Source organism: Roseovarius sp. SK2, from assembly GCF_028807495.1.
GTDB lineage: Bacteria > Pseudomonadota > Alphaproteobacteria > Rhodobacterales > Rhodobacteraceae > Roseovarius > Roseovarius confluentis.
Genome location: NZ_JARAMK010000002.1, coordinates 340,861 through 394,713 on the forward strand (window position 1 = coordinate 340,861; position 53,853 = coordinate 394,713).

Below are 53,853 nucleotides of genomic sequence, written 5' to 3' on the forward strand. Positions count from 1 at the left end.
CAGGACATACATGAACTCTTCGCCGTCATGGCGCACCCAGCCGTCGAACTCCTCGACCGACCGTGCCCGGATGCGCGCACGGTAGGGCAGCATCCGCTTCTTCAACAGCGCATCGCCCAAGAGTTCATGCTCGTAGGTCGTGGTCGCCTGCGCCGTGCCCTGCCCTTGCCTGGTCACCGCCATCCGGCCGCTGACCTGTTCGCGCTGAGGCGGAGTGAACAGCTGCGGGATGGAGATCTCCAGCCCCACCGCCAGCTTTTTCAAGGCATCGTAGGTGGGCGACATCACCCCGTTCTCGATCTTCGACAGGGTGGACCGCGCCAGCCCCGCCTGCTTGGCGGCCTGTTCCAGCGTCCAGCCCCGCGACTTGCGCAAATCGCGCACCCGTTCGGCCAGGTTCAGCGGCTGTGCCGCGTCCTCTTCCCCGCTTTCGCGGGCCAGCCTGATCAGGCTCACGGGCGATCTGTCTTCCATGTCCTACGCTATACGCAGCACCGCCATGGCTTGCAACTTGGCGGTGGCAGCCATAATCCTCCCGCCATGCGCTCCGAGACCGACACCACCGCCTTTCCGCCCTGCCCCGCGCCCTTCAACCTGGCCGCTCATGTATTGCGCCATGCCGACGACTTGCCCGACAAGGTCGCGCTGGCCATCCTCGGGCTCTCGGGCTCCGAACGCTACAGCTTCGCGCGTCTGAAATCCGCCGTCCTCGGCACCGGCGCGGGCCTCTTGGGGCACGGCCTTCAGCCCGCCGACCGTGTCCTCATGCGCCTCGGCAACACCGTCGACTTCCCCATCGCCTATCTCGGCGCCATCGCCGTGGGCCTCGTGCCGATCCCCACCTCCTCGCAACTGACCGAGCGCGAAGTCGCCAGCATCCTCAAGACCACGGAACCGAAAGCCATCCTGCGCGGCACGGACATCCCTTGCCCCGACACGGATATTCCCGTCATCGACACCGACGCCCTGCGCGCCATGCACGACAATGCCCCGGCGGACTTCGACATGGGCGACCCCGACCGGCTGGCCTATATCATCTACACCTCCGGCACCTCCGGCACGCCCCGCGCGGTGATGCACGCCCACCGCGCCATCTGGGCGCGGCAGATGATGGTCGACGGCTGGTACGGCCTGCGCCAGGACGACCGCCTGGTGCATGCCGGTGCCTTCAACTGGACCTACACGCTCGGCACCGGCCTGATGGACCCGTGGACAGCAGGCGCCACCGCCCTCATCCCGGCCACCTCCGTCACGCCCGACCAGCTGCCCCTGCTGATGAAACGCCACGATGCCACCATCTTCGCCGCCGCCCCCGGCGTCTTCCGCAAGTTCGTCGCTCCCGGCAAAACGCTCGACCTGCCGAAACTCCGCCACGGCCTGACCGCGGGCGAAAAGCTCTCGGCCACAATCGACGCCCATTGGCGCGAGGCGACCGGCACGCCGCTTTTCGAGGCTTACGGCATGTCCGAATGCTCCACCTTCATCTCGGGCTGCCCCGATCACCCCGCTGCCCCCGGCACGCTGGGCCGCCCTCAGCCGGGTCGCAACGTGGCGCTGATCGGCCCAGACGGCCCGGTGCCCGTGGGTGAGGAAGGCACCATCGCCATCCACCGCTCCGACCCCGGCCTCATGCTGGGCTACTTGGGCGAACCAGACGAGACCGCAGACCGCTTCCAGGGCGACTGGTTCCTCACCGGCGACCAGGGCATCATGTCGCCCAAGGGCGATATCACCTACCTCGGCCGCTCCGACGACATGATGAACGCCGGCGGCTTCCGCGTGTCGCCCATGGAGGTCGAGGCGGTCCTGAACGCTCACCCCGACATCACCCAATCCGCCGTGACCGAGATCGAGGTCAAACAGGACGCCCGCCTTATCATGGCCTTCTACACCGCGCCCGCCCCGGTTGCCGAGGACGTGCTCAAGGCCTATGTCAACGACAACCTCGCCGCCTACAAGCGCCCCCGTGGCTTCTTCCACCTCGACGCGCTGCCCACGGGCGCCAACGGAAAACTCCTGCGCCGCGCGCTGCGGCCGATCTACAAGGACCTGCATGGTCAAGCTTGATATCGTCTCCGACCCGATCTGCCCGTGGTGCTATATCGGCAAGGCCTGCCTCGACAAGGCGCTGGCCGAACGCCCCGGCCACCCGTTCGAGATCGAATGGCACCCGTTCCAGCTCAACCCCGACATGCCGCCCGAGGGCATGGACCGGCGTGAGTACCTCGAAGCAAAGTTCGGCGGCAAGGACGGCGCGGTTCAGGCCTATGCCCCCATCGCCGAACGGGCCGAGGCCGAGGGGCTGACGATCAATTTCGACAAGATCACGCGCACGCCCAACACAATGGACGCTCACCGCCTGATCCACTGGGCGGGCATCGAAGGCCGCCAGATGGCCGTCGCCATGTCGCTCTTCCGCGCCTATTTCGAGGACGGACGCGATATCAGCGATCCCGAGGTTCTGGGCGATATCGCCGACAGTGCCGAGATGGACGCCGCGGTGGTTCAGAAACTGCTGGCCTCCGACGCCGATATCGAGGGCATCGCGGGCCGCGACAAGGCCTTCCGCGAGATGGGCGTGACCGGCGTGCCCTGCTTCATCGTCGCGGGCAAGCATGCCGTGCCGGGCTGTCAATCTCCCGACCTCTGGATCAAGGTCATCGACGAGATCGTCGAGAACCTCGAAAGCGATGAAGACCCCGCCATCTGAGCGCAATCAGCCCGAGGCATGACGCTCGACACCGTCCTGCCCCCTTGCCATCCGCGCCGCGGCCCTGTTCCTTTGGGCAGGGCCACACCGAATGGAGGTCTGACATGCGCGGATTGCGACTTCTTTTGCTACTCTCGACCCTGCCCGCCATCATCCTCGGCGGCACCGTCTTCTTTCACTACGTCGAAGGCTGGAGCTGGCTCGACAGCTATTTCTTCACCGTCATCACCCTGTCCACCGTCGGTTACGGCAGCCTTGTTCCGGCCACTGCGGCGGGCAAGATCGGCACAACGGTCTTCATCTTCGTGGGCCTTGGCGTCTTCGCCATCGCCGTGCAGCAGATCGGCGCCTTCGCCATGCGCAAGCGCGAGGAACACACAGAATGGCTGGTGGGCAAGCTGCATCACGGCCCGCCGCGCCCCTCGGACGAGGAAGGCACACAAGCCAATATCGACCGCCGCCCCGACGACTGACGCGCCTGTGCGAAAACGGCCCCCTGTCTGTGCACGCCTCGCTCTGGCGCACATCCCGGCACCGTGATAGCGCCCGGTCATGACCGCTCCCACCGACCACCCCGCCACCCCCGCCGCGCCCGTCATGGGCCGGGCCGAGTTCGTGGCGCTGATGGCGATGCTGGTGGCCACGGTCGCCTATAGTATCGACGCCATGCTGCCCGCCCTGCCCGCCATCGGGGCCAAGCTGTCGCCCGACGCGCCCAACCAGGCGCAGCTGGTGATCGGCAGTTTCGTGCTGGGCCTCGGCGTCGGCACGTTCTTCGTCGGCGCGCTGTCCGATGCTTATGGCCGCAAGCGCGTCATCATCTGGGGAGCCGCCCTCTACTGCGCCGCCGCGATCCTGGCGCTTGCGGCCCCCACGCTGGAAACCGTGCTCGCGGCCCGCGTGTTACAGGGGCTGGGCGCGGCAGCGGCACGGGTCATTGCCATCGCCATCATCCGCGACATCTACAAGGGGCGCGAAATGGCCCAGCTGATGAGTTTCGTCATGCTGGTCTTCACCCTCGTTCCGGCAATTGCACCAATGGCCGGCGCCGGGATCATCGCGGTCTTCGCGTGGCGCGGCATCTTCGTGTCCTTTCTCGTCTTCGCCGCGCTCAGCACTTTCTGGATGTGGCTGCGCCTTAATGAGCCCCTTCCGCGCGACCGACGCGTGCCCTTCCGGACGCGCAAGCTGCTGCATTCGGCAGGCGAAGTCATCCGCCACCCGATGGCGCGCCTGTCAATCCTCGTGCAGACGCTGTGCCTTTCGATGCTCTTCGCCTCGATCAGCTCGATTCAGCAGATCATGGATATCACCTATGGCCGCGCCGAGGAATTTCCCTATTGGTTCGCCGGTGTCGCGACAGTCGCCGCCTTGGGCAGCGTCATCAACGCCGCCCTCGTCATGCGCCTCGGGATGCGCCGCCTGATCCAGATGGCCCTGGTGATCGAAACCGTCGTCACACTTGCCGTTCTGGCGACCTTCCTCGGCGGTTACGGCGGCAACGGCCCCTTCGCACTCTACTTCGTTTGGCAGGTCATCGTCTTTTTGCAACTGGGCCTCACGATGGGCAACCTGAACGCCCTGGCGCTCGAACCGCTGGGTCATATCGCGGGCATGGCGGCCTCGATTATCGCCGGACTGTCCACGGTCGGATCCATTCTGCTGGCCATGCCCGTGGGTCTTGCGTTCAACGGGACGCCCATGCCCCTGCTGATCGGAGTCGCGATCTTCGCCAGCCTCGCGCTCCTGCTGACGCAGTTCATGCGCAAGCTAGACCGCGACCCAAACCCCCGGCTCTGACCGCTGACAATTTATTCGGTATACTGTCGCATACCGTCTGGTCAAAACCGCTTTCATGGTCTATGACGCGCTCAAGACCCACGCTTTGTCATGTCCTGATCGAAAGGTATTTCCGATGGCCGACACCTCCAATCCCGATATCGTCTACACCAAGGTCGACGAGGCCCCCGAACTGGCCAGCGCGTCCCTCCTGCCCATCATGAAGAGTTTCGCCACCGCCGCCGATATCTCGGTCGGCACCCGCGACATCTCGCTGGCGGGCCGTATACTCGCCACCTTTCCCGATCACCTGAGCGAAGACCAGCGCGTCAGCGACGACCTCGCCGCCTTGGGCGAACTGGTCAAGCAACCCGGCGCCAACGTCATCAAGCTGCCCAACATCTCGGCCTCCGTGCCGCAGCTCGTGGCGGCCGTGCGCGAACTGCAAGGCCAGGGCTATGCAATCCCCGACTACCCGGAAACGCCCGAAACCGAAGCGGAAAAAGAGGTCCGCGCGCGCTACGACACCATCAAGGGTTCGGCCGTGAACCCCGTCCTGCGCGAGGGCAACTCCGACCGCCGTGCCGCCGCGCCGGTCAAGAAATACGCCCAGAACAACCCGCACCGCATGGGTGATTGGTCCTCCGACAGCAAGACACGCGTCGCCTCGATGGACGCCCATGACTTCTTCTCTAACGAGAAATCCGCCACGCTGGACGGCGCCGCCACCGCCAGGATCGTGCTTGAAGGCGCGAATGGCGAAACCGTCCTCAAGGACGGCGTCAGCTACCCCGCCGGCACCGTCGTCGACGCCACCTACATGAGCGCGTCCGCCCTCGACGATTTCCTCGCCGACGAGATCAAGAAGACCAAGGACGAGGGCGTGCTCTTCTCCATCCACCTGAAGGCCACCATGATGAAGGTCTCCGACCCGATCATCTTCGGCCACGCGGTCCGGGAATGGCTGAAGCCGGTGTTCGACAAATACGGCGACCGGATGAAGGAACTGGGCGTGAACCCCGCCTCCGGCATGGGCGACCTGCTGGAGCGCGTGAAGGACGAGCCCGAGATCATGGCCGCCATCGAGGACTGCCGCGCAGCGCGCCCGCCGATGTACATGGTCGACAGCGACCGCGGCATCACCAACCTGCATGTGCCCTCCGACGTCATCATCGACGCCTCCATTCCCGCGCTCATCCGCTCGGGCGGCAAGGGCTGGGGCCCGGACAACAAGGAACACGATGCCGTCTGCGTCATCCCCGACAGCTCTTATGCGCCGGTCTATGACGAGACCATCAAGTACTTCAAGGAAAACGGAAAACTGGACCCGGCCACCGCCGGCACGGTGCAAAACCTGGGCCTTATGGCGCAAAAGGCCGAAGAATACGGCAGCCACCCCACCACGTTCGAAATCCCCGAGGACGGCACCGTCAAGATGATCCTCGACGACGGCACCGTGCTGCATTCGCACGAGGTCAAGAAAGGCGACATCTGGCGCTCTGCCTCGACCCGCAAGGCACCCGTCGAAGACTGGGTGAACCTCGCCATCGAACGGCAGAAGGCCACCGGCTATCGCGCCATTTTCTGGCTGGACGAGAACCGCGCCCACGATGCCGAGCTCATCGCCTTCGTGAAGCCGATCCTGGAAGCAAAGGGCGTCGCCGACAAGTTCGAGATCATGGCCCCGCGCGAGGCCACCCGCGCCAGCCTTGAGACCATCACCAAGGGCGAAAACACCATCGCCATCACCGGCAACGTCCTGCGCGACTACCTGACCGACCTCTTCCCGATCCTTGAACTGGCCACCTCGGCCAAGATGCTGTCGATCGTGAAGCTGATGAATGGCGGCGGCCTGTTCGAGACCGGCGCGGGCGGCTCTGCCCCCAAGCACGTCCAGCAGTTGCAGTCGGAAAACCACCTGCGCTGGGACTCCTTGGGTGAATTCTGCGCCTTGGGCGAAAGCTTCAAGTTCCTGGGCGAGACCAAGGACAACGCCCGCGCCCGGATCCTCGGCGAGACCATCGAGGAAGCCACCCAGGGCATCCTCGACAACAACCGTTCGCCCTCGCGCAAGGTCGGCGAGCCGGACAACCGCGACAGCCACTACTGGTTCGCCCGCTACTGGGCCGAGGCACTGGCCGCGCAAACCGACGACCCCAAGCTGGCCGAGGAATTCGCGCCGATGGCCCAGGCGCTGGCCGAGAACGAACAACAGATCGTCTCGGAACTCGCCGCGGCCCAAGGCAGCCCGGCGGACATCGGCGGCTACTACCACCCCGACGAAGGCCGGCTTGCCACCGTGATGCGCCCCAGCCCCACGCTGAACGGCATCATCGGCACATAACCGGCAGCCTATCGTAAAATCAAAGCCGCCCCGGTCCGACATCGGGGCGGCTTTTTTCAAGACCCGTCCAACCTTTGAACGATACGCCACTTTATCCGGCATCGGCCCGACGGGCGCGGGCATCGCGGCACATCTGCGTGGAAATGACAGCCTGCCTGCCCTATCTCACCCGGATGGACACCACAGACCCGCCCACCGTACCCCATTCCCCGATCGAAGACACCCAAGGCATCGCCCTAGGGGTGCTGCTTTGCGGCGTCGGCATCCACATCCTGACGACCGTGGGCCTCATCACCGGCCAGACCGCTGGCGTGGCCGTGATCCTCAGCTATCTTTCGGGCTGGTCGTTCGGCGTGGTCTTTCTCCTCATCAACCTGCCCTTCTACGCGCTGGCCTATGGCAAGCTCGGGCTGGAATTCACCGTGAAGTCACTCGTCTCGGTTGCGCTGCTCTCGGTCGTCACCGACCTCCTGCCACTCGGCTTCACCATCGACCACCTGCACCCCGCCCTCGGCGCTGTCATCTTCGGCGCGACAGTGGGCATGGGGCTGCTGGCCATGTTCCGCCACAAAAGCTCGCTTGGCGGTTTGGGCGTCGTGGCCTTCTGGGTGCAGGAAAAAACCGGCTTTCGCGCCGGCTACGTGCAGTTGATGACGGACGCGGTGATCTTCACCGTCGCCGCCCTGCTCTTTCCGCTCAGCGTGGTGGGCTGGTCGCTCCTGGGCGCGCTGGTACTGAATCTCGTGATCACCTTCAACCACAACCGCGAACGCTATATTGCCAATTAAACCCGTAGGGTGGGTGAAACCCACGCACCCCTGCGCAGCTATTGCCCCCGCCCATGCGTCCTGGCATACATCTCCGCGATCATCCGGCTGGCTGTCTTCTCGAACGCGAACGGCAGAACCGCATGGACCAGGGCACAGAACCCGGCGGCAAACAGTTTAACGCTGAACGATCCCGCGAACCGGGCATGTTCCAGATAGGTCTCATCGACCTTCTGCGGGTGGGAAAGGAAAAGACGGGCCAACATGGGAAACTCCTGTTAATCGGTTTTTCTAAATCTATCAGCATCACCCCGAGACATTTTTTCAATCTTCAGCCAAATTCGCTTTTATTCGTGAAACTTTCCCATTAAAACTCAATCATGTGGAAAATCGACGGCTTTGACCGGAAAATACTGCGCGAACTGCAACGCGACGCCAGCCTCGGGCTCGAGGACATCGGCGCCCGTGTCGGCCTGTCGCGCAACGCCTGCTGGCGCCGCATCAAGACGATGGAGGAGGCCGGCATCATCCGCGCCCGCGTCACGCTTCTGGATGCCGCCAAGCTGAACCTCGGCCTGACCGTCTTCATCCAGGTCCGCGCTGCCCAGCACGACGCGCACTGGCTCGAAACCTTCGCCCGCGCCACCCGCGCCATGCCCGAGATTCAGGGCGTCTACCGCATGACCGGCGATCTCGATTATCTGATCCGCGCCCGCGTGGCCGATATGGCCGATTACGACCGCCTCTACCAGGCGCTCGTCGCCCGCGTGCCGATGCGCGACGTCTCCGCCAGCTTCGTGATGGAGGAAATCAAGGACACCACGGCCTTGCCGATTTAATTGCGCGCCCCCGACATGGTGCCGAAAAAATCGATGTCCTCCACCGTGATCACCCCGCCAAGGATGACATAGGCCGCAATCGCCCAAAGCACGAACGCCACCGCCGTCACGATGATGAATTTCTTGCGCAGGTGGTGCTTTTCGGGGGACCCCTTGTGCGTCCCTTCCACCGTGGTGCCCGCCTCACCTTGCGTCTGGATGCGGATCGGCAAGGCGATCAGAAAGGTCATGAACCAGATCACCAGAAACAGAACGATTCCCGACGCAATCCCCATCAGACCTGCTCCAGTTCGACAAGACAGCCGTTGAAATCCTTGGGATGCAAAAACAGCACCGGCTTGCCATGCGCGCCGATCTTGGGCTCGCCGCTGCCCAGCACCCGCGCGCCGTTTTCCTTAAGGTGGTCGCGCGCCGCGATGATGTCCTCCACCTCGTAACAGACATGGTGAATGCCGCCCGCCGGGTTCTTTTCCAGGAACCCGTTGATCGGGCTGTTCTCACCCAACGGATACAACAACTCGATCTTGGTGTTGGGCAGCTCGATGAAAATCACCGTCACGCCGTGATCCGGCTCGTCCTGCGGCGCGCCCACATTGGCACCCAGCGCGGTGCGGTACTGATCCGCCGCCGCCTCGAGGTCGGGCACGGCAATGGCCACGTGGTTCAGGCGTCCGATCATGGCGATCTCCTTGGTCTGACAATTCTTGCCCACGTTATGGGCCGCACATGCGCCGGGGGCAAGCGACACGCCGACGCAACCCGTAAGATCGCGCGATCCGGAAGATTTTCACCGACCGCTTAACCCTTCGTTAGCCAACCCTGCCTAGCTTCGACTCACCTGGTGCCGGAATGGAGCAGCACAATGGATGACAATGACAGCCTGACACTTGCCAACACGCCGACCGCGCGACGCCCGCTTCTCGGCCTGACCATACTCGTGGTCGAGGACAGCCGATACGCCTGCGAGGCGATCCGCCTGATGTGCCTGCGCAGCGGGGCGCGCATCCGGCGGGCCGACTGCCTGCGTTCGGCGCGCCGGCATCTTTCGGTTTATCGCCCGTCCGTGGTCATCGTCGATCTGGGCCTGCCCGACGGCTCCGGCCTCGACCTGATCGCGGAACTGGCCTCGGCCATTCCGCGCGTGACCGGCCTTCTGGGGCTCAGCGGCAATACCGACATGGCGGCCGAGGCGATCAATGCCGGCGCCGACGGCTTTCTCGACAAACCGCTCGACAGCCTCGCGGCCTTTCAGCAGGGCGTGCTGGCGGCCCTGCCCGAAACCTTTCGCCCCGCCGGCCCCCGGGCGGTGTCGCAGGTTCGGATCACGCCGGACCCGATGGCCTATCGCGATGACATGCACCATGCCGCCAACCTTCTGGAAGATCACCGCGATGGTCCGATGCTGGATTACGTGGCGCAGTTTCTCGATGGCGTTGCCCGCGCGGCCGACGATACCGCGCTGTTGGAGGCCACGAACGACCTGGCCGAACTTCGCGCGCGCGGGCGCACGCCCACTGCCACGGTCAAGGCGCTGACGGCCCTGGTGCAGGACCGGATCAGCCGGCGGGTCGCCATCTGATCTCCTGAAAACCGGGCCGCGTTAGCCCCCTTGCGCCGGGTCGCTGCCCCGCCGCACCAGCCGCGTCAGGTCGGCCAGCCGTTCGATCTGGCGACCGTCCTGGTCAAAATTCTCCGGCGCCAGCCAGAACTGGTAGGCCTCCGTCAACGCCGGCCAGTCCTTGTCGATCACGGCGAACCACGCGGTGTCGCGGTTCCGGCCCTTGACCACCGTGGCCTGCACGAACACCCCCTCGAAGGAGAACCCGAAGCGTTGCGCCGCCCGCCGCGACGGCATGTTCAGCGCATCGCATTTCCACTCGTAGCGCCGGTAGCCGGCCTCGAACGCCCATTGCATCATCAGGAACATCGCCTCGGTCGCCGCCCGCGTCCGCTGAAGCTGCGGCGCCATGGCGATGAACCCCACCTCGATCGACCCCGACTCGGGCTTGATCCGCAGGTAGGACGCGAACCCGCCATAGGCGCCCCGGTCCTTGTCGTAGATCGCGTAGAACAGGATCGCGTCCTTGGCCGTCTCGTCCCGCATCCAGCGGTGAAACTGCGCGGCCGAGGCGAAAGGCCCCACCGGCATGTAATCCCACACATGGTCATGCCCGTCGAACGCCTTGAACAGGATCGCGGCGTGGCGGTCCGCCTCCAGCGCCTCCAGCCGCACGTAGCGCCCCTCCAGCGGCGCCATGTCCGGCACCGGCGGCGCGGTCCAATCGGGGATCTTTGGCCCCACGGGGCGGTCATCTGTCATCTGCGCCTCATCTTTCCCACCGGACAATAGCCAGACAAGGCGCTGAGAGGAAAGCGAAACATCAGAGGATCAGTTTCGGGTCGGCGCCCATGTCTAGCCCGGGAAAGATCGTGCCCTCGACCTGCGCCCGGTCAAGCGAGAACAGCCCGCGCATCGCCCAGCCCGCGATGGCGCGCACGTCCCGCGTCGGCATCAAATCGCGGCGTTGGTACAGGTCCGCCTCTGCCAGCCCCGGCCAGTCGCCCAGAACGTGACCGCCGCGAATCGCCCCGCCCGCCAGCAGCATCGCCCCCGCCGTGCCGTGATCGGTGCCCCGACTGCCGTTCAGCCGCGCCGTGCGCCCGAATTCCGTCATTGCCAGCACCGCCGTCTTGCCCCAGACATCGCCCAGCTCGTCGCGCAGGGTCAGAACCGCCTCCTGCAACGGCGCCAGTGCCCGCGGCAGGGTCCGCTCCTGTTGGGCATGGGTGTCGAACCCGTTCAGCGAAAAGGCCGCTATCCGGCTGTCGCCCCGCAAACGCTCGGCGGCGAAGCGTGCGACACTGCCCACCCGATCGCGGTCGCGCGTGGGACGCATATTCTCCTGCATCGCGTTCATCATGTCAGCGGTATCAAGCGTGCCGTCCCCCGCCAACTCCGCCATCTCGGTCTGCGACAGGGCAATCGCCTCGTCCATCGTCGCCCGAAACAGCGGGTCGTCATGCATCACCCTCTCCAGCAGCCGCTGCGCCTGCGGGCTCAGCGCCAGCGCCGCCTCGGGCGACCAGTTTGCCACCGGCGCGTCGCCCGACAGGATCAGCATGTCCTCGCGCCCCACCGCATAGGCCGTCTCGGCGGTGATCCCCGGCATCGCCTGCAACATCCGGTTTAGCCATCCGTCTCGGTCACGACCCAACGCGTCCTGTCCCGTGCCGGCCTCCAGGATGTCCTGTCCGTCGAAATGGCTGCGCTTGTCGCGGTAGGGGGTCGAGACAGCGTGAACGAACCCCAACTCGCCCTTCTGCCAAAGCGGCATCAGCCCCGACAACTCGGGATGCAGCGCGAAGATACCGTCCAGCGCCAGCCCACCCTGCGGCGCGGCCCCGCCGCGCAACGCGGCATAGCCCGGATCGCCCACCGGGCGCACCACGTCCAGCCCGTCCATCGCCCCGCGCAGGATGATCACCACCAGCCGCGTGTCCCACGGCGCGCGCGCCATCGTGACCGGCGTCACCAGCGGGCTGGCCGCCAGCGAACAGCCCAGCGCAAGGCTCCGGCCAAGGAACGCGCGACGTGAGGTATCGGTCATGCTCGGGTCTCCTGTCCTACATTCTCTGAAACGCGGGCGAGGCCAGCACCAGCCCCACGCCCTCGGCGCGTGTTTCCGCCGCCTTCGCGGCAAAGCGCACCGGCTCCGGCGCATCCGGGCCCAGCGCGACCTCGACGAACTCTCTCGGGTCCGGCAACAACCGCATCACGCGAAACGGCACGGTCATACCCCATTGCAGCCGCGCGGCCATGCGCTGCGGCGTGATCCACGCGCTATCCGCCTCGGGCCAGCCATCCGGACCGGGCGGCATGCCCCAAGTCTGGCCCATCAAGGTCATCGGGTTCATCATATCGCGCCGCAACAAGCGGGGCACGTCCGACAGGTGCCGCGGAGCGATCCCCAGCGCCCGCAGGCTCGACCCGACAAAGTCGATCGGCTGCTTCACGTTGCCCGCCGCGTCATGCCACGCGGCAGGGTGGTCCAGCATCGCCGCATAGACCGCCACAAGCTGCCCGCCATTTTGCAGGTAGGCATCCCGCATCCGGCGTACCATGTCCGGATCGGGCGTATCGCCGGTAAAATGCACCGCCAGCTTCCGGGCGATATGTTCCGCCGTGTCAGGATGCGCGGCCAGGTCCTCCAACACCTGCACCACGCGGTCCAGCGTCGGCGTATCGCCTCCGTAAGCGCGCCCCATGAACGGCAGGACGCCCGGCTCCGCGATGCGCGCACGAAAGGCAAACCCGTCCGACCTGCGATAGGACAACCCTGTCAAAAGCGCCGCAAGGTCGCGCACATCCCCCTGCCCATAGGACCCGCCCACGCCCAGCGTGTGCAACTCCATCAGTTCCCTCGCAAGGTTCTCGTTCAGCCCGACCTGCCCGCCGTGCCGCTGGGCCGCAATGCTGTTCGGCCCGGCCGAGCGCACCTGGTCGAGGTAGAGCAGCATCAAAGGATGTGTCACCGCCGCGATCAGCATGTCGGCGAACCGCCCCGCCAGGTTGGGGCGAACCGCGTCCTCGACAAAACAGGCATGGGCATAGCGCAGCGGCCCGCCCTTGGAATGCGCGGTGAAATGATCGCCCCAGAAAAAGGCCAGCCGCTCGCGAAAGCCGTCCTCGGTCAGCGCCCGCCGCAACAGCGTATGGCGAAACCAGCCCATGTGCGTGTCGCGAAACTCCCGGCCCAGTTTGCCGCGCCGCGCGGCGGCCTCCTCGCGCGCGGCGTCGGTTTCGGCGCTGCGCACCGCGCGACTCAGCTCATGGATCGCAAGATCGAGATCACGCGCCACGTCGAACCCATCGACCGGAAACCGCTGTGCCGCCGCATCGGGCCCCGACACGGCCTCCAGCATTGTGGCGGCGTCCGTAGGGGCGGGAATGTCCGGCGACAGGCCGCACCCGAAACGGCGCGCGGCACGCGGGGGATCAAAGGTCATTGTCAAGCTCTCGACGGTCGGTCATGCGTCACATATGGGCGCATCCTACCGAATTTCACACGCCTTGCCTTACGATTTCCATGCGCCCGACAATCGGGGCCGGCACCCCACGGAACCGCCGCCACCCCCGGCGCGTTGCCGGCAGACAGCCAACCGAAAGGTCCCGCCATGCCCAGCATCTACGACGCCATCCGCGCCGATCACGACAATCACCGCGACCTGCTGAACCGGATCGAAGACACCTCCGGCGACAGCGACGACCGCAAGTCCGCGTGGTCCGAATTCTACGAAGACGTGAAATCCCATGCGGCGGCCGAGGAAGAGACGTTCTACTCCAAGCTCATTTCCAAGACCTGGGGCCAGGACGCCGCCCGCCACTCGGTTCACGAGCACCAGCAACTCGACGACATCATGGAAGAGTTGAACGAAACCGACATGGCGTCACCGGGCTGGCTCAACCGCTTCAAGACGCTGAAGCACGATTACGAACACCACATGGACGAGGAAGAGGACGAGGTCTTCGCCCGCGCCCAGGAAGTGATCCCCGAAGACGAGATCGAAGGCTATGGCCAGCGGTTCGAAGACCGCAAGTCGAAGGAACGCAAACTGATCGACGACAAGCGCGAGGACAGCCTGGAAGACTGAGGCGGCAAGCGCCGATTCACCGTCCCGGACTTGATCCGGGACCTTTCACCACGCCCGTAGGGTGGGTGAAAACCCACCCCGCGCCTGCTTAATCCTCCTGCGGGATCACCCGCAGCCCCAACTCCATCAACTGGTCGCTGGTCGGCTCTGACGGCGCGTTCATCATCAGGTCCTCGGCCCGTTGGTTCATCGGGAACATGATGACCTCGCGAATATTCTGCTCATCCGCCAGCAGCATCACGATCCGGTCGATCCCCGCGGCGCAGCCCCCGTGCGGCGGCGCACCATACTGGAACGCGTTGACCATGCCGCCGAACCGCTTGCGCACTTCCGCCTCGTCATAGCCCGCCAGCTCGAACGCCTTGATCATCGTCTCCAGCTTGTGGTTCCGGATCGCCCCCGACACCAGCTCGTAACCGTTGCAGCTCAGGTCGTACTGATACCCCAGCACCTCCAGAGGGTCGCCCTCCAGCGCCTCGATCCCGCCCTGCGGCATCGAGAACGGGTTGTGCGAAAAGTCGATCTCGCCCGATTCCTCGTCGGCCTCGTACATCGGGAAATCCACGATCCAGGCAAAGGCAAAGCGGTTCTCGTCCGTCAGCCCCAGCTCCTCGCCGATGGTCACGCGCGCCTTGCCCGCCACGCGCTCGAACGCGGCCGGTTTCCCGCCGAGGAAGAACGCGGCATCGCCCACGCCCAGCCCCAGCTGCTCGCGAATGGCTTCCGTCCGTTCCGGCCCGATATTCTTGGCCAGCGGCCCGGCGGCTTCCATCCCGTCGCCCTGGTCCCGCCAGAAGATATAGCCCATCCCCGGCAGGCCCTCTTTCTGGGCAAAGGCATTCATCCGGTCACAGAATTTCCGGCTGCCACCCGAGGGCGCGGGAATGGCGCGAATTTCCGTGCCGTCCTGCTCCAGGAGCTTGGCGAAAATGGCAAAACCCGAGCCGCGGAAATGTTCGCTCACGTCCTGCATCTTGATCGGGTTGCGCAGGTCCGGCTTGTCGGTGCCATACCAAAGCGCCGCATCGCGATAGGAAATCTGCGGCCATTGCTGGTCAACCGCGCGACCGCCCCCGAACTCTTCGAACAGGCCCTTGATCACCGGCTGGATCGTGTCGAACACGTCCTGTTGCTCGACGAACGACATCTCCATGTCCAGCTGGTAGAAATCCGTGGGCGAGCGGTCGGCGCGCGGGTCCTCGTCACGAAAGCACGGCGCGATCTGGAAATACTTGTCAAAGCCACTGACCATGATCAGCTGCTTGAACTGCTGCGGCGCCTGCGGCAGCGCATAGAACTTGCCCGGGTGCAGGCGCGAGGGCACCAGGAAGTCGCGTGCGCCTTCTGGCGAGGACGCGGTGATGATCGGCGTCTGGTACTCGCGGAAATCGATATCCCACATGCGCTTGCGGATGCTGGCCACCACGTCCGAGCGCAGCTTCATGTTCTCCTGCATCGCCTCGCGGCGCAGATCGAGGTACCGATAACGCAGCCGCGTTTCCTCGGGGTATTCCTGGTCGCCGAAAACGATCAGCGGCAGTTCCCCGGCCCCGCCCAGTACTTCCATGTCGCGGATGAAAACCTCGATCTCGCCCGTCGTGATCTTGGGGTTCACCAGGCTTTCATCCCGCGCCTTCACCTCGCCGTCGATGCGGATGCACCACTCGCTGCGAAGCTTTTCGACCTCGGAGAACACCGCGCTGTCAGGATCGCACAGCACCTGCGTCATGCCGTAATGATCGCGCAGATCGATGAACAGCACCCCGCCATGGTCGCGGATCCGGTGCACCCAGCCCGACAGGCGGACCGTGTCCCCGACATTCGATTTCGTCAGCTCGGCGCAGGTATGGCTGCGATATGCGTGCATGAAGTCCTCTCCGGGCGGCTGAAACTGCCCATTTCGCGTGCAATTCGGTTCGCGCCGATACACCTTGGCGGGCCGGCAAAGTCAAGGCCTGCAAGGCTATTTCCCGCCTGCGCGGAACCGAGGCCCGTCTTAAAACATTTACAGAAAGTTAATTTTGCGCAAAGATTCCGGCTATCGAGCGGAAAATACGCGGGAAAACCGCGGCACCGGCAGGTTTCACACCAGCAGGCGCGCCTTGACGCGCGCGACAAGAATGGGGTGAGCCATGTGGACCAAGATTCTCGATGTGTTCGTGACACATCTGTTCCGGAAGGGTGATTTCAGCCTGACCTACCCCGACGGCACCACGCGCCGTTACGGGAACGGTGGCACGCCCTCCGCTGCGATCACGCTCCACGATCCGGCGCTGCCACGCAAGATCATCATGGCCCCCGAACTGGCCGTGGGCGAGGCTTACATGGACGGCACGCTGACCATAGTCGACGACGACCTGCGCAGCTTTCTAACGCTCGCCGTGTCCAACATGGCGGCCCAGGGCAAGCCGTGGTTCCACCGCCCGCTCGACATCTACCGACAGCTCAGTCGTTACATCAATCAATTCAACCCCGCCAAGCGGGCACGCGCCAACGTGGCCCATCACTATGACCTCTCGGGCGAACTTTACGACCTCTTCCTGGACGAAGACCGGCAATATTCCTGCGCCTATTTCGCCCGCCCCGACATGACGTTGGAACAGGCGCAGGCGGCCAAGAAACGTCACATCGCGGACAAGCTTCTGCTGAAGCCGGGGATGCGCGTACTGGATATCGGTTGCGGCTGGGGCGGCATGGCCCTCACCCTCGCCCGCGACTACGGCGCAGAGGTGGTGGGCGTGACCCTGTCCAAGGAACAGCACGCGCTGGCCAGCCGCCGCGCCGCAGAGGCGGGCCTGTCCGACAAGGTGAAATTCCACCTGATGGATTATCGCTCCGTCACCGGCACCTTCGACCGCATCGTGTCGGTCGGCATGTTCGAACATGTCGGCGTGCCGCATTACCGCGAGTATTTCCGCACCGTGCACGACCTTCTGGCCGAGGATGGCGTCGCCCTCATCCACACCATCGGCCAAACCGACGAGCCCGGCGCGACCAACCCGTGGATCCTGAAATACATTTTCCCCGGCGGTTATTGCCCGTCCCTCTCCGAGGCGACCCGCGCCATCGAGGTGAACGCGTTGCACACCTGCGATATCGAGGTCTGGCGCCTGCATTACGCCGAGACCCTGCGCCACTGGTACGACCGTTTCATGGCCAATATCGACCGCGTCCGCGAGCTTTATGACGATCGGTTCTGCCGCATGTGGCGCTACTACCTCATCGCGTGCGAGGCCACGTTCCGCCACAACAGCCAGGTGGTGTTCCAGTTCCAGCTCTCGCGCCAGCAGGACGCCGTGCCGCTCACGCGCGACTATCTCTACAGCGAAGACGCCGCCAAAGAGCTGCGCCACGCCGCAGAATAGACCTCAGACCAGCCGCGCCGGGATCAACCCGCGCAGCGCGTTGCCCACGTAAAGCGACCGCGCCCCGGCAAGGTCGTCCGGCGTCAGCACCGCCTCCCGCGCGCGGCCCTCCGCGATCAGGCTTGCGCGCAGCACACCGGGCAGTACGCCCGAACTCAGCGATGGCGTCTCAAATCCGTCTCCACGGTCGACAAAAATATTGGTGATCGTTCCCTCGCAAACCGCGCCATCGGAGTTGAGAAAGATCACCTCCTCCACCCCCTCGGGCAAATCGGCCCGCGTCCGGTCATACAGGTGACGCTCAGTGCTCTTGACCGTCAGCCACGGATCGGTCGCGATCAACCGCGTCTCGGATACCGCCAGCCGCCAGGCGCGGCCCTCGGGTTCGGGCGTGAAATCATGCAGCGTGATTTCCACCTGCCCGCCCGCATCCACCGTCAGGCGCATCCGCCGTGGCCGGTCCGCCTCGACCGCCGCAAGCGCCGCATCCAACGCCTCGATCTCGATGCCCAGCCTTGCCGCGCTCGTCCGCAGCCGCTCCAGATGAAAATCGGCCAGCCGCAGACCTTCGCCGGGCGTCCACAACCCGGTCTCGATCAGGCGAAATCCGTGATCAGCCGGCGGGCGAAGCGGGCTTTCCATAGGGCTTCCTCGTATTCCGACGCGGCGGTGCTGTCATAGACCACGCCGCCACCCACGTTCAGCGTCGCACGTCCGTGCTCCACAAGCAAACTGCGGATCGCCACGTTGAACTCCGACCGCCCGTCCGGCGCGGCCCAGCCGATGGTGCCGCAATAGACATTGCGCGCGCCGTCCTCCAGCCCCGCCAGAATCTCCATGGCCCGCATCTTGGGCGCCCCGGTGATGGACCCGCAGGGAAACAGCGCCCGGAATACCCCCGACAGTGTCGTCCCTTCCAGCATCCGCCCCCGAATCAGCGAGGTCATCTGGTGCACCGTCGTCAGGCTTTCCACCGTGAACAGTTCCGGCACATTCACGCTGCCAATCTCGCAGATCCGGCCCAAGTCGTTGCGCAACAGGTCCACGATCATCAGGTTCTCGGCCCGGTTCTTTTCATCTTCCATCAGGAACCGGCAACGCCGCGCATCCTCGTCCGCATCGTCGCTGCGCGGCTGGGTGCCTTTCATCGGTTTGGTCTCGATCCCGCCCGCCCCATCGGTGCGGAAAAACAGCTCGGGCGAACGTGACAGGATCGCGGGCAGCCCCTCGGCTTCGATCAGCGCGCCGAACCGCACCGGCTGCACAGCGGCCAGCGCGGCGTAAATCTCACCCGGCGCGCCCACCGCCTCCATCATGCAGGCGAATGTCAGGTTCGCCTGGTAAAAGTCGCCCGCGCAGATATGCGCGTGCACCGCGTCGAACGCCTGCTTGTACCGCGCTTCCGACCACAGCGGTACGAAATGGTCCAGCCGCCCGGCAGGCTCCGGCAACGGCGCCGCCGCCCCCGGTCGCTCATACACGCCGAACTGCACCAGCGGCACGCGCCGCCGCCCCGGCATCAGCGGTGCCAGCTTCGGCTCCAGCGCATAGCCCAGCTCGTAGCTGGCGAATCCCGCCAGCCACAGGCCCGCGTCCCGCGCCGAGTCCATCGCCTCCAATGCCACGGACACGTCCTCCGCCTCCCACGCCGAGATCACCTCGACCGGGCGCTCGAACGCGCATTCGCTACCCTCGGGGCCATGATCGAAACGGATTCGCACCAGACGTCCTCTCTCTTTGGCTGGTTATCTATGCAATTGCGGCCCCGAGTGCACTGCGAAATACGTCGCATCGCGTGCAAACACCGATGCCCCTTGCGCTGTCCCGCGTAATGAATATAAGGCCAACAATTTGCGCCGCACCGGGGGATCACATGCCGAAAAGAACCGATATCAAATCCATCATGATCATCGGTGCCGGCCCCATCATCATCGGGCAGGCCTGCGAGTTCGACTATTCCGGCGCACAGGCCTGCAAGGCCCTGCGCGAGGAAGGCTACCGGGTCATCCTCGTCAACTCCAACCCCGCCACGATCATGACCGATCCGGGCCTGGCCGACGCCACCTATATCGAACCCATCACCCCCGAAGTGGTCGCCCGCATCATCGAAAAGGAACGCCCCGACGCGCTCCTGCCCACGATGGGCGGCCAGACCGGGCTCAACACCGCGCTCGCCGTGGCCGACATGGGCGTGCTGGAAAAATTCGGCGTCGAGTTGATCGGCGCCAACCGCGAAGCCATCGAAATGGCCGAGGACCGCAAGCTCTTCCGCGAGGCGATGGACCGTCTGGGTATTGAAAACCCCAAGGCCACCATCGCCGAAACGATGGAAGAGTGCATGGCGGCGCTCGAACATGTGGGCCTGCCCGCCATCATCCGCCCCGCCTACACGCTGGGCGGCACCGGCGGCGGCGTGGCCTACAACCGCGCGGATTACGAGCATTACTGCAAATCCGGCCTCGACGCCTCTCCGGTCAGCCAGATCCTGATCGACGAGTCGCTGCTGGGCTGGAAGGAATACGAGATGGAGGTCGTCCGCGACCGCGCCGACAACGCCATCATCGTCTGCTCCATTGAAAACGTCGATCCGATGGGCGTGCACACGGGCGATTCCATCACCGTCGCGCCCGCGCTCACGCTGACCGACAAGGAATACCAGATCATGCGCAACGGCTCCATCGCCGTCCTGCGCGAGATCGGGGTCGAAACCGGCGGCTCCAACGTGCAATGGGCCATCAACCCCGAAGACGGCCGCATGGTCGTGATCGAGATGAACCCGCGCGTGTCCCGCTCCTCGGCGCTGGCTTCCAAGGCCACCGGTTTCCCCATCGCCAAGATCGCGGCCAAGCTCGCCGTCGGCTACACGCTGGATGAGCTGGACAACGACATCACCAAGGTCACGCCCGCCAGCTTCGAGCCGACCATCGACTATGTCGTCACCAAGATCCCGAAATTTGCCTTCGAGAAATTCCCCGGCTCGCAGCCCTACCTGACCACCGCGATGAAATCCGTGGGCGAGGCCATGGCCATCGGCCGCACCATCCACGAATCCCTGCAAAAGGCGCTGGCGTCGATGGAATCCGGCCTGACGGGCTTCGACGAGATCGAAATCGACGGAGCCCCGGAAAAAACCGCCGTCATCAAGGCGATCAGCCAGCAGACCCCGGACCGGATGCGCACCATCGCCCAGGCCATGCGCCACGGTCTGACCGATGACGAGATCTTCGCCGCTACCAAGTTCGACCCGTGGTTCCTCGCCCGCATCCGCGAAATCGTCGAGGCCGAGGATGCCGTGCGGCAGGACGGTCTGCCCACCGACGAAAAGGGCCTGCGCCGGCTCAAGATGATGGGCTTCACCGACGCCCGCCTCGCCAAGCTCACGGGCTTTACCGAGGCCGACGTGCGCCGCGCCCGCCACGCGCAAGGCGTCGTCGCCGTGTTCAAGCGCATCGACACCTGCGCCGCCGAGTTCGAGGCCCAGACGCCCTACATGTACTCCACCTACGAGGCCCCGATGATGGGCGAGGTGGAATGCGAAGCACGGCCCTCAGACCGCAAGAAGGTCGTCATCCTCGGCGGCGGTCCCAACCGCATCGGCCAGGGGATCGAGTTCGACTATTGCTGCTGTCACGCCTGTTTCGCGCTCACCGACGCGGGCTACGAGACGATCATGGTCAACTGCAACCCCGAGACCGTCTCGACCGACTACGACACCTCCGACCGGCTCTATTTCGAACCGCTCACCTTCGAGCACGTCATGGAAATCCTGCGCGTCGAGCAGGACAACGGCACGCTGCACGGCGTCATCGTCCAGTTCGGCGGTCAGACGCCCCTGAAACTGGCCAACGACCTCGAGGCCGAGGGCATCCCGATCCTCGGCACCACGCCCGACGCCATCGACTTGGCCGAGGACCGCGAGCGGTTCCAGGCGCTTGTGAACCAGCTAAACCTCAAGCAGCCCAAGAACGGTATCGCCCATTCCGACGCCGAGGCGCTTGCCATCGCCGAGGAAATCGGCTTCCCGCTGGTCATCCGCCCTTCCTACGTGCTGGGCGGCCGCGCCATGGAAATCGTCCGCGACATGGGCCAGCTGGAACGCTACATCAACGAGGCCGTCATCGTCTCGGGCGACAGCCCCGTACTGCTCGACGGCTACCTCTCGGGCGCCATCGAATGCGATGTCGACGCGCTGTCGGACGGTGAAAACGTCCACGTCGCCGGCATCCTGCAACATATCGAAGAGGCCGGCGTGCATTCCGGCGATAGCGCCTGCTGCCTTCCGCCCCACACCCTGCCCCGGCCCATCATCGACGAGATCGACGCCCAGACCCGCGCGCTCGCCAAGGCCCTCAACGTGGTCGGTCTGATGAACGTGCAATTCGCCGTCCAGGGCGACGATATCTACCTGATCGAGGTGAACCCCCGCGCCAGCCGCACCGTGCCCTTCGTCGCCAAGGCCACGGACTCGGCCATCGCCTCCATCGCCGCACGCCTCATGGCTGGCGAGCCGCTCTCGGCCTTCCCCCATCGCGGGGCCTACCCGTCGGACACCAAGCCGGGCACCCTGCCCATGGCCGACCAGATGACGCTCGCCGACCCCGCGATGCCGTGGTTCTCCGTCAAGGAGGCGGTGATGCCCTTCGCCCGCTTCCCCGGCGTCGACACGATCCTCGGCCCCGAAATGCGCTCGACGGGCGAGGTCATGGGCTGGGACGTCAGTTTCCCCCGCGCCTTCCTCAAGGCCCAGATGGGCGCCGGCGTCGAATTCCCCGAAGGCGGCAAGGTCTTCTTCTCGATCAAGGACGATGACAAGACGCCCCAACTGGTGGAAACCGCGCAGATCCTTGTCGATCTGGGCTTCGCCATCGTCGCCACCCGCGGCACCGCCGCCTTCCTCGAAGGCCACGACATCGCCTGCGAGGTCGTCAACAAGGTCTACGAGGGCCGCCCCGACGTGGTCGACATGCTCAAGGATGGGCAGATCAGCCTTGTCATGAACACAACCGAGGGCATACAAGCCGTCGAAGACAGCCGCGAGATTCGCTCGGTTGCGCTTTACGACAAGATCCCCTATTACACGACTGCCGCCGCCGCTCATGCCGCCGCACTGGCCATGAAGGCCCGGCAGGAAGGTGATCTTGTGGTATTGCCGCTACAGGGCACCGCCTGACCGCAAATGCCTTGCGCGGAGCCTACCCGCGCAACGGTCTGAAATTATTATAATTTTTCAGAACCTCCGCAGCCATGTCCTGCGGCCAGATCGGCTATGCAAAATTTTCATAGAATCCGAGACGAATAAGGATTGCGCCGTCATAATTTTTGACTAGGTGGATGGTACGGACGCACGAAAGCGTTCGCTATGAAACGACCGCCAGCCAAAGGAGGCCATCATGACCCGCGATGAATTGAACCGGGAACTTCGTATGCATAGTGCCACCTGGCAGTCGGTGGTTCTCGTGTACGGTATCCTCGTCGGTACGCTGATCCTGTCGGCCTCGGCCATCATCAGCTAACCCGACACCCCGGCGCCCGCGCCACACCAGAACATCTCGACCAATCCCTTCGGCGTTGAACGTAAGACTCGTTTAACGTCTTTGGCGTCTCTGAAAAGGATACCCGCCATGAACCGTGACCAACTGATCCGCGAATTGCAGGCGCACAGCGCAACGTGGCAAGCCGTCGTGATCGTCTATGCCCTGATCGTCGGCGCGATGATCCTGTCGGGCATGGCCATCACCGGCTAACCCCGCAAGCGAATGTTACAAAAGAAAACGGCGCCCCATCAGGGCGCCGTTTTTTGTTCCTGACACACAGTCTCAGACCTGCGTGCCCTCGACCTTGTCGTCGTCCGGGTCGATCTTGGCGGAGGCCGCGTCGCCGATATTGTCGACGCCGCGCTCTTCCAAGAGCGTCGTCAGCCAGTTCGGATCCATCTCCGGCACCGAGCTCAGCAACAGGTCGGTATAGGGGTGGTGCGGTGGCGTGAACATGTCGTCCTTCGGCCCCTGTTCCACCACCTGCCCGTTCTGCATCACCACCACCTCGTCGGCGATGGACCGTACCGTGGCAAGGTCGTGCGTGATGAACATGTAGGCCAGGTTCAGCTCGTTCTGCAGCCGGTCCAGCAGCCGCAAAATCCCTTCCGCCACCAGCTGGTCCAGCGCCGAGGTCACCTCGTCGCAGACGATGAACGTCGGCTCTGCCGCCAGCGCCCGGGCGATCCCGATCCGCTGTTTCTGACCGCCAGACAATTCGGGCGGATACCGGTTGTAGTATTTCGACGGCTCCAGCTCGATCAGGTCCAGCAGCTCGTCCACCCGCGTCTTCAGCGCCGTGCCTTTCAGACCCGAATAGAACTGCGCCGGCCGCCCGATGATCTCCGAGATCTGCACCTTGGGGTTCAGCGCGGTATCGGCCATCTGGTAGATCATCTGGCACTGCCGCAGCTGGTCCTTCGAGCGGTCCTTGTAACTCGCCGGGAACGGCTCGCCCTTGAACAGCACCTCGCCCTTGCTGGGCGGCAACAGCCCGGTGATCACCCGCGCGGTCGTTGACTTGCCCGACCCGGATTCGCCCACTACGGCCACCGTCATCCCCTCGTAGATGTCGAACGACACGTCATCGAGGATCTTCGGCCCGTTCGAATAGGACGCATCCACGTTCTTGACCGAAATCAGCGGCGGCGTGCCATCCGTAGGACGATGCTTCTGCGGGCTGGTGAAACTGCGCACGGCCCAGAGCGACTTGGTGTAATCCTCCTGCGGATTTTCCAGCATCTGGTCGGTCGGCGCTTCCTCGACCTCCTCGCCTTTCAGCAGCACCTTGATCGTGTCGGCCATCTGCGCCACCACGGCCAGATCGTGCGTGATGTAGATCGCCGCGGTGTTGAACTGGTCCACGATATCGCGGATCGCCGCCAGCACCTCGATCTGGGTGGTCACGTCCAGCGCCGTCGTCGGCTCGTCAAAGATGATCAGGTCAGGCCGGCACGACATGGCCATCGCCGTCATCGCCCGCTGCAACTGGCCCCCCGACACCTGATGCGGATACCGAAACCCGATCTCGCCCGGATTGGGCAGGCGCAATCGTTCATACAGCTCGATCGCGTCCTCCTGCGCCTCCAGCCGCTTCTTGATGCGGTACTGCACGGGGGCTTCGGTGTGCTGGTCGATCAGCTTGTGCGCCGGGTTGAAAGACGCCGCCGCCGACTGCGCCACATAAGCGATGCGCGACCCGCGCAGCGCCCGTTTCTCGGCCTCCGACGACGTGGTCAGCTCGATCCCGTCGAATTCGATCGACGAGCCCTCCACGATCCGCGTGCCGTCCCGGGCATAGCCCATCGCGGCCGCGCCGATGGTGGATTTGCCCGCGCCGGATTCCCCGATCAGGCCCATCACCTCGCCGCGGTGCAGGGTCAGGTCGACACCCTTGATGATGTCGACCCAGGTTTCGTCCGAGTAGCCCTGGATCTTCAGGTCCCGGATTTTCAGAAGGACATCTGTTTTTTTCAAGCCCATGTCGTTTTACTCCTTCAAGCCCGAGGACCGGTGCAGCATCCAGTCCACCACGAAATTGACCGCCACGGTCAAAAGCGCGATGGACGCGGCCGGAATAAGCGGCGTGATCTCACCGAATGAAATCAGCGTCGCGTTCTCCCGCACCATCGACCCCCAGTCCGCCGTAGGCGGCTGGATGCCAAGCCCAAGGAAACTGAGCCCCGCGATCAGCAGGAACACGAAGCAGAATTCCAGCCCGAACTCCGCCACCAGCGGCGCGGTCGAGTTGGGCAGGATCTCCCGCCGGATCAGGTACCAGTTCTTTTCGCCGCGCAGCTTGGCGGCCTCGATATAGTCCATCACCACCACGTTGCCCGCGACCGCCCGCGTCAGGCGGAAGACCCGCGGCGAGTAGATGATCGCGACCACCAGGATCAGGATGATCTCGGAGGCGTCGAACAGCGACGTGCCCGCCAGCGCAAAGGCAAAGGCGACACCGGCGACAATCGCGGCGCCGACCACCCAGCTGAGCGCCGAATACGCCGCCGCCATGAGGAACAGCGCCCCCACGACCACGGCAAATCCGAACAGCAGCCAGAAGCTGGTCGAAGGCGCGGCCAGCGACCCGCCGAAGATCGACAGCATCAGCAGGGCAAAGATCAGCGACGGGATCGACATGATCACGTCCGCGATCCGGCCCATCGTGCCGTCAAAGAATCCACCTTTCGTGGCCGCCAACAGGCCCGCCATCGCGCCCAGGATGAACGCAAGCACCGTGCCGCACAGCGCCAGCGCCACGGTGTTCCGCGCACCATAGATGATGCGGCTGAACATGTCCCGGCCCAGCTGGTCGGCGCCAAGCAGCATGTTGTTGTCCGGCGGCGCGAAGGCCTGGCTGATGATCTCGGCCTCGCCATGCGGCGCGATGGCCGGGGCGAAGATGCCCATGATCGCCACGACGAAGATCACGAACATGCCGAAGGCCGCGGTCAGCGGCGCGGTGCGCAACTCCTTGGCCATCTCGTCGCTCGCCAGCGCCGTCAGGAACTCGCGGAACGCATAGGACATCATGCCCGCCCCCAGCAGCAGTCCCGCGGCAATCGCCACGAAGCGCAGCGCCGGAATGCCCCCGATGATCGCAAGGATCAGCGACACCAGCGTCAGCGAGAACAGCAACAGGAAAGCCGAGCGTTGGTTGTAATAAGCCGCCCCGCATGACAGCAGAAGCAACAGGGCGAAGTAGAGGATTACAAATACCATGGTCCGCCCTCGTTATTTCGGGTGCCGCAGGCGCGGGTTGGTGAGGATCGCACCAACGTCGGCTGCAAGGTTGAGAAGAATGAAGGTCGCCGCGAAGATCAGGCAGCAGGCCTGCACTACCGGGAAGTCGCGTTTGGAAACCGCGTCCACCAGCGCCTGGCCGATGCCCGGATAGACGAACACCACTTCCACCAGCACCACGCCGGTGATCAGGTAGGCAAGGTTCAGCGCGACCACGTTGATGATCGGCGCCCAGGCGTTGGGCAGCGCGTGTTTCACGATCACCCTCCAGGGCGGTGCGCCCTTCAGGCGCGCCATCTCGATATAGGGGCTGGCCAGCAGGTTGATGATCGCCGCGCGGGTCATCCGCATCATGTGCGCCATGACCACCAGCACCAGCGTCAGCGCCGGCAGGAAGGTGCGCTCCAGCAGATCGAGGAAACTCATCCCCTCGCTCAGGCTCGCGATGGCCGGGAACATGCCCCACTTCACCGCGAAATACAGGATCAGGATGTAGCCCAGGAAGAATTCCGGCGACGAGATGAACGACAATGAGACCACGTTGGCCACCCGGTCGAAGATCGAGTTGCGCAACAGCGCCACGATCACCCCGAGGATGATCGACACCGGCACCGCGATCACGGCCGCGTAGGCCGCCAGGAACAGCGTGTTCATGAACCGCTCGCCGATGATCTCGGTCACTCGAGCGTCGGTCACGATAGAGCTGCCGAAATCCAGGGTGACGGCCTGGCCGAGCCACTCGAGATATCTGACGATCGCGGGCTGGTCGAGGCCCATTTCCCTGCGCAGCGCCGCAAGGTTCTCCGGCGTCGCCGACTGTCCCAGCACCGCCTGCGCGATGTCCCCGGGAAGCAGCTCGACCATGAAGAAAATAATCAACGAGATCACCAAAAGGATGATCAATCCGAGACCAAGACGCTTGCCGACAAGCGTTAAGATGTCTCCCATATGTCCCTCCTGCTGTTGGGCGTCCGCCTTGCCCGTCCATGGGCCGCATCCGCACAGCTTATTTTGTTATGACGGTGTGACGTGCCCCATGCGCTATTGCTGCGCTTTGTCGGCCGTCCCGTCGGCCCGGACGGGGCGGTGTCCCGCCCCCTCCAAAAGTTTGCCCCGGCACCTTGGTGCCGGGGCAAAACCTCTTATACGTCTGCGAACCACCAGCGGCTGCAGGCGCGCGCGCCGTCCATCTGCCAGCTGGGTGCAAGGTTCTCACCATGCTGCACGTTCTTGCGACGCGCGTAGACGAAGTTCGGGAAGAACGGGATGACGGTACCGCCATCGTCCTTCGCCAGGATCGCCATCTCGCGGTACATCTCGGCACGCAGTTCGTCATCCAGCTCGGCCTTGGCTTGCAGCAGCAGTTCGTTGAACCGCTCGTTCTGCCACCGGCTCTCGTTCCAGGCCGCGTCGTCCTTGTAAGCCAGCGAGTACATCACGTCCGGCGTCGGGCGTGCGCCCCACTGCACCGCGCACCACGGCTTTTTCAGCCACACGTCGGAATAGTAGCCGTCGTTCGGCTCGCGGTTGACGTTGATGGTGATGCCAGCGGCCTTGGCGTGCTCGGCGTAAAGAACACACATGTCCACCGCGCCCGAGAAGACCGAGTCGGCCACGCTCAGGTTCACCGTCAGGTCCTCGGCGCCGGCTTTCTTCAGCAGCGATTTCGCCTGGTCGGGATCATATTCACGCTGCTCGATGCCTTCCGGGAAGTACGGCATCGCCGGCGAATGGTGGAAATCGTTCGCCTTGGTGGCCGCGCCGAAGGTGATCTTCTCGATCAGCTCGTCCCGGTTCATCGACAGCTTCAGCGCGTTGCGCACGTCCACATTGTCGAACGGTGCCGTGTCGCACAGCATCGGCATGGTGATGGCCGCCGCCGACGGCACGTCGTCGATTTCGATGTTGGGGTCGCGCTGCAGCAGCGCCAGCGTCTTCAACTCCAGCTGCGTCACCGCGTCCACATCGCCCGTCACCAGCGCCGTCTGGCGCGCGTTCGGGTCGTTCAGGACGATCAGCTGCAGGTCGTCGAAATACGCGCCTTCCAAGTGCCAACCCTCGTGGCGGGTCAGGCTGTAGCGCACGCCGAACTCGGCCTCTTCCATTTTGTAGGGGCCACAGCCGTCACCCGACTGCCAGTTTGCCGTGCCGTCCTCGTTGGCCGGAACGATCGCCAGGTGATAGTCGGTCATCAGCCACGGCAGGTCGGCGTTGCCGGTGCCCAGCACGAAGGTCACCGAGTTGTCGCCGTTGTCCGTGATGTCCTGCACGTCCGACAACAGCGCTTTCGCGGCCGATGTCGTGTCGTCGCCCCGGTGGTGGTTCATCGACGCGATGACGTCCTTCGCGGTCACCTTGTTGCCGCTGTGGAACGTCGCGTTCTCGTTGATCTTGAAGGTCCATTCCTTCGCGTCCGGGCTCGCGCTCCATTCGCTGGCCACGTCCGGCCCGAGCGAGCCATCGGGCTCGATCAGCGTCAGGTAGGACCGGTAGGTATGCGCCACCTGGATCATCGAGAAGGTGACGTAGGTGCCGGGATCATGCGAATCCGACGTATTGCCATCGTGCATCCCGAGGCGGAACGTACCGCCCTTTGCCGGCTGTGCCTTAGCGGCGCCGGTCCACAAACCGGTCGCGGCCGTGGTCGTCAGGCCCGCCGCGGCGGCGTAGTGCATGAACGACCGGCGCGAGATCTTCCCTTCGCGGGCCGCGTCTGCCAGTCGATCCAGCAGAATTTGATCCTTGATATCAGTCATGACGTCTCCCTATGACTATTCTGTTCCCAGGCCATCTTTCGCGGCCCTTCGAAGCAGCTTTGCGTCGTTTCCCCTGAACGGGCGGCTCATTTACGACATGATGTTACCAAAACACGAAAAAAATGTCGCTTCCAGCCTTCATATGACGCATCACAATTTTTTTTCGCACGTTCAAAACACTAGCCAGCACTGTTGAACCGCTTGCAATCAAGGCGTTTTCACGCCCCGGCAAGGGACAATCACCGACTGTTCAAAAAACGACATATCCGCGCACCAGCAACAATCCCCGCGTGGGAATCGTCTAGTCTCGATCGCCATCCTTGCGTGCCCGCAGCCTGGCGAAATAGGCCACCCGCTTGCCCAGCTCCCGCTCGAACCCGCGCTCGACCGGCTTGTACAGCTCGGGCCGTTCCATCGTGTCGGGAAAGTAATTCTGCCCCGAAAACGCGTCCTCGGCATCGTGGTCATAGGCATAGCCCGACCCGTAGCCCTGCTCCTTCATCAGCGAGGTGGGCGCATTCAGGATATGCTTGGGCGGCGGCTCGCTACCGGTTTTCTTGGCGGCGCGCATTGCCGCCTTGTAGGCCACGTAGGCCGCGTTCGACTTCGGCGCCAGCGCCAGGTACGTCACCGCCTGCGCCAGCGCCAACTCGCCTTCCGGGCTGCCCAGCCGCTCGTAGGTCTCCCACGATTGCAGGCAAACCGCCTGAGCCTGCGGATCGGCGAGGCCAATATCTTCTACCGCCATCCGCGTGATCCGCCGCGCCAGGTATCGCGGGTCCTCTCCCCCGTCCAGCATCCGCGCAAACCAGTAGAGGGCGGCATCCGGGTCCGACCCGCGCACCGATTTGTGCAGCGCCGAAATCAGGTTGTAATGCGCGTCGCCGGACTTGTCGTACTGCGCCGCCCGCTTCATCAGCCGCGCGGTCAGGGCATTGGTGTCCAGCTTGGTGTCGGTCTTCCACGCCGCCACCTGCTCGATCAGATTTAGCAGCGCGCGCCCATCCCCGTCCGCCATCTCCAACAGCGACTCCCGCGCAGCTCCGTCCAGCGGCAGCGCCCGGTCCAGCTCCTTCTCGGCCCGCTGCGCCAGCCGCTCCAGTTCCGCCAGGGTCAGCCGCTCCAACACCAGCACCTGCGACCGGCTCAGAAGGGCCGCGTTCAGCTCGAAACTCGGGTTCTCCGTGGTGGCCCCCACCAGCAGGATCGTCCCATCCTCCATATGCGGCAGAAACCCGTCCTGCTGCGCCTTGTTGAAGCGGTGGATTTCGTCCACGAACAACAGTGTCCCCTGCCCGTTCGTCCGCCGGTGCTTTGCCGCGTCGAACACCTTGCGCAGCTCCGGCACGCCGGAAAAAATCGCACTGATCTGCACGAAATGCAGGTCCGTCTCATCCGCCAGCAGTCGCGCGATGGTGGTCTTGCCCACCCCCGGTGGACCCCAGAACACCAGCGACGTAAGGCTGCCCGAGGCCAGCATCACGCCCAGCGGCCCATCCGGCCCGATCACCTTCTCCTGCCCGATCACCTCGGCCAGCGCCTTGGGCCGCAGCCGGTCCGCCAGCGGGCGCGGTGCGCTGTCATGCGCCTTGTCGGCCCCAGCCTCCGGTTTTGCTTCGGGGCCGCTATCGAAAAGATCCCCCATGGCTACAGCCTGAACCGCAGCGTGCTGCGCTGCGTGCCCCGCTGCACGTCCAGGCGCAGCCACCGTCCGCTCGCCTCCAGCAGCGGCTCGACCATGCCGGGGGCCTCGACATCCACGCCATTGATCCCGCGCAGGATGTCCCCCGGCCGCAGCCCGGCCCGCTGCCCCGCGCGCCCCGGCTCCAGCACAACGACCCCCTCCGCCATCAGTGGCAGGCCCAGTTCTACGATGACGGCCGGGTTGATGTTGCCGACCGTCATCCCCGGGATGACGCTTTGCGCCCCGGTCTCCGTCACCTCCCGTGGCGGCTCTTCCGGTGCAGGCCCCAGCCGCAGGACCACATCCTCCGCAGCGCCGTCCCGCACGCGCGTCACCCGCGTCTCGCCGCCGATCCCGGCCACCGACATTCGGTAAATCATCTCCGGCGCCGCGTTCACCGCCTGCCCGTCCACTGCCGTGATCACATCGCCCGCCTGGAACCCGGCCGCGGCAAACGGGCTCGCGGGATGCAACTGCGAAATGATGATGCCGCCCGGCACATTCAGGCCCATCCCCTCGGCCATGTCCGCCGTCACCGGCTGGCCGCTGATCCCGGCCCAGGGCCGTTCGAACGCGGTGTTTCCCGCCTCTGCCTGCGCCACGAATTGCGCCACCAGCGCGGCAGGGATGGCAAAGCCGATCCCGTTCGACCCGCCCGACCGGCTCAGGATCCGCGTGTTGATCCCCACCAGCCGGCCACGAATATCCACCAGCGCCCCACCCGAATTGCCGGGGTTGATCGGCGCGTCGGTCTGGATGAAATACCCCCGCGCATTGCCGGTGGCCGCGCCTGATCGCGCCAGCCCCGACACGATCCCGCTGGTCACCGTCTGGCCCACGCCAAAGGGGTTGCCGATCGCCAGCACCAGTTCACCCACCTCGACCGTGTCACTGTCGCGCAACTCCAGCGCCGGCATGTCCGCCGTGCCCTCCAGCTTCAGGATCGCCAGGTCGCTTTCCTCGTCCGAGAGCAGCACCCGCGCCTCGAATTCCCGCCGGTCGTTCAGCACCACGCGAATGTCCGTCGCCATCCCCACCACGTGGTAATTCGACACCACGATCCCGTCCGCGCTCAGGATCACCCCCGACCCCAGCGAGTTTTCCACCCGCTGCCTTGGCCCGCCGAAATCGCGAAAGAATTCCTCGAAGAACGGATCGCCCCGGAACGGGCTCGACCGCGTGTTCACCACCCGCCGCGCATAGATGTTCACCACCGCCGGCGCGGCCGCCTTGACCACGGGCACAAAGCCCATGCTGATCTCGCCCTGGCTCTCGGGCACGCGCATCTCCGCCCCCGCCGGCACCGCCAGCGTCACGGACAGAACAAGGGCATATATCCATCTCACCATGTCCCGTGATATGCGCCCCCAGCGCCTTTGATGCAAGCACCCACGCCCCGCCCTTCATCGTTCCCGAAATACTCCGGGGTGCGCGAGGGGCTGGCCCCTCGCTCCCGCCCCCGACACCCGCACCGCCCGATGGAACCCCCCGCCCCACAAGGCGTTTTCCTGACAGGAGGTACCACCATGGCAGAGAGATACAGATCCAAGGACGGCAAAAGCGAAACCGAAGAGTTCGTCGAAGACGTCCCCACCCCCGACCAGCAAGGCCGCGCCGACGGCAATCTGGAACGCAAGGTCGGCACGCGCGACTCGCTCAAACGCGCGACCAATGACAACGCCGGCGCAACCCGCGTCACCAAGGAAGACGAAAAGGGCGAAGGCAATCTCGGCGGCCACCACGGCACCGGCAAGGAGAAACGCGATGACTGAACTCAAGCAAGGGACCTGGGTCGTTGTGACCGACAGCGAAAAGGCGCTTTTCCTGCGCAACCTCACCGACCACCAGGATCCCAACCTCGAGGTCATGGATACCGAGGAGCAGGAAAATCCCTCGGATATCGAGCAATCGGCCAACCGCCCCGGCCGGATGCAGGACACCGGGGTCGGGCAGTTGTCCGCGATGGACGACACCGACTGGCACGAGCTGCAAAAGGAACGCTTCGCCGCCGACCTGTCCGATCTGCTCTACCAGGCCGCGCACAAGGGTGAATACGACCGCCTGATCCTCGTCGCCGCGCCCAAGGTGCTGGGCCACCTGCGCGACGACATGCACAAGGAGGTCACGGCGAAAGTGGTCAGCGAGATCCCCAAGAACCTCGCGGGGCATCCCGTCGACGAGATCGAAAAGCTGGTCAAGAAAGAGCTCGAAGGCGCCTGATCGCCCGCGCCCCGGAACGAAAAACGCCGCCGGATATTTCCGGCGGCGTTTCTGTTTCCAGACGAGATGAACGGGGCTTACGCCTCGCCGCCCATGTCCTCGGTGGCGACGCGGGCCTTGTCGGCGGCCCCCTTGGCGTCGCGGTCGCGCTCGACGAATTCGATGATAGCCATCGGCGCCATGTCACCGTAACGGAAACCCGCCTTCAAAACGCGGACGTACCCGCCCTGGCGCTCCTTGTAGCGCGGGCCCAGCACGTCGAACAGCTTGGCGACATGCATGTCCTGCTTCAGTTGGGCGGCGGCCTGGCGGCGGGCGTGGACGTCCCCGCGCTTGCCCAGCGTGACCAGCTTCTCGACGACCCGCTTCAGCTCCTTGGCTTTCGGCAGGGTGGTCTTGATCTGTTCGTGTTCAATCAGCGAGCCGGCCATGTTCGCCCACAGCGCCTTGCGGTGCTCGTGGGTGCGGTTCAGGCGGCGATAGCCTCGTGCGTGACGCATGTTTCTTACTCCGTTTGTTGCCCTCTACGGGCGGTTTTGCTTTGTCCGGCCGGCGATGCGTGTCACCGGCTCTCCTTGGGGTAAGCGTCGCTTGGAAAGTGGCGCGTCACCCGAAAGTTGTCCGCCCTAGGGCGGGCAACCCGTAGGGTGGGGTTTCACCCCACCTTCTTAAAACTGGTCCTCGAACTTCTTCGCCAGGTCCTCGATGTTGTCCGGCGGCCAGTCCTCGACATCCATGCCAAGGTGCAGGCCCATGCCCGACAGCACTTCCTTGATCTCGTTCAGCGACTTGCGGCCAAAGTTCGGCGTGCGCAGCATCTCGGCTTCGGTCTTCTGGATGAGGTCGCCGATATAGACGATGTTGTCGTTCTTCAGGCAGTTCGCCGACCGCACCGACAGTTCCAGCTCGTCCACTTTCTTCAGCAGCAGCGGGTTGAACTCCAGGCCGTCGTCGTCGTCCTGGCGCTGCGCCGATTCCGGCTCTTCGAAGTTCACGAAGATCGACAGCTGATCCTGCAGGATACGCGCGGCAAAGGCCACGGCGTCTTCCGGCGTCAGCGAGCCATCGGTCGTCAGCTTCATCGTCAGCTTGTCATAGTCCAGGACCTGGCCTTCGCGCGTGGGCTGCACGTCATAGCTGACCTTCACCACCGGCGAATAGATCGCGTCGATGGCAATCAGGCCAATCGGCGCGTCTTCCGGCTTGTTCTTGTCGGCGGCGACATAGCCCTTGCCCTGGTTCACCGTCAGTTCCATGAACAGGTCCGCGCCCTCGTCGAGGTGGCAGATCACATGTTCCTTGTTCAGGATCTCGATGCCCGCGCTGTCGGCAATGTCACCCGCGGTCACAACGCCCGGCCCCTTGGCCGAGATCGACAGGCGCTTGGGCCCTTCGACTTCCATGCGGATCGCGACACCCTTGAGGTTCAGCACCACATCTGTCACGTCTTCACGGACACCGGCAATGCTGGAAAACTCGTGCAGCACGTTGTCGATCTGCACGCTGGTAATCGCCGCACCCTGAAGGCTCGACAGCAGCACGCGGCGCAGCGCGTTGCCCATCGTCAGGCCAAAGCCACGCTCCAGCGGTTCGGCCACGACGGTCGCCTGGCGCAGCGGGTCGTTGCCCGGCTTCACCTCAAGCTGCGTCGGCTTGATCAATTCTGCCCAGTTCTTATGGATCATGCGGTCCCTCCATCCTTGTCCCCGGCCCCATGTCCATAGGCCTCCGAGACGCTCGAGGTTTCAAAATAACGGAATGGGGCCGTGAAAATTCACGCGGCCCCACCCAGAAAATCGGTCTCAGACCCGACGACGCTTCGGCGGGCGGCAACCATTGTGGGCAATCGGCGTCACGTCGCGGATCGACGTGATGTTGAAGCCGACGGCAGCCAGGGCGCGCAGCGCGCTTTCGCGACCCGACCCGGGCCCCTGCACTTCGACTTCCAGCGTCTTCATGCCATGTTCCTGCGCCTTGCGGCCGGCATCTTCGGCGGCCATCTGGGCGGCATAGGGCGTCGACTTGCGCGACCCCTTGAAGCCCATCGTGCCGGCCGAGGACCACGCGATCGCGTTGCCCTGCACGTCCGAGATCAGGATCTTGGTGTTGTTGAACGAGCTGTTCACATGCGCCACGCCCGTGGCAATGTTCTTGGAGACCTTCTTCTTGGTCCGGCGGGTATCTCGTGCCATTCTGTCAGCCCTCCCTTACTTCTTCTTGCCGGCAATGGCCTTCGCGGGGCCTTTGCGCGTGCGTGCGTTGGTATGGGTGCGCTGTCCGCGAACCGGCAGGTTCCGGCGGTGGCGCAGGCCGCGATAGCAACCAAGATCCATCAGGCGCTTGACGTTCATCTGCACTTCGCGGCGCAGGTCGCCTTCGACCATGTAGTTGGCGTCGATATGCTCGCGCATGGCGACCACTTCGGTGTCGCTCAGCTCGTTGACCCGGCGGGTCAGGTCGATATTGACGGCCTCGCAGATGGCCTTGGCCGAGGATTGGCCGATTCCGGTGATGTAGGTCAGGGCGATCGGGACCCGTTTGTGGGTCGGGATGTTAACGCCGGCGATACGTGCCACGTGTCATGTCCTTTCGTTGCGGGTCCGTAGCTCCAGACCCTTTTTTCACAACGTAGGCCCGAGGCGATTGCTCCGGGCCGCAGCTGAATTCAGGTGATCGATTCTTAGGCGGGCGCGACCCGCGCGGGAATCATGTTCTCGTCAGAGATGGTGTCGTCTAGAAGCAATCGCCCGAGGCGTCAACCCTCTGTCAAGAGAATTGTGCATATCGGCAAAACCTCAAGGTTTAAAGGCCATTCGGCACGGGCGCACAGGCGGCGTTCAGCCTTCCAACGCGCCCGCGATGCGGGCCTTGACCTCGTCGATCTCGCCCAGCCCGTCGATCGTCTCCAGATCGCCCTTGGCATAGTAATACCCGATCAGCGGCGAGGTCTTCTTGTAGTACTCCATCAGCCGCTGCTTGAGGCTGTCCTCGTTGTCGTCCGCCCGGCGCTTCACGTCCGTCGAGCCGCAATTGGCACATTTGCCATCCGCGGGCCACGGCTTGGTGATGTCGTTATAGACCGCGCCGCACCCGCCACAGGTCGAGCGTGCCGTGATGCGCTGCACCAGCGCCTCGTCATCCACCCGCATCTCCACGACCGCATCGAGGGTCTGGCCTGTCTCGGCCAGCAGTTCCGCCAGCGCGTCGGCCTGTGCCAGCGTCCGGGGAAACCCGTCAAAGATGAAGCCCCCGCCATTCTCGCCGTTGATCTTCTCGCGAATGAGACCGATCACGATTTCGTCCGTCACAAGCTCGCCACGCGCCATCACGTCGGCCACGACCTTGCCCATCTCGGTGCCGCTGTCCTTGGCCTCGCGCAGCATGTCGCCCGTCGAAAGCTGGGTCATGCCCCGCTCCTCGACCAGGATGTGTGCTTGCGTGCCTTTACCGGCCCCCGGCGGTCCGAGAAGTATGATATTCATCGACGTCCTGTCCCTTTTCTGCGCGACCGTTTACGGCCCTTGCCGCTCAACTGCGACTTTTCGATCAGGCCCTCGTACTGGTGCGCCAGAAGATGCGACTGGACCTGCTGGATCGTGTCCATGGTCACCGATACCACGATGAGGACCGAGGTGCCGCCAAAATAGAAAGGTATGGAAAACTGTCCACGCAGGATTTCCGGGAGGAGACAAACTGCCGCAAGGTAAGCCGAGCCCAGTACCAGGATGCGCGTCACCACGTATTCCAGGTATTCCGCCGTCTTCTTGCCGGGGCGGATGCCGGGAACAAAGCCGTTCTGGTTCTTCAGGTTGTCGGCCACGTCATCGGGCTTGAACGCCACGTTGTAGGTATAGAAATAGGCGAAGAACACGATCATCACCGTGAAGAACACCAGATAGAGCGGCTGCCCGGGCCCGAAATAGGCCAGCAGGGTCGACATGAACGGGCCGGTATCGCTGCCCGAAAAGGTGCTGACCGTGGCCGGCAACAGCAGCAGCGACGAGGCAAAGATCGCCGGGATCACGCCCGCCGGGTTCACCTTGACCGGCAGGTGGCTCGACCCGCCGTCGTAGACCTTCATGCCCACCTGGCGGCGCGGATACTGGATGTGGATCTTGCGCAAACTGCGCTCCATGAACACCACGAAGGCGATCGTCGCCACGACCATCACGATCACCCCGATGATCACCGCCGGGCTGATCGCGCCCGACCGGCCACTGGCAAAGAACTGCGCCAGCGCGGCGGGCACTTCGGCGATGATGCCCACGAAGATGATCAGCGAAATGCCGTTACCCACGCCCCGCGCGGTGATCTGCTCACCCAGCCACATCAGGAACATCGTGCCCCCGACCAGCGTGATCATGCAGCTTGCGATAAAGAAGAACCCGGGGTTCGAGGCCAGATCCCCCGCCTGCAACGACGCGGCCAGACCATAGGATTGCAACGTGGCCAGGAACACCGTGCCATAGCGCGTGTACTGGTTGATCTTCTTGCGCCCCTGCTCGCCCTCTTTCTTCAGCTGCTCCAATGCCGGCACCATGGCCGTCATCAGCTGCACGATGATCGAGGCCGAGATATAGGGCATGATCCCCAGCGCGAAGACACCCATCCGTCCCAGCGCCCCGCCGGTGAACATCGACAGCATCCCGCCGATCGACGATGCCGCGCCTTCCATGAAGTTGCGCAGCTCTGCCCCGTCGATGCCCGGCACCGGGATATAGGTCCCGATCCGGTAGACGATAAGCAGGCCGATGGTGAAGAAGATGCGCTTGCGAAGCTCGGTGGCCTTGCCCAGGGCGGACCAGCTCGTGTTCGCCGCCATTTGTTCTGCTGCAGATACCATGCGGATCTCTTTTTTATGCAAACGCCGCCTAGGCCGTTTTCCGGCCAGGCGGCGTTTATAAGGAAAACTAGGGGTGTATGTAAGGGGCGAGACGCCCGCTCACAACCTCTTATTCAGCCGCCTTTGCGCTCGCCACGTTCAGCGAACCACCGGCTTTCTCGACCGCGTCGACTGCCGATTTCGATGCGCCAGTGACGTCCAGCGTCAGCTTCGCCGTCACTTCACCCTTCGCCAGGATGCGCACACCGTCCAGCTTGCGGCGCACCAGGCCGCTTTCAACCAGCGTGTCCTCGGTGATGGTGGACCCTGCGTCGATCTTCTTGGCGTCGACGAATTTCTGGATCATACCCAGGTTCACGACGGCGAATTTCTTGCGGTTAGGCTTGTTGAAGCCGCGCTTGGGCAGCCGTTGATACAGCGGCATCTGGCCGCCTTCATACCCGTTGATCGCCACGCCCGAACGGGATTTCTGACCCTTGATACCACGGCCACCGGTCTTGCCCATGCCAGAGCCAGGGCCACGTCCGATACGTTTCTTGCGTTTGGTCGCGCCTTCGTTGTCGCGCAGTTCATTCAGTTTCATGTCGCTTCTCCTAAGCCGGATGTGACCCCCGAAGCGATAGGGCCAACCACGGCATGTCTTGGTTCATGTGAATCGGGTCATGTCTGACCACCGGGGGCGTATAGACCCGTTGTGCCGGCCGATCAAGGGGCGATGTCCCGGTCGCGTCAGGCCTCTGCCCGCTCTTGCGAAAACAGCCCCGAAAGCTGCATCGACAAGTGCGCAGTCTGGAATGGCTTTTCGATCACTGGCGCCCGGAACCCAAGTTCGTGTACCACGTCCGGGCTGTGGGCCGTGACCAGCGCATAGGGCACCTTTCGCGCCTCCAGCGACGCCACCAACGGTTGGCAACTTTGCCCGCCAAGGTCGATATCCAGCACGACGCAGTCCAACTGCCCGGAACGATCTTGCACAAACCGCAGCGCATCGCTCAGCGTCTGAACCCGGCCAACCACGCTGAACCCGCATTCGTCCAGCGTGCACGCGATGTCCTCGCCGATCAACGGGTCGTCCTCGACCACCAGGACCCGCCGCAGCACGCCATGGCCGGGCACGACCGGTGTCGCGGCGACGGTTGCGATGCTGCCGTCGCTTTCAGCGTCCGGCTGCATCAAATCAAGATCATCGCCCCGGCCCGCCTGCGCGTCCGGATGGGAAACTAAACTTTGAACTTCATTTTCGGAATGTGCCTTCATAAGGCAGCATATAACCGTATTCCGAAAATTTACTAATGATTTCATTGCCTTAATATGACAACATTCCTCAAGTAGAGTAAAATGCAAATACTGTTCAACTTGAGTAACACACTCAGCTTGACTAAGCTGAGTATAGGCCTAAGTAAGCATTCATGATCTCGGAAGGATCGAAGGATGCCCGATTCCAACTCCAAACGCTTGGAAAGATTACAAGTCATGATCTCGGACGACGAGCTCAAGGCGCTCGACGACTGGCGGTTCAAGGCCCACATGCCCAGCCGGGCGGCGGCCGTGCGCGAGTTGCTCAAGCGCGGATTGGCCGCCGAAGGGTATTTCAGTATCGCAGGTGGCGGTTCGGCCTCCAAGGATTTCGGCGTGATCTCCGCCGACCGCGGCAAACCCTCCTCCGGCGAATAGTCCCGTAGGGTGGGTGATAACCCACCATACCCCCGCTCAAATACCGAGTTCATTCAAGCGAATGCGCGCGCATTCTTCAGATGCCGCTCCACCAGCCGCCGGCCCCGTCCGCCCTGCGCAAACAGCCGCGCGGGCACGTCGCCCCTTGCCGCGGTCCGACTGGCACCCAGCATTGCAAGCGCCGCGCTTTGCGCGCTGCGCAACGTCTTCATCGCTTCCTGCCCGCGATAGAGGCTCTCGGCGCCGACACCGTTGGCGAACAGCACCTCGTGCCGGTCCATCACCACGTGGTAATAGTCCACACCTCCGTCGCGCGGGTCCGTCTCTACCCCCGTCACGCCCCGCAGGAATTTCGCCGGCAACAGCACTTCGGACTGGCCGAACATCCGCTGCGCGATTTTCGATCTGACAAGGATGCGATGCTGCGGCGACACCACCAGCGGCGCGTCGGGCAGGCCCTGCCCCAGCGCCCCGGCGGATATGCGGATCGGACGCACGTGCGGGTTTCGCGCCAGCGACGCGGCGTTGATCGCGTGATGATCAAGCCAGCGCACCGGGCGCGGCCCGTGATCGGCGGTCAGCACCAGATCCCCTGGCGCCAGCGTCTCGATCGGCCGGGCGCCACCCTCCGCCACCGCGATCATCGTCCCGGCGGCGAAACACACCACGTTCACCTCGTCATCCATTGTCCCGATCACCGCCGCGTCGTTGCCGGCCACATCGGTGATCCCGCCGGTCGTCACCGACTGAACGGTCAGGTCGCCATAACTGTCGTTGGGCAGGATGAAATACCGCGTCGTGCCCCCGTTCGACACGGTCAGGAACATCACATCCAGATTGTCTTCGTTTTGCGGGCCAAAGCTGCGCGTGCTGCCGTCACCCAGCAGGAGACTGCCTGACGATGACGGCTCCTGGATCAGATCGATGGTATAGGTCGTCCCGCCAATCGAGATCAGGTCGCCCTCGTCGAATTCCCCGTCGTCCAGTTCCGTGCCGCTGGCGCCGTCGACCACGCCAAGCAGGTTCCCATTCTCCTCCGAATAGGTCGTGTTCGCGCTGATGATCGTGACCTCGAGCAGGTCATATATGCTCGCCATTGCCCGTTTGCCTTTGCACGAGGCGGCCCAGCGTCACCGCAAAATGCGGGTCTGGCTCAATCCCCGATCGCCATGTGAATTTCTAGGGCATTGGCTTTAAAGCCCGGTTAACGAGAAATGCGTCTGGCGGAGCGCCGGTGCATCTGCGGCAGTTACAGACCATCGACCACGATCCCGGGATGGGCCGAGTTTTTGCCACGGCACCCTGCTGAAATCCGCAGCCGACGTGGCGCGAAGCGACAAATGGCGCCACGGGCAGCGCGCTGTCCGTTAATCGGTCGGGGGCCGACACCGGCACCGTCGCGATACCGATGGGAATACCGACGCAATACCGACGTGGGTTTCGCTGTATTCGCGGCATTAACGTTCGAGTCACCACGCAACCTTTGCCCTTCCGGCCGCCCGCACCTACATTCATCCCATGCGCGCCGTTCTTACCCTCATCGCTCTTGTCTGCCTTTTGTCCGGCACCGCCCGCGCTGCTGACGGACGGCCCGATCCCGGCCTGATGTGGAACCGCACCGGCCTGCCCCTCACCTTTCCTTTGCAGGTCAAAAGCCCGCCCGGCGCGGACTATATCGTCACGCTGACAGACAACGAAACCGACACCCAAGCGCTTGCCGCCTATATCCGCGGCGGCGTCTTCTTCCGCGTTCTCGTGCCGCCCGGAACCTATCGCCTGCGCTTCGATTACGGAACGGTCTGGCACAGCGCCGAGGAACGCTTCGCCGGCCAGAAGACCCTCCACCTCGACACTCCGCTCACATTTGAAACGCGTGGTATCGGGCGCAAGGCAGGCCACCTTGTCGACCTCACCGAAATGGACCTCGATCAGAACACAGCGGCGGCCCCTCGCACCCAAGAACAGGTGTTTTGCCAGGTCTCCCGCACCGAGATCCGTCCCAACTGTCGCCTGGGCGATGACGCCTGCGAACCGACTGGAACGTCGGACGGTTACACGTCACCCTATGGCATCCATTCGCGCTACGACTTCACCCGCGAAAGCTATACGCGCCTGTGTGATTGACGCGCATCATCACGCCGGATCCGGCGCCGCCTCTGCCTTGTTCTGATCTTCCCGTCCCGTCAGGGCAGGCGTGAAAATGCAGATGAACCGCAGGTTGGTTTCCGCCCGCACGATATGCGGATCGTTCTGGTCCAGCACGTACATCACGCCGGGCTCCAGCGGCCACACTTCGCCGGTGGTCTCGTTCTCCACCTCGCCCTTCCCCTCGATGCAGTAATTGGTCTCGATGTGGTCCTTGTATTCCAGCAACTGCACGGTTCCGGCCTTCACGATCGTGTCGTGAAACGAATAGCCCAGATCGTCCCGGGCCAGCAAAAGCCGCCTGCTTTCAAAGGCCTCACCCTTGGCGTGGTCCTCCGTCCCGATAACCTCTTCCAACGTCTTAACGAACATCTTGTGTCTCCTTAAAAGGGCCAGTCTTGATTTCAGACCCGCCGCGATGTCTCATCTGAATATGAAACGCGTCCTGCTGACAACGCTTACCGCACTGACCTGTGCGCTGCCCGCGGTGCCGCGGGCCGTGGCGCAGGACTGCAGCCGCGACGCGATGCTGGTCTTTGACGGCTCGGCCTCCATGGCCGAACTCGGCTTCGATCAGACCGCCCCCACCCGGATCGAGGACGCCCGCACCGCCCTCCGCCGCGCCCTGCCCCAGATCGCGCCGGTGCGCCGCGTAGGCCTTCTGACTTATGGCCCCGGCCCCGAAGGCTCCTGCGATGGCATCAAGCTGAAATTCCCGCCTGTCACGGACGCGGCCCAACCCATCATCGACGCCATCGACCTGATGGACCCGGCCGGCCTGACGCCCCTGACCGAAGCCGTGGCCGAGGCCGCCCGCGTCCTGAACCACACCACCACTCCGGGTATCGTCGTGCTGGTGACCGACGGCAACGAAACCTGCGGCGGCCGACCCTGCGCGCTCGGGGCCGAACTTGCCGCCACCTCCGCCAACCTCACCGTGCATGTCATCGGCTTCCGCGTCGTGGCCGACCCTTTCGCCTGGGACAGCCCCGAGGCCGGGATCTACACCGATGGCTCCTCCATCGCCCGCTGCATCTCGGACCAGACCGGCGGCATGTACGTGGCGACCGATACGGTTGACGAGTTGACCGAGGCGCTCCGCAAGACCTTGGGGTGTGCGCTGATCGGATAGCGCGGATCGCGACGTCAAGGGTTCGTCAATTTCGGTACTGTTTCATGTCCCCGGCAAAGGCTTGCCGTATCCAAAGCACGACCTACAAAAAACAACACGTATTAACCTTGTCTCAACAAAGGTTAATATCGTCGAAACGAAAACACCCCGGCCATCTCTGACCGGGGTGCCAAACTCGTAGGGTGGGTGAAAACCCACCGAGGCCTCAGCCCTTTTCTTCAATGATCTCCACAAGGTGCGGGATCTTGTTGATCATGCCACGGACCGACGGCGTGTCTTCCAGCTCACAGGTCCGGTGCATCTTGTTCAGGCCCAGCCCGATCAGCGTCTTGCGCTGGATCTCGGGGCGGCGGATGGGCGAGCCCACCTGCTTGACGACGATGGTCTTTGCCATGGGTTACGCCTCCTCTGCGACGTGGGACGACTCGGCCGGGGCCTCGTCACGCTTGGGCAGGATGTCGGCGACCTTCTTGCCGCGACGCTGTGCGACCATGCGCGGGCTGGTCTCTTTCTGCAGGCCGTTCAGGGTCGCACGGATCATGTTGTAGGGGTTCTGCGAGCCCGTCGACTTCGCGACAACGTCCTGAACGCCCAGCATCTCGAACACGGCCCGCATCGGACCACCGGCGATGATACCGGTACCGGTCGGCGCGGTGCGCATGACGACCTTGCCGGCGCCCCAGCGACCTTCCATGTCGTGGTGCAGCGTGCGGCCTTCGCGCAGCGGCACGCGGATCATCTGGCGCTTGGCCTGCTCGGTGGCCTTGCGGATGGCCTCGGGGACCTCCTTGGCCTTGCCCTTGCCGAAGCCGACACGGCCCTTCTGGTCGCCCACGACGACGAGCGCGGCAAAGCCGAAGCGCTTACCACCCTTCACGGTTTTCGAAACACGGTTGATCGCAACCAGGCGATCGGCGAATTCCGGGGTTTCGTCGCGATCGCGACCCCCACGGCGATTGTCATCTCTTGCCATACGCGGCGTCCTTTCTGCGGGCCTTTGCCCTTTGATGTATCAATCCAAGTCCGCCCATGGGGCGTCCGGATCATCGAGGCGATTCACCCGCCTGCAACGTTGTGGTGGGTCGAAGCCCCACCCTACGCAAACCACGTAGGGTGGGATTTCACCCCACCTAGATCTTCAGGCCACCCTCACGGGCGGCATCGGCCAGCGCCTTGATCCGGCCGTGGAAGAGGAACCCACCACGGTCGAACTGCGCCTCGGTCACGCCTGCCTTCTTGGCGCGTTCCGCGATGGTCGCGCCGATCTTGGCCGCCGCTTCCAACGTGTTTTTGCCGACAAAACCCAGATCCTTTTCCAGGGTCGAGGCCGAGGCCAGGGTCGTGCCCTTCACGTCGTCGATCAGCTGCACGCTCATGTTCTTGGACGAACGGTGCACCGAAAGACGGGGGCGGCCGGCATTGACCTTGCGAAGTTTGCTCCGGACGCGCATACGGCGTTTCTGGAACAGTTGTCTCTTGCTGTTTGCCATTTTCTCGCGTCCTTACTTCTTCTTGCCTTCCTTCTGGAAGATGTACTCGCCCTTGTAGCGGATGCCCTTGCCCTTGTAGGGCTCGGGGCGCCGCCAGTCGCGGATATTGGCCGCGACCTGACCGACGAGTTGCTTGTCATGGCCTTCAACCACCAGTTCGGTGGGCTTGGGCGCGGTGACAGTCACACCTTCCGGAACTTCGAAATCCACATCGTGGCTCAGGCCCAGGTTCAGCTTCAGGATATTACCCTGCATCTGAGCCCGGTAGCCCACGCCGCGGATCTCCAGCTCCTGCTTGAACGGCTCGCGCGAGCCGTGCACCAGGTTGGCGACGATGGTGCGGGTCATGCCCCACTGCTGACGGGCGCGCTTGGACTTGCCGCGCGGCGTCACCGTGATGGCGCCTTCGCCCACTTCGATCGACACGTCGTCGGTCGCCGTGAAGCTTTTGGTCGCCTTGGGGCCTTTGACCTCGATGGTCTGGCCCGAAACGGTGGCGGAAACGCCATCGGGCAGGGCCACGGGTTGTTTACCGATACGAGACATTACACAGGCCTCCTTAGAATACCGTGCAAAGCACTTCGCCGCCAACGTTCTGGCTGCGCGCGTTCGCGTCCGACATCACACCCTTGGAGGTGGAGACAATCGACACGCCCAGGCCCTGACGGACCGACGGGATGTCATTGACGCCCATGTAAACCCGGCGACCGGGCTTGGAGACCCGCTTCATCTCGCGGATCACGGGGGCGCCTTCGAAATACTTCAGGCTCACTTCAAGGGCCGGGTGGCCCTTGTCGTCCGTGGCGCTCTCGTAACCACGGATGTAGCCTTCGTCGGCCAGCACATCCAGAACGCGCACGCGCATCTTGGAGGCGGGGACCATGACGGTGGACTTGCCACGCATACCTGCGTTCCGCAGGCGGGTGAGCATATCGCCGATAGGATCGTTCATCTCATATCCCTCCTTACCAGCTCGACTTGACCATACCGGGCAGCTGACCCGACGAGCCAAGGTCGCGCAGGGCGATCCGGCTGATCTTCAGCTTGCGGTAATAGGCATGCGGCCGGCCGGTCAGCTGGCAGCGGTTATGCAGGCGGGTGGCCGAGCTGTTGCGCGGCAGTTGCGCCAGTTTCAGGGAGGCCCGGAAGCGGTCTTCCATCGGCTTTTCCTGGTCGTTGATGATCTCTTTCAAAGCGGCCCGCTTGGCGGCGTATTGCTTCACCAGGCGCTGACGCTTCTTCTCGCGTTCGATCATTGCTTTTTTAGCCATGTTTCAAATTCCTCGCGATTAGCTGTTGAAGGGCATGTTGAAGTGCTTCAACAGCGCCTTGGCTTCAGCGTCGGTCGGCGCCGTGGTTGCGATGATGACATCGATGCCCCAGACTTCGTCGACCTTGTCGAAGTTGATTTCGGGGAAAACGATGTGCTCCTTGATGCCCATGGCATAGTTGCCGTTGCCATCGAACGACTTGCCCGACACACCGCGGAAGTCGCGGATCCGCGGCATCGCCACGGTGATCAGACGGTCAAGGAATTCGTACATGCGGTTGCCGCGCAGGGTCACCTTGGCGCCCAGTGGCATGCCTTCACGCACCCGGAACCCGGCGATCGAGTTCTTGGCCGTCGTGATAACGGCGTGCTGGCCGGCGATGGTGGACAGGTCTTCCTGGGCCGACTTGGCCTTCTTGGAATCCTTCACCGCTTCGGCGCCGCAGCCGATGTTCAGGACGATCTTGTCCAGGCGCGGGATCTGCATGTCGTTGGTATAGCCGAACTCTTCCTTCAGCGCCGCCTTGATGGTGTCGCGGAACTGTTGGCGCAGACGCGGGGTGTAATTTTCAGTATCAAGCATCGATCACGTCCCCCGTGGTCTTGGCGTAACGCACCTTCTTGTCGCCTTCCATCTTGAAGCCGACGCGGGTGGGTTTGCCGTTGGCGTCGACAAAGGCCAGGTTGCTGATGTCGATCGGCAGCGCCTTGGGCAGGCGTCCGCCCTGGCTTTGCTGGCTCTGGCGGGTGTGGCGGATGGCCATGTTCACACCATCGACAACGGCCTTGCCGGCCTTGGGATCGACAGACGTGATCGTGCCTTCCTTGCCCTTGTCCTTGCCGGACAGGACGACGACCTTGTCGCCTTTTTTCAGTTTGGCAGCCATGTCACAGCACCTCCGGGGCGAGCGAAATGATCTTCATGAAGTTCTTCGCGCGAAGTTCACGAACCACCGGTCCGAAGATACGCGTGCCCACCGGCTCACCTGCGTTGTTCAGGATCACGGCGGCGTTGCGGTCAAAGCGGATGGCGGTGCCGTCTTCACGGCGGATCTCTTTGGCGGTGCGCACGACGACGGCCTTGCGGACGTCACCTTTCTTCACGCGGCCGCGCGGGATGGCTTCCTTCACCGAGACGACGATGATGTCGCCCACGGACGCATATTTGCGCTTGGAACCACCCAGGACCTTGATGCACTGCACCCGGCGTGCGCCGGAGTTGTCAGCAACATCCAGATTGGTCTGCATCTGGATCATTAGGTTTCTCCCGACCTAAGGGGTCAGCCTTTCCGGCGTCTTGGCCCCATGGTTTCGATCAAACCGAAAGGTTCTTTGGCCTAGGCCTCAAGAACCTCCCAGCGTTTCGTTTTCGATTTCGGCGCACATTCGATGATGCGAACAGAGTCACCGACCTTGAAAGCGTTCTTCTCATCGTGAGCCCGGTACTTCTTGGACTTACGAATGGTCTTTTGCAGCACCGGGTGCTTGAAGCGACGCTCGACCGAAACGGTGACGGTCTGGGCGTTTGCGTCGGAGGTCACGACGCCTTGCAGGATGCGCTTGGGCATGGTGGCTCTCCTTATTCAGCAGCCGAGGCGGCTTTTTCGTTCAGCACGGTTTTCACACGTGCCACATCGCGACGGACCGTTCTGATCCGCGCAGGGTTTTCCAGCGACCCTGTCGCTGCCTGAAAGCGCAGGTTGAACTGCTCTTTCTTCAGGTTGGACAACTCCTCGCGAAGCTGGTCCGGCGTCTTGTCACGCAATTCGGTGGCGTTCATGGCCATCGTCCCTTCTCAAAACACCGGCCGGCCCCTGCTCGATGGCTCAGGGTCACACGGTTTCCCCGGTGGATGAATGTCAAAAACGAATCCCCGCGAAACGCGGGGACCCGTGGATTGGGGCCGTATAAGGGAGGTTCCCCATCAGGGCAAGGGAAAGTTTGACATAACTGCGGAAACGGCTTCGCGCTGCCAAACCGACCGCGCCGACAGTTCCACGTGACACCTATGTCTAACTTGTCAGGTCGGCCTCTCAAAGCGTGAGATGTGCACGCGGCGCAACACCTGCGCCGGACAACAGAGGAGGAGAATATTATGTCCAGCCCGTATTCAGGAGGCTGCGATCACGTCAAGGTGACCGCCAGCGCCGAACCGATCGACAACCACGAGTGCCATTGCAACGTCTGCAAGAACGTCACCGGCCAGCACACGACCCACGTGGCCTTCTTCAACTGGGGCGACCTCAAGGCCGAGGGCGGCGAGATGAAGCGCCAGCCCTTCAACGCCGACAACCCCGACGGCCCGCTGGAGCTCTGCACCTGCGCCGATTGCGGCGCCGCGCTGATGCTGGATGACAAGCAAAAGCGTATCCGCGTGGCCGTGCCCAACGTCATGGGCTATGACGACGCGGCCTTCCCTGATGCGACGTATCACGCGTTCTGGGACGAAAGCAAAGGCTACGCCAAGCCCGACGATGGCCGCCCCGTCTATGACGGCCTGCGACCGGAATTCAGCTGGCCGCAGCCTGCGGCCTGACTGTCTGGCCCTGCCGCGCGATCGGCGGGGCCTACCCCCAGGCGTAGTTGAAACTCACGCTGATCCGTTCATCCTCGGACATGTTCATCGGCACCTCGTGCCGCAGCCAGCTTTCCCAAAGCAGCACGTCGCCCACATTGGGTTTGGCATAGATGAAGGTCCGCAACTCTTCCCGCGCGTCCTTCTTTCGCCCGGGCGCCGCCATCATCCGGGCGGAACGCGGGTCCTCCAGCTTCAACGCGCTGGCGCCGTCCGGCATCGCCACGTAGGTCGTCCCGGAAATCACCGAATGCGGATGCAGATGCGACGAATGCGTCCCGCCCTCGGGCAGGATGTTGATCCAGATATCCTCGAGCTTCAGTTCCCGCCCGTCCAGGTCGAATTCCAGGTCTTCCGCAAAAGCCGCCACATGCGCATCCAGCGATTTGACAAGGTCCGCGAAAATCGGAAACCGCCACGGCAGGTCGGTCAGCGAGGCATAGGACGTATAGCCCGGATACCCGTTCTCCTCGCACCATTCCTGCCCCGCCTCGTCATCTTCGGCGATGGCATAGCACGACGCCTCCATTTCATCCGGGTCAATGCGGGGGCCCTGCTCCGACAGGGCGGCACGGTAAAGGCGGGTCACGAAGAGAGATTTGATATCAGCCATGCCCGCGTCTTATCGCGCGTCCTGCCGAAGGCAAGGATTTCTTCAGGTCTTTGCCCCATAACGCCACCAGCACAAGAAGGGGGCAAGCATGAACCGAACCATCGCGGCGTCCGGCCTCTGCGTCGGCCTGGGCCTTGCCGGCCCCGTTACGGCGGACCCAGCCACCGGCAGCCTCTTCGCCGCGCGTCAGCCACTTTTCTCGATGCAAACGGACACCCGTGATGCCCACTCCTCCGCCAGCCTCTTTGTCGACAGGGCCGACGGCGGTCTCTTCGCCGCCCTGCCCGGCCGCCTCGATGCGCCCCTGCGCCACGGCGGGACCAAGGCCACCCGTCTGCGCGACCTGATCGCGCGGGCCGAGGCCGGGCGCGCGGGCTATGATGCGGTCCAGCACGGCGCGCGCGTCAAGCCACCCCGCCGCCCCACCGACATGACCCTGCAAGACATCTACGACTGGATCGAGGCCACCCCCGGCCAGCCTCACGCCATCGGCCGGTACCAGTTCATACCACCGACGCTGCGCCACTCCGCCACGCGCCTCGATCTGCCCGCCAGCACCCGGTTCAGCGCTGCGGTGCAGGACCGGCTTGCCGACCTGCTGCTGGGGGACGCAGGGCTGATGAAGGTCAAGGCGGGCGAAATGACCGTGGACACGTTCATGCTGAACCTCGCCAAGATCTGGGCCGGCCTGCCCATCCCCTCGGGCCGCAGCTATTACGACGGGGTCGCGGGCAACAAGGCGACGATGACCTACGAGGCCTACGCGCACCAGGTGCGCGGCATACTGGGCGGGTGATATCACATCGCGCCCCCCGTCCCGGGCCTGACCCGGGACCTCCCGTAGGGTGGGTGAAACCCACCATACCTGCCAAAGGAAAACCCCCGCCGAGCTCTCGACGGGGGTCTTTTTTCTCTACCGCGGTGCGGCTGCAAGTGACTGCGTCAATCGCTTTCCCGCACTCGTGAGGATTGGATTACCAATCCTCGCGGACCACGACGCGGGTCTTGACCGGCAGTTTCATCGCCGCGAGGCGCAGGGCCTCCATGGCAACTGCCTCACCGACACCGTCGATCTCGAACATCACGCGGCCGGGCTTGACCTTGCAAGCCCAGAAATCGACCGAGCCCTTACCTTTACCCATCCGAACTTCGACGGGTTTGGAGGTCACGGGCGTGTCCGGGAAGATCCGGATCCAGACGCGGCCCTGACGCTTCATGTGACGCGTCATGGCACGACGGGCTGCCTCGATCTGACGGGCGGTCACGCGCTCGGGCGTGGTCGCTTTCAGGCCGTAAGTGCCAAAGTTCAGATCAGAGCCGCCCTTGGCCTCGCCCTTGATCCGGCCCTTGAACATCTTACGGAATTTAGTGCGCTTTGGTTGAAGCATTTCTCATCCTCCTCAGCGGCGGCCGCCACCAGCACCACGAGGTGCCGGGCCGTCCTGAAGTTCCTGCGCCTTGCGATCCCGGGCTGCCGGATCATGTTCCATGATCTCGCCCTTGAAGATCCAGACCTTGATGCCGATGATCCCGTAGGGTGTGCTGGCCTCGATATTGGCGTAATCGATGTCGGCACGCAGCGTGTGCAGCGGAACCCGGCCCTCGCGGTACCATTCGGTCCGTGCGATCTCGGCACCGCCCAGGCGGCCCGCGACGTTGACCCGGATACCCAGGGCCCCCATGCGCATGGCGTTCTGCACGGCACGTTTCATCGCGCGGCGGAACGACACACGACGCTCAAGCTGCTGGGCGATGCTTTCACCCACCAGGGCCGCGTCCAGTTCCGGCTTGCGAACCTCGACGATGTTCAGGTGCAGTTCGCTGTCGGTCATCGCCGCCAGCTTCTTGCGCAGGGTCTCGATATCGGCGCCTTTCTTGCCGATGATCACGCCGGGGCGCGCGGTGTGCACCGTAACGCGGCACTTCTTGTGCGGACGCTCGATGATCACGCGGCTGATGCCGGCCTGCTTGCACTCTTTCTTGATGAAATCACGGATCGCGATGTCTTCCAGCAGAAGATCACCGTAATCCTTGGTGTCGGCGTACCAGCGGCTGTCCCAGGTGCGGTTCACCTGCAGGCGCATGCCGATCGGATTGACTTTGTTACCCATTAGGCTTGCTCCTCGACTTCACGCACCTTGATGGTGATCTCTGAGAACGGCTTCAGAATGCGGCCGAACCGTCCACGCGCACGCGGGCGACCGCGTTTCATGATCAGGTTCTTGCCCACATAGGCCTCGGCCACGATCAGATCGTCGACATCCAGGTTGTGGTTGTTCTCGGCGTTGGCCACGGCGGACTGAAGACATTTCTTCACGTCCTGCGCGATCCGCTTCTTCGAGAAGGTAAGATCGTTCAGCGCCTTGTCCACCTTCTTGCCACGGATCATCGCGGCCACCAGGTTGAGTTTCTGCGGGCTGGTGCGAAGCATGCGCAGTTTTGCCATCGCTTCGTTGTCAGCCACGCGGCGGGGGTTCTTTTCCTTGCCCATGACTTACTTCCGCTTCGCTTTTTTATCGGCGGCGTGCCCGTAATAGGTACGGGTCGGCGCGTATTCACCGAATTTCTGACCGATCATATCTTCCGACACGTTGACGGGGATATGCTTGTGACCATTGTACACGCCAAACGTCAGGCCCACGAACTGGGGCAGGATCGTCGAACGGCGCGACCAGATCTTGATGACTTCGTTGCGCCCCGACTCGCGCGATGCTTCGGCCTTTTTCAGGACGTAGGCATCGACGAAGGGGCCTTTCCATACAGAGCGGCTCATGTGTTAACGGCCCTTCTTCCTGGCGTGACGCGAGCGGATGATCAGCTTCTGCGACGCCTTGTTCTTGTTACGGGTGCGCGCACCCTTCGTCGGCTTGCCCCAGGGCGTCACCGGGTGACGACCACCCGAGGTCCGGCCCTCACCACCACCATGGGGGTGGTCGATCGGGTTCATGACGACACCACGCACGGACGGGCGAATGCCCTTGTGGCGCATGCGGCCGGCCTTGCCGTAGTTCTGGTTGCTGTTGTCGGGGTTCGACACGGCACCAACGGTCGCCATGCACTCCTGACGCACCATGCGCAGCTCGCCCGAGGACAGGCGGATCTGGGCATAGCCACCGTCGCGGCCCACGAACTGGGCATACGTGCCGGCGGCACGTGCGATCTGGCCGCCCTTGCCGGGCTTCAGCTCGATGTTGTGAACGATCGTGCCGATCGGCATGCCCTGGAACGGCATCGCGTTGCCGGGCTTGATGTCGGCCTTCGGCGAGGCGACGACGCTGTCACCCACGGCCAGGCGCTGCGGCGCAAGGATGTAGGCTTGTTCGCCATCTTCGTATTTGATCAGCGCGATAAAGGCCGTCCGGTTCGGGTCGTATTCGATCCGCTCGACGGTTGCGGCCACGTCGATCTTGTTGCGTTTGAAATCAACGATCCGGTAAAGGCGTTTGGCGCCACCCCCGCGACGACGCGAGGTAATCCGCCCGGTGTTGTTCCGGCCGCCCGATTTCGTCAGACCCTCGGTGAGGGCTTTGACGGGACGTCCTTTCCACAGCTCCGAACGGTCGATCAGCACCAGCCCGCGCTGGCCCGGCGTCGTCGGCTTGTACGACTTGAGTGCCATGCTTTCTGTCTTCCGTTTAGCAAACGGCGAAACCGGAATGTCCAGCTCCACCTATGTAGGGTGGGTTTCAAACCCACCGTGGTTATAGGCCCCCTTAGGTGCCCGGTTCAGGTGTTCTTGCGAACAACGGCAAAGCCCCGGACGAATCCGGGGCCTTGCGGATGGGGTCGTTTACGAAAGACCACCCCTCGGGTCAAGCCTTTCCCCCAAAGAAAAACCCCGGCCACGCCTGCGCCCGGGGTTCACGATTTTCAAAGGCCGGCGGTGTTGCCGCCAGGCGCCTTATGCCAGCGCGATGTTGACGGCGCTTTCGCGTCCGTCACGGCCGGATTCCAGGTCATAGGTGACCTTCTGATCGTCGGCCAGGCCGGTCAAGCCCGAGCGCTCGACGGCCGAGATGTGAACGAAGACGTCCTTGCCGCCCGATTCCGGTGCGATAAAGCCGTAGCCTTTGGTGGTGTTGAACCATTTCACGGTGCCGTTGGCCATTTCCGTGTCTCCTTTAGATGTTGCTGCCCGCAGTATGCGGCAGCTTGGCGGCGTCATGACAAGATCGAAAGCCAGTCGCCGTAAAGGAGAAAGGGTCGATAGGTAGTAACGTAGCACTGCCCATATGGGCGCTCAGGTGATTCACGTCAATGAAAATCACTGGAGTCCCATGTCCGCGCACTGATTTAAGGCGATAAAACGCCGCGGCGCGCCAAACGGAAAACCCCCGCCGATCTCTCGACGGGGGCCAATCTCGTAGGGTGGGTTTTCAACCCACCATGGCTCAGAGGCCGGTCGTCACGTCGATCGTGTTGCCCTCTTCGAGCGTCACGTAAGCTTTCTTGACGTCCTTGCGGCGGCCCATGATGCCACGGAACCGCTTCTGCTTGCCCTTGGTGATGGACGTGTTGACCGCTTTCACCTTCACACCAAAGAGCGCCTCGACGGCCTCCTTGATCTGGGGTTTCGCGGCGTCCATCGCCACCTCGAAGACAACGGCGTTCGCTTCCGACGCCATCGTGGCCTTCTCGGTGATCACCGGCTTGCGGATCACATCGTAATGTTCTGCTTTCGCGCTCATTTCAACCGAGCCTCCAGTGCTTCGACACCCGCCTTGGTCAGCACGAGCGTGTCGCGCTTTAGGATGTCGTATACGTTCGCGCCCATGCTGGGCAGCACGTCCAGACCGTCGATGTTGGCCGCGGCGCGGGCAAAGCCCTCGTTCACCTCGGCGCCGTCGATGATCAGTGCGCGCTTCCAGCCCAGATCCTTGACCTGCTTGGCCAGTTCCTTGGTCTTGGCGGCACCTTCGGCGGCCTCGATCACGACCAGCTCACCCGCCTTGGCCTTGGCCGACAGCGCGTGTTTCAGGCCCAGCTGACGCACCTTCTTGGGCAGGTCATGCGCGTGGCTGCGCGGGACCGGACCCTTGTAGATGCCGCCCTTACGGAAGATCGGCGCATTGCGGTCACCGTGGCGTGCGCCGCCGGTGCCCTTCTGGCGGTAGATCTTCTTGGTCGAATAGCTGGTCTCGGACCGGGTCTTGACCTTGTGGGTGCCCTGCTGCGCCTTGTTGCGCTGCCAGCGGACGACACGGTGCAGGATGTCGGC

Annotated in this window: 66 protein-coding genes (2 of these 66 cut by a window edge); 20 read left to right on the forward strand and 46 right to left on the reverse strand. The window is 63.7% G+C overall.

The window, feature by feature from the left end:
- On the reverse strand, positions 1-474 hold the 5' portion of the coding sequence (locus PVV74_RS05860; RefSeq protein ID WP_103762188.1) for a helix-turn-helix domain-containing protein. Its footprint begins 150 nt before the window's first position; the window shows 474 of its 624 coding nt (coding positions 1-474); the start codon lies at positions 472-474; its stop codon lies beyond the left edge, outside the window.
- Positions 475-540: 66 nt separating this feature from the next.
- On the opposite strand from PVV74_RS05860, the gene PVV74_RS05865 reads away from it, so the two are divergent.
- The 6 genes from PVV74_RS05865 to PVV74_RS05890 all read left to right on the forward strand — a co-directional run bounded on the left by PVV74_RS05865 (position 541) and on the right by PVV74_RS05890 (position 7,621).
- Complete coding sequence (locus tag PVV74_RS05865) at positions 541-2,067, forward strand: class I adenylate-forming enzyme family protein (RefSeq protein WP_274592572.1); 1,527 nt, start codon at positions 541-543, stop codon at positions 2,065-2,067.
- Positions 2,054-2,710, forward strand: coding sequence for a DsbA family oxidoreductase (locus tag PVV74_RS05870; protein ID WP_103762186.1), 657 nt, complete (start codon positions 2,054-2,056; stop codon positions 2,708-2,710). Before PVV74_RS05865 ends, PVV74_RS05870 begins: the two co-directional genes overlap by 14 nt.
- Positions 2,711-2,814: 104 nt before the next feature.
- On the forward strand, positions 2,815-3,183 hold the full coding sequence (locus PVV74_RS05875; protein ID WP_103762185.1) for a potassium channel family protein: 369 nt from the start codon (positions 2,815-2,817) through the stop codon (positions 3,181-3,183).
- Positions 3,184-3,262: 79 nt separating this feature from the next.
- Complete coding sequence (locus PVV74_RS05880) at positions 3,263-4,510, forward strand: multidrug effflux MFS transporter (protein ID WP_274592573.1); 1,248 nt, start codon at positions 3,263-3,265, stop codon at positions 4,508-4,510.
- 115 nt (positions 4,511-4,625) lie between these two features.
- Positions 4,626-6,833 (forward strand): NADP-dependent isocitrate dehydrogenase, encoded by a 2,208-nt coding sequence (locus PVV74_RS05885; RefSeq protein WP_274592574.1) that lies wholly within the window; start codon positions 4,626-4,628, stop codon positions 6,831-6,833.
- A 143-nt stretch (positions 6,834-6,976) separates the two neighbouring features.
- A complete protein-coding gene (locus PVV74_RS05890; protein ID WP_245890442.1) occupies positions 6,977-7,621 on the forward strand; it encodes a YitT family protein in 645 nt (214 codons plus the stop codon).
- Positions 7,622-7,659: 38 nt separating this feature from the next.
- On the opposite strand, the gene PVV74_RS05895 is transcribed toward PVV74_RS05890, so the two are convergent.
- Positions 7,660-7,866 (reverse strand): DUF6356 family protein, encoded by a 207-nt coding sequence (locus tag PVV74_RS05895; RefSeq protein ID WP_103762182.1) that lies wholly within the window; start codon positions 7,864-7,866, stop codon positions 7,660-7,662.
- Between the two features lie 114 nt (positions 7,867-7,980).
- On the opposite strand from PVV74_RS05895, the gene PVV74_RS05900 reads away from it, so the two are divergent.
- Positions 7,981-8,439: an Lrp/AsnC family transcriptional regulator gene (locus PVV74_RS05900; protein ID WP_274592575.1), complete on the forward strand. Its 459-nt coding sequence runs from the start codon at positions 7,981-7,983 to the stop codon at positions 8,437-8,439.
- Here PVV74_RS05900 and PVV74_RS05905 read toward each other — a convergent pair.
- Together PVV74_RS05905 and mce are read right to left on the reverse strand one after the other, a co-directional pair.
- Positions 8,436-8,714, reverse strand: coding sequence for a DUF1467 family protein (locus PVV74_RS05905; protein WP_103762180.1), 279 nt, complete (start codon positions 8,712-8,714; stop codon positions 8,436-8,438). The genes PVV74_RS05900 and PVV74_RS05905 overlap by 4 nt on opposite strands.
- Positions 8,714-9,118 carry a methylmalonyl-CoA epimerase gene (gene mce / locus PVV74_RS05910; protein ID WP_274592576.1) on the reverse strand — a complete coding sequence of 135 codons (405 nt, stop codon included), beginning with the start codon at positions 9,116-9,118 and terminating at the stop codon, positions 8,714-8,716. Before mce ends, PVV74_RS05905 begins: the two co-directional genes overlap by 1 nt.
- Positions 9,119-9,301: 183 nt before the next feature.
- On the opposite strand from mce, the gene PVV74_RS05915 reads away from it, so the two are divergent.
- A complete protein-coding gene (locus tag PVV74_RS05915; protein ID WP_274592577.1) occupies positions 9,302-10,018 on the forward strand; it encodes a response regulator in 717 nt (238 codons plus the stop codon).
- A 21-nt stretch (positions 10,019-10,039) separates the two neighbouring features.
- Here the strand turns inward: PVV74_RS05915 and PVV74_RS05920 are convergent, their stop codons facing one another.
- From PVV74_RS05920 to PVV74_RS05930, 3 genes are all read right to left on the reverse strand, one after another.
- The gene (locus tag PVV74_RS05920) at positions 10,040-10,759 is read right to left on the reverse strand and encodes a GNAT family N-acetyltransferase (protein WP_274592578.1); all 720 of its coding nucleotides are present in this window, start codon (positions 10,757-10,759) and stop codon (positions 10,040-10,042) included.
- A gap of 61 nt (positions 10,760-10,820) precedes the next feature.
- On the reverse strand, positions 10,821-12,047 hold the full coding sequence (locus tag PVV74_RS05925; protein ID WP_103762177.1) for a DUF1501 domain-containing protein: 1,227 nt from the start codon (positions 12,045-12,047) through the stop codon (positions 10,821-10,823).
- 16 nt (positions 12,048-12,063) lie between these two features.
- Positions 12,064-13,446, reverse strand: a complete 1,383-nt coding sequence (locus PVV74_RS05930) for a DUF1800 domain-containing protein (protein WP_103762176.1) — start codon at positions 13,444-13,446, stop codon at positions 12,064-12,066.
- Between the two features lie 168 nt (positions 13,447-13,614).
- On the opposite strand from PVV74_RS05930, the gene PVV74_RS05935 reads away from it, so the two are divergent.
- A complete protein-coding gene (locus PVV74_RS05935; RefSeq protein ID WP_103762175.1) occupies positions 13,615-14,091 on the forward strand; it encodes a hemerythrin domain-containing protein in 477 nt (158 codons plus the stop codon).
- A gap of 88 nt (positions 14,092-14,179) precedes the next feature.
- On the opposite strand, the gene aspS is transcribed toward PVV74_RS05935, so the two are convergent.
- Positions 14,180-15,958, reverse strand: coding sequence for an aspartate--tRNA ligase (gene aspS / locus PVV74_RS05940; RefSeq protein WP_274592579.1), 1,779 nt, complete (start codon positions 15,956-15,958; stop codon positions 14,180-14,182).
- Positions 15,959-16,223: 265 nt separating this feature from the next.
- Here aspS and PVV74_RS05945 point away from each other — a divergent pair, with 265 nt between their 5' ends.
- A complete protein-coding gene (locus tag PVV74_RS05945; protein WP_274592580.1) occupies positions 16,224-17,456 on the forward strand; it encodes an SAM-dependent methyltransferase in 1,233 nt (410 codons plus the stop codon).
- 3 nt (positions 17,457-17,459) lie between these two features.
- Here the strand turns inward: PVV74_RS05945 and PVV74_RS05950 are convergent, their stop codons facing one another.
- Together PVV74_RS05950 and PVV74_RS05955 are read right to left on the reverse strand one after the other, a co-directional pair.
- Positions 17,460-18,098: an aminotransferase class IV family protein gene (locus PVV74_RS05950; protein ID WP_274592581.1), complete on the reverse strand. Its 639-nt coding sequence runs from the start codon at positions 18,096-18,098 to the stop codon at positions 17,460-17,462.
- Complete coding sequence (locus PVV74_RS05955; RefSeq protein WP_274592582.1) at positions 18,053-19,177, reverse strand: aminodeoxychorismate synthase component I; 1,125 nt, start codon at positions 19,175-19,177, stop codon at positions 18,053-18,055. Before PVV74_RS05955 ends, PVV74_RS05950 begins: the two co-directional genes overlap by 46 nt.
- A gap of 152 nt (positions 19,178-19,329) precedes the next feature.
- On the opposite strand from PVV74_RS05955, the gene carB reads away from it, so the two are divergent.
- The 3 genes from carB (at position 19,330) to PVV74_RS05970 (ending at position 23,200) form a co-directional block, all read left to right on the forward strand.
- Positions 19,330-22,626, forward strand: a complete 3,297-nt coding sequence (gene carB, locus PVV74_RS05960; RefSeq protein ID WP_103762171.1) for a carbamoyl-phosphate synthase large subunit — start codon at positions 19,330-19,332, stop codon at positions 22,624-22,626.
- Positions 22,627-22,846: 220 nt separating this feature from the next.
- A complete protein-coding gene (locus PVV74_RS05965; RefSeq protein ID WP_274592583.1) occupies positions 22,847-22,969 on the forward strand; it encodes a hypothetical protein in 123 nt (40 codons plus the stop codon).
- A 108-nt stretch (positions 22,970-23,077) separates the two neighbouring features.
- Positions 23,078-23,200, forward strand: coding sequence for a hypothetical protein (locus PVV74_RS05970; protein WP_261391616.1), 123 nt, complete (start codon positions 23,078-23,080; stop codon positions 23,198-23,200).
- 72 nt (positions 23,201-23,272) lie between these two features.
- Here PVV74_RS05970 and PVV74_RS05975 read toward each other — a convergent pair whose 3' ends face one another.
- From PVV74_RS05975 to PVV74_RS06000, 6 genes are all read right to left on the reverse strand, one after another.
- Complete coding sequence (locus PVV74_RS05975) at positions 23,273-24,973, reverse strand: ABC transporter ATP-binding protein (protein WP_103762170.1); 1,701 nt, start codon at positions 24,971-24,973, stop codon at positions 23,273-23,275.
- A gap of 6 nt (positions 24,974-24,979) precedes the next feature.
- Positions 24,980-26,212 carry an ABC transporter permease gene (locus PVV74_RS05980; protein WP_274592584.1) on the reverse strand — a complete coding sequence of 411 codons (1,233 nt, stop codon included), beginning with the start codon at positions 26,210-26,212 and terminating at the stop codon, positions 24,980-24,982.
- A 12-nt stretch (positions 26,213-26,224) separates the two neighbouring features.
- A complete protein-coding gene (locus PVV74_RS05985) occupies positions 26,225-27,181 on the reverse strand; it encodes an ABC transporter permease (RefSeq protein ID WP_103762168.1) in 957 nt (318 codons plus the stop codon).
- A gap of 194 nt (positions 27,182-27,375) precedes the next feature.
- Positions 27,376-28,989: an ABC transporter substrate-binding protein gene (locus PVV74_RS05990; protein WP_103762167.1), complete on the reverse strand. Its 1,614-nt coding sequence runs from the start codon at positions 28,987-28,989 to the stop codon at positions 27,376-27,378.
- Positions 28,990-29,290: 301 nt separating this feature from the next.
- On the reverse strand, positions 29,291-30,634 hold the full coding sequence (locus tag PVV74_RS05995) for a replication-associated recombination protein A (RefSeq protein ID WP_274592585.1): 1,344 nt from the start codon (positions 30,632-30,634) through the stop codon (positions 29,291-29,293).
- Between the two features lie 2 nt (positions 30,635-30,636).
- The gene (locus PVV74_RS06000) at positions 30,637-32,022 is read right to left on the reverse strand and encodes a trypsin-like peptidase domain-containing protein (protein ID WP_274592586.1); all 1,386 of its coding nucleotides are present in this window, start codon (positions 32,020-32,022) and stop codon (positions 30,637-30,639) included.
- Between the two features lie 177 nt (positions 32,023-32,199).
- On the opposite strand from PVV74_RS06000, the gene PVV74_RS06005 reads away from it, so the two are divergent.
- Positions 32,200-32,445 carry a hypothetical protein gene (locus PVV74_RS06005; RefSeq protein WP_274592587.1) on the forward strand — a complete coding sequence of 82 codons (246 nt, stop codon included), beginning with the start codon at positions 32,200-32,202 and terminating at the stop codon, positions 32,443-32,445.
- Entirely contained in the window at positions 32,438-32,893 is a 456-nt protein-coding gene (locus PVV74_RS06010; RefSeq protein WP_103762163.1) for a host attachment family protein, read from the forward strand. Before PVV74_RS06005 ends, PVV74_RS06010 begins: the two co-directional genes overlap by 8 nt.
- 77 nt (positions 32,894-32,970) lie before the next feature.
- Here the strand turns inward: PVV74_RS06010 and rplQ are convergent, their stop codons facing one another.
- The 8 genes from rplQ to PVV74_RS06050 form a co-directional block, all read right to left on the reverse strand.
- Positions 32,971-33,393 (reverse strand): 50S ribosomal protein L17, encoded by a 423-nt coding sequence (gene rplQ, locus PVV74_RS06015; RefSeq protein ID WP_103762162.1) that lies wholly within the window; start codon positions 33,391-33,393, stop codon positions 32,971-32,973.
- Positions 33,394-33,561: 168 nt separating this feature from the next.
- A complete protein-coding gene (locus PVV74_RS06020; RefSeq protein WP_057795023.1) occupies positions 33,562-34,578 on the reverse strand; it encodes a DNA-directed RNA polymerase subunit alpha in 1,017 nt (338 codons plus the stop codon).
- A 117-nt stretch (positions 34,579-34,695) separates the two neighbouring features.
- Entirely contained in the window at positions 34,696-35,085 is a 390-nt protein-coding gene (rpsK, locus tag PVV74_RS06025) for a 30S ribosomal protein S11 (protein WP_007817184.1), read from the reverse strand.
- Between the two features lie 15 nt (positions 35,086-35,100).
- On the reverse strand, positions 35,101-35,469 hold the full coding sequence (gene rpsM, locus PVV74_RS06030) for a 30S ribosomal protein S13 (protein ID WP_103762161.1): 369 nt from the start codon (positions 35,467-35,469) through the stop codon (positions 35,101-35,103).
- A 261-nt stretch (positions 35,470-35,730) separates the two neighbouring features.
- Entirely contained in the window at positions 35,731-36,375 is a 645-nt protein-coding gene (locus PVV74_RS06035; RefSeq protein ID WP_274592588.1) for an adenylate kinase, read from the reverse strand.
- Complete coding sequence (gene secY, locus PVV74_RS06040; RefSeq protein ID WP_103762159.1) at positions 36,372-37,736, reverse strand: preprotein translocase subunit SecY; 1,365 nt, start codon at positions 37,734-37,736, stop codon at positions 36,372-36,374. Before secY ends, PVV74_RS06035 begins: the two co-directional genes overlap by 4 nt.
- Positions 37,737-37,845: 109 nt before the next feature.
- Positions 37,846-38,319, reverse strand: coding sequence for a 50S ribosomal protein L15 (gene rplO, locus PVV74_RS06045; RefSeq protein ID WP_103762158.1), 474 nt, complete (start codon positions 38,317-38,319; stop codon positions 37,846-37,848).
- A 146-nt stretch (positions 38,320-38,465) separates the two neighbouring features.
- Positions 38,466-38,909 carry a response regulator gene (locus PVV74_RS06050; RefSeq protein ID WP_274592589.1) on the reverse strand — a complete coding sequence of 148 codons (444 nt, stop codon included), beginning with the start codon at positions 38,907-38,909 and terminating at the stop codon, positions 38,466-38,468.
- Between the two features lie 258 nt (positions 38,910-39,167).
- On the opposite strand from PVV74_RS06050, the gene PVV74_RS06055 reads away from it, so the two are divergent.
- Entirely contained in the window at positions 39,168-39,410 is a 243-nt protein-coding gene (locus PVV74_RS06055) for a hypothetical protein (protein ID WP_103762156.1), read from the forward strand.
- Between the two features lie 53 nt (positions 39,411-39,463).
- On the opposite strand, the gene PVV74_RS06060 is transcribed toward PVV74_RS06055, so the two are convergent.
- The gene (locus PVV74_RS06060) at positions 39,464-40,507 is read right to left on the reverse strand and encodes a Hint domain-containing protein (RefSeq protein ID WP_274592590.1); all 1,044 of its coding nucleotides are present in this window, start codon (positions 40,505-40,507) and stop codon (positions 39,464-39,466) included.
- 421 nt (positions 40,508-40,928) lie between these two features.
- On the opposite strand from PVV74_RS06060, the gene PVV74_RS06065 reads away from it, so the two are divergent.
- Entirely contained in the window at positions 40,929-41,534 is a 606-nt protein-coding gene (locus PVV74_RS06065) for a hypothetical protein (protein WP_274592591.1), read from the forward strand.
- A gap of 9 nt (positions 41,535-41,543) precedes the next feature.
- Here the strand turns inward: PVV74_RS06065 and PVV74_RS06070 are convergent, their stop codons facing one another.
- Positions 41,544-41,927 carry an ectoine synthase gene (locus tag PVV74_RS06070; RefSeq protein WP_274592592.1) on the reverse strand — a complete coding sequence of 128 codons (384 nt, stop codon included), beginning with the start codon at positions 41,925-41,927 and terminating at the stop codon, positions 41,544-41,546.
- A 46-nt stretch (positions 41,928-41,973) separates the two neighbouring features.
- Between PVV74_RS06070 and PVV74_RS06075 the strand changes: the two genes are divergently transcribed.
- The gene (locus PVV74_RS06075; protein WP_274592593.1) at positions 41,974-42,687 is read left to right on the forward strand and encodes a vWA domain-containing protein; all 714 of its coding nucleotides are present in this window, start codon (positions 41,974-41,976) and stop codon (positions 42,685-42,687) included.
- A 205-nt stretch (positions 42,688-42,892) separates the two neighbouring features.
- On the opposite strand, the gene rpmD is transcribed toward PVV74_RS06075, so the two are convergent.
- From rpmD to rpmC, 11 genes are all read right to left on the reverse strand, one after another.
- Positions 42,893-43,081, reverse strand: a complete 189-nt coding sequence (gene rpmD / locus PVV74_RS06080) for a 50S ribosomal protein L30 (protein WP_274592594.1) — start codon at positions 43,079-43,081, stop codon at positions 42,893-42,895.
- 3 nt (positions 43,082-43,084) lie between these two features.
- Complete coding sequence (gene rpsE / locus PVV74_RS06085) at positions 43,085-43,660, reverse strand: 30S ribosomal protein S5 (RefSeq protein WP_103762152.1); 576 nt, start codon at positions 43,658-43,660, stop codon at positions 43,085-43,087.
- A gap of 157 nt (positions 43,661-43,817) precedes the next feature.
- Positions 43,818-44,177, reverse strand: coding sequence for a 50S ribosomal protein L18 (rplR, locus tag PVV74_RS06090; RefSeq protein ID WP_274592595.1), 360 nt, complete (start codon positions 44,175-44,177; stop codon positions 43,818-43,820).
- 12 nt (positions 44,178-44,189) lie between these two features.
- Positions 44,190-44,723, reverse strand: a complete 534-nt coding sequence (gene rplF, locus PVV74_RS06095) for a 50S ribosomal protein L6 (RefSeq protein WP_103762150.1) — start codon at positions 44,721-44,723, stop codon at positions 44,190-44,192.
- Positions 44,724-44,736: 13 nt separating this feature from the next.
- Positions 44,737-45,129, reverse strand: a complete 393-nt coding sequence (gene rpsH, locus PVV74_RS06100; protein WP_103762149.1) for a 30S ribosomal protein S8 — start codon at positions 45,127-45,129, stop codon at positions 44,737-44,739.
- 13 nt (positions 45,130-45,142) lie between these two features.
- The gene (rpsN, locus tag PVV74_RS06105; RefSeq protein WP_103762148.1) at positions 45,143-45,448 is read right to left on the reverse strand and encodes a 30S ribosomal protein S14; all 306 of its coding nucleotides are present in this window, start codon (positions 45,446-45,448) and stop codon (positions 45,143-45,145) included.
- A gap of 18 nt (positions 45,449-45,466) precedes the next feature.
- Entirely contained in the window at positions 45,467-46,030 is a 564-nt protein-coding gene (gene rplE, locus PVV74_RS06110) for a 50S ribosomal protein L5 (RefSeq protein WP_103762147.1), read from the reverse strand.
- Positions 46,023-46,334, reverse strand: coding sequence for a 50S ribosomal protein L24 (gene rplX / locus PVV74_RS06115; protein ID WP_057794992.1), 312 nt, complete (start codon positions 46,332-46,334; stop codon positions 46,023-46,025). The genes rplE and rplX overlap by 8 nt, the downstream gene beginning before the upstream one ends.
- A 1-nt stretch (position 46,335) precedes the next feature.
- Complete coding sequence (rplN, locus tag PVV74_RS06120; RefSeq protein ID WP_103762146.1) at positions 46,336-46,704, reverse strand: 50S ribosomal protein L14; 369 nt, start codon at positions 46,702-46,704, stop codon at positions 46,336-46,338.
- A gap of 80 nt (positions 46,705-46,784) precedes the next feature.
- A complete protein-coding gene (gene rpsQ / locus PVV74_RS06125; RefSeq protein ID WP_103762145.1) occupies positions 46,785-47,015 on the reverse strand; it encodes a 30S ribosomal protein S17 in 231 nt (76 codons plus the stop codon).
- An 11-nt stretch (positions 47,016-47,026) separates the two neighbouring features.
- Positions 47,027-47,227 carry a 50S ribosomal protein L29 gene (rpmC, locus tag PVV74_RS06130; RefSeq protein ID WP_057794983.1) on the reverse strand — a complete coding sequence of 67 codons (201 nt, stop codon included), beginning with the start codon at positions 47,225-47,227 and terminating at the stop codon, positions 47,027-47,029.
- 315 nt (positions 47,228-47,542) lie between these two features.
- Between rpmC and PVV74_RS06135 the strand changes: the two genes are divergently transcribed.
- On the forward strand, positions 47,543-47,983 hold the full coding sequence (locus PVV74_RS06135) for a GFA family protein (RefSeq protein ID WP_103762144.1): 441 nt from the start codon (positions 47,543-47,545) through the stop codon (positions 47,981-47,983).
- A gap of 31 nt (positions 47,984-48,014) precedes the next feature.
- Here PVV74_RS06135 and PVV74_RS06140 read toward each other — a convergent pair whose 3' ends face one another.
- On the reverse strand, positions 48,015-48,635 hold the full coding sequence (locus PVV74_RS06140; protein WP_103762143.1) for a 2OG-Fe(II) oxygenase family protein: 621 nt from the start codon (positions 48,633-48,635) through the stop codon (positions 48,015-48,017).
- A gap of 88 nt (positions 48,636-48,723) precedes the next feature.
- On the opposite strand from PVV74_RS06140, the gene PVV74_RS06145 reads away from it, so the two are divergent.
- A complete protein-coding gene (locus tag PVV74_RS06145; RefSeq protein ID WP_274592596.1) occupies positions 48,724-49,431 on the forward strand; it encodes a hypothetical protein in 708 nt (235 codons plus the stop codon).
- 178 nt (positions 49,432-49,609) lie between these two features.
- Here the strand turns inward: PVV74_RS06145 and rplP are convergent, their stop codons facing one another.
- The 8 genes from rplP to rplD form a co-directional block, all read right to left on the reverse strand.
- Positions 49,610-50,023, reverse strand: coding sequence for a 50S ribosomal protein L16 (rplP, locus tag PVV74_RS06150; RefSeq protein ID WP_103762141.1), 414 nt, complete (start codon positions 50,021-50,023; stop codon positions 49,610-49,612).
- Between the two features lie 12 nt (positions 50,024-50,035).
- Positions 50,036-50,746 (reverse strand): 30S ribosomal protein S3, encoded by a 711-nt coding sequence (gene rpsC, locus PVV74_RS06155; RefSeq protein WP_103762140.1) that lies wholly within the window; start codon positions 50,744-50,746, stop codon positions 50,036-50,038.
- The gene (rplV, locus tag PVV74_RS06160; RefSeq protein ID WP_103762139.1) at positions 50,746-51,126 is read right to left on the reverse strand and encodes a 50S ribosomal protein L22; all 381 of its coding nucleotides are present in this window, start codon (positions 51,124-51,126) and stop codon (positions 50,746-50,748) included. Before rplV ends, rpsC begins: the two co-directional genes overlap by 1 nt.
- 3 nt (positions 51,127-51,129) lie before the next feature.
- Positions 51,130-51,408: a 30S ribosomal protein S19 gene (gene rpsS, locus PVV74_RS06165; protein WP_057794973.1), complete on the reverse strand. Its 279-nt coding sequence runs from the start codon at positions 51,406-51,408 to the stop codon at positions 51,130-51,132.
- Between the two features lie 3 nt (positions 51,409-51,411).
- The gene (rplB, locus tag PVV74_RS06170; protein WP_103762138.1) at positions 51,412-52,254 is read right to left on the reverse strand and encodes a 50S ribosomal protein L2; all 843 of its coding nucleotides are present in this window, start codon (positions 52,252-52,254) and stop codon (positions 51,412-51,414) included.
- 282 nt (positions 52,255-52,536) lie between these two features.
- Positions 52,537-52,743, reverse strand: coding sequence for a cold-shock protein (locus PVV74_RS06175; RefSeq protein ID WP_057794967.1), 207 nt, complete (start codon positions 52,741-52,743; stop codon positions 52,537-52,539).
- Between the two features lie 283 nt (positions 52,744-53,026).
- Positions 53,027-53,323: a 50S ribosomal protein L23 gene (locus PVV74_RS06180; protein WP_103762137.1), complete on the reverse strand. Its 297-nt coding sequence runs from the start codon at positions 53,321-53,323 to the stop codon at positions 53,027-53,029.
- Positions 53,320-53,853: the 3' portion of a 50S ribosomal protein L4 gene (rplD, locus tag PVV74_RS06185; RefSeq protein ID WP_103762136.1), read on the reverse strand. The gene runs 84 nt beyond the window's last position; 534 of the gene's 618 nt are visible here — the last part of the coding sequence; its start codon lies beyond the right edge, outside the window; its stop codon occupies positions 53,320-53,322. Before rplD ends, PVV74_RS06180 begins: the two co-directional genes overlap by 4 nt.

Coding starts and splice junctions, on each gene's coding strand:
- PVV74_RS05865 (WP_274592572.1), top strand. CDS start 541: ATGCGCTCCGAGACCGACACCACCGCCTTTCCGCCCTGCCCCGCGCCC.
- PVV74_RS05870 (WP_103762186.1), top strand. CDS start 2,054: ATGGTCAAGCTTGATATCGTCTCCGACCCGATCTGCCCGTGGTGCTAT.
- PVV74_RS05875 (WP_103762185.1), top strand. CDS start 2,815: ATGCGCGGATTGCGACTTCTTTTGCTACTCTCGACCCTGCCCGCCATC.
- PVV74_RS05880 (WP_274592573.1), top strand. CDS start 3,263: ATGACCGCTCCCACCGACCACCCCGCCACCCCCGCCGCGCCCGTCATG.
- PVV74_RS05885 (WP_274592574.1), top strand. CDS start 4,626: ATGGCCGACACCTCCAATCCCGATATCGTCTACACCAAGGTCGACGAG.
- PVV74_RS05890 (WP_245890442.1), top strand. CDS start 6,977: ATGACAGCCTGCCTGCCCTATCTCACCCGGATGGACACCACAGACCCG.
- PVV74_RS05895 (WP_103762182.1), bottom strand. CDS start 7,866: ATGTTGGCCCGTCTTTTCCTTTCCCACCCGCAGAAGGTCGATGAGACC.
- PVV74_RS05900 (WP_274592575.1), top strand. CDS start 7,981: ATGTGGAAAATCGACGGCTTTGACCGGAAAATACTGCGCGAACTGCAA.
- PVV74_RS05905 (WP_103762180.1), bottom strand. CDS start 8,714: ATGGGGATTGCGTCGGGAATCGTTCTGTTTCTGGTGATCTGGTTCATG.
- mce (WP_274592576.1), bottom strand. CDS start 9,118: ATGATCGGACGCCTGAACCACGTGGCCATTGCCGTGCCCGACCTCGAG.
- PVV74_RS05915 (WP_274592577.1), top strand. CDS start 9,302: ATGGATGACAATGACAGCCTGACACTTGCCAACACGCCGACCGCGCGA.
- PVV74_RS05920 (WP_274592578.1), bottom strand. CDS start 10,759: ATGACAGATGACCGCCCCGTGGGGCCAAAGATCCCCGATTGGACCGCG.
- PVV74_RS05925 (WP_103762177.1), bottom strand. CDS start 12,047: ATGACCGATACCTCACGTCGCGCGTTCCTTGGCCGGAGCCTTGCGCTG.
- PVV74_RS05930 (WP_103762176.1), bottom strand. CDS start 13,446: ATGACCTTTGATCCCCCGCGTGCCGCGCGCCGTTTCGGGTGCGGCCTG.
- PVV74_RS05935 (WP_103762175.1), top strand. CDS start 13,615: ATGCCCAGCATCTACGACGCCATCCGCGCCGATCACGACAATCACCGC.
- aspS (WP_274592579.1), bottom strand. CDS start 15,958: ATGCACGCATATCGCAGCCATACCTGCGCCGAGCTGACGAAATCGAAT.
- PVV74_RS05945 (WP_274592580.1), top strand. CDS start 16,224: ATGTGGACCAAGATTCTCGATGTGTTCGTGACACATCTGTTCCGGAAG.
- PVV74_RS05950 (WP_274592581.1), bottom strand. CDS start 18,098: ATGGAAAGCCCGCTTCGCCCGCCGGCTGATCACGGATTTCGCCTGATC.
- carB (WP_103762171.1), top strand. CDS start 19,330: ATGCCGAAAAGAACCGATATCAAATCCATCATGATCATCGGTGCCGGC.
- PVV74_RS05965 (WP_274592583.1), top strand. CDS start 22,847: ATGACCCGCGATGAATTGAACCGGGAACTTCGTATGCATAGTGCCACC.
- PVV74_RS05970 (WP_261391616.1), top strand. CDS start 23,078: ATGAACCGTGACCAACTGATCCGCGAATTGCAGGCGCACAGCGCAACG.
- PVV74_RS05975 (WP_103762170.1), bottom strand. CDS start 24,973: ATGGGCTTGAAAAAAACAGATGTCCTTCTGAAAATCCGGGACCTGAAG.
- PVV74_RS05980 (WP_274592584.1), bottom strand. CDS start 26,212: ATGGTATTTGTAATCCTCTACTTCGCCCTGTTGCTTCTGCTGTCATGC.
- PVV74_RS05985 (WP_103762168.1), bottom strand. CDS start 27,181: ATGGGAGACATCTTAACGCTTGTCGGCAAGCGTCTTGGTCTCGGATTG.
- PVV74_RS05990 (WP_103762167.1), bottom strand. CDS start 28,989: ATGACTGATATCAAGGATCAAATTCTGCTGGATCGACTGGCAGACGCG.
- PVV74_RS05995 (WP_274592585.1), bottom strand. CDS start 30,634: ATGGGGGATCTTTTCGATAGCGGCCCCGAAGCAAAACCGGAGGCTGGG.
- PVV74_RS06000 (WP_274592586.1), bottom strand. CDS start 32,022: ATGGTGAGATGGATATATGCCCTTGTTCTGTCCGTGACGCTGGCGGTG.
- PVV74_RS06005 (WP_274592587.1), top strand. CDS start 32,200: ATGGCAGAGAGATACAGATCCAAGGACGGCAAAAGCGAAACCGAAGAG.
- PVV74_RS06010 (WP_103762163.1), top strand. CDS start 32,438: ATGACTGAACTCAAGCAAGGGACCTGGGTCGTTGTGACCGACAGCGAA.
- rplQ (WP_103762162.1), bottom strand. CDS start 33,393: ATGCGTCACGCACGAGGCTATCGCCGCCTGAACCGCACCCACGAGCAC.
- PVV74_RS06020 (WP_057795023.1), bottom strand. CDS start 34,578: ATGATCCATAAGAACTGGGCAGAATTGATCAAGCCGACGCAGCTTGAG.
- rpsK (WP_007817184.1), bottom strand. CDS start 35,085: ATGGCACGAGATACCCGCCGGACCAAGAAGAAGGTCTCCAAGAACATT.
- PVV74_RS06035 (WP_274592588.1), bottom strand. CDS start 36,375: ATGAATATCATACTTCTCGGACCGCCGGGGGCCGGTAAAGGCACGCAA.
- secY (WP_103762159.1), bottom strand. CDS start 37,736: ATGGTATCTGCAGCAGAACAAATGGCGGCGAACACGAGCTGGTCCGCC.
- rplO (WP_103762158.1), bottom strand. CDS start 38,319: ATGAAACTGAATGAACTGCGCGACAACGAAGGCGCGACCAAACGCAAG.
- PVV74_RS06050 (WP_274592589.1), bottom strand. CDS start 38,909: ATGCAGCCGGACGCTGAAAGCGACGGCAGCATCGCAACCGTCGCCGCG.
- PVV74_RS06055 (WP_103762156.1), top strand. CDS start 39,168: ATGCCCGATTCCAACTCCAAACGCTTGGAAAGATTACAAGTCATGATC.
- PVV74_RS06060 (WP_274592590.1), bottom strand. CDS start 40,507: ATGGCGAGCATATATGACCTGCTCGAGGTCACGATCATCAGCGCGAAC.
- PVV74_RS06065 (WP_274592591.1), top strand. CDS start 40,929: ATGCGCGCCGTTCTTACCCTCATCGCTCTTGTCTGCCTTTTGTCCGGC.
- PVV74_RS06070 (WP_274592592.1), bottom strand. CDS start 41,927: ATGTTCGTTAAGACGTTGGAAGAGGTTATCGGGACGGAGGACCACGCC.
- PVV74_RS06075 (WP_274592593.1), top strand. CDS start 41,974: ATGTCTCATCTGAATATGAAACGCGTCCTGCTGACAACGCTTACCGCA.
- rpmD (WP_274592594.1), bottom strand. CDS start 43,081: ATGGCAAAGACCATCGTCGTCAAGCAGGTGGGCTCGCCCATCCGCCGC.
- rpsE (WP_103762152.1), bottom strand. CDS start 43,660: ATGGCAAGAGATGACAATCGCCGTGGGGGTCGCGATCGCGACGAAACC.
- rplR (WP_274592595.1), bottom strand. CDS start 44,177: ATGGCAAACAGCAAGAGACAACTGTTCCAGAAACGCCGTATGCGCGTC.
- rplF (WP_103762150.1), bottom strand. CDS start 44,723: ATGTCTCGTATCGGTAAACAACCCGTGGCCCTGCCCGATGGCGTTTCC.
- rpsH (WP_103762149.1), bottom strand. CDS start 45,129: ATGAACGATCCTATCGGCGATATGCTCACCCGCCTGCGGAACGCAGGT.
- rpsN (WP_103762148.1), bottom strand. CDS start 45,448: ATGGCTAAAAAAGCAATGATCGAACGCGAGAAGAAGCGTCAGCGCCTG.
- rplE (WP_103762147.1), bottom strand. CDS start 46,030: ATGCTTGATACTGAAAATTACACCCCGCGTCTGCGCCAACAGTTCCGC.
- rplX (WP_057794992.1), bottom strand. CDS start 46,334: ATGGCTGCCAAACTGAAAAAAGGCGACAAGGTCGTCGTCCTGTCCGGC.
- rplN (WP_103762146.1), bottom strand. CDS start 46,704: ATGATCCAGATGCAGACCAATCTGGATGTTGCTGACAACTCCGGCGCA.
- rpsQ (WP_103762145.1), bottom strand. CDS start 47,015: ATGCCCAAGCGCATCCTGCAAGGCGTCGTGACCTCCGACGCAAACGCC.
- rpmC (WP_057794983.1), bottom strand. CDS start 47,227: ATGAACGCCACCGAATTGCGTGACAAGACGCCGGACCAGCTTCGCGAG.
- PVV74_RS06135 (WP_103762144.1), top strand. CDS start 47,543: ATGTCCAGCCCGTATTCAGGAGGCTGCGATCACGTCAAGGTGACCGCC.
- PVV74_RS06140 (WP_103762143.1), bottom strand. CDS start 48,635: ATGGCTGATATCAAATCTCTCTTCGTGACCCGCCTTTACCGTGCCGCC.
- PVV74_RS06145 (WP_274592596.1), top strand. CDS start 48,724: ATGAACCGAACCATCGCGGCGTCCGGCCTCTGCGTCGGCCTGGGCCTT.
- rplP (WP_103762141.1), bottom strand. CDS start 50,023: ATGCTTCAACCAAAGCGCACTAAATTCCGTAAGATGTTCAAGGGCCGG.
- rpsC (WP_103762140.1), bottom strand. CDS start 50,746: ATGGGTAACAAAGTCAATCCGATCGGCATGCGCCTGCAGGTGAACCGC.
- rplV (WP_103762139.1), bottom strand. CDS start 51,126: ATGGGCAAGGAAAAGAACCCCCGCCGCGTGGCTGACAACGAAGCGATG.
- rpsS (WP_057794973.1), bottom strand. CDS start 51,408: ATGAGCCGCTCTGTATGGAAAGGCCCCTTCGTCGATGCCTACGTCCTG.
- rplB (WP_103762138.1), bottom strand. CDS start 52,254: ATGGCACTCAAGTCGTACAAGCCGACGACGCCGGGCCAGCGCGGGCTG.
- PVV74_RS06175 (WP_057794967.1), bottom strand. CDS start 52,743: ATGGCCAACGGCACCGTGAAATGGTTCAACACCACCAAAGGCTACGGC.
- PVV74_RS06180 (WP_103762137.1), bottom strand. CDS start 53,323: ATGAGCGCGAAAGCAGAACATTACGATGTGATCCGCAAGCCGGTGATC.